Origin of the sequence: Pseudomonas campi, assembly GCF_013200955.2 — a bacterium.
Classification (GTDB): domain Bacteria; phylum Pseudomonadota; class Gammaproteobacteria; order Pseudomonadales; family Pseudomonadaceae; genus Aquipseudomonas; species Aquipseudomonas campi.
In genome coordinates this window covers 625,048-682,718 of the sequence record NZ_CP053697.2, presented here as the reverse complement: position 1 = coordinate 682,718, position 57,671 = coordinate 625,048, and the positions used below count along the sequence as shown (strand labels likewise).

The window sequence follows — 57,671 nt, the reverse complement described above, 5'->3', positions numbered from 1 at the left end:
GACTTTCGGCAAGACCGCCATCCCCGCCGACCTGCGCGCGCAGCTGGAACGCGGCGCGCCGGGCGTATTGATCAACCAGGCTGGCTGATCAACCGACCCAGCGATACAGCGGCGCTTCGGCGCCGCTTTCTATTTGTACCTGCGGGCAATGGCGCAGGCGCACCAGCAGGCGCTTGCCGGCCGCGGCACTGCCGGCCAGGGCCGTCAGCTCGGCCAGCAATTGCGGGCCATCCAGGCTGCCGGCGCGCTGCAGCAAGTCCTGCGCGGTCTGCCACAGGCCGTCCTGAGCTTTTGCCACAGCCGCCACAGCCGCCACTGGCGTCGGTACCGGTGCCACGGCGCTGTCGCGAGGCAACAGTGCCGCCAGTTGCGCCCAGTCCTCCTGATCCATTTCCACCGACAGATCCACCGGCCACTCGCCGATTCGTCCCTTGATTCGCAGCATCGTCAATTCCTCACTGAATGGCGGGCATGCTGCCATGGCGCTGCGGGCGCGCCAAACGAAGCTGGTCAATCCCACCAAAAACTTGTTATAACATAACTACAAATTTATCCTTTTCGGAGCCTCCACATGCGCCATCTGCTGCTCGCCCTGCCCTTCGCCCTGCTGCCGCTGGCGCTTGCAAACGCTCAGAGCCATGAGCACGACCATGCAGAGCACGGCAGCCTCGACAAACATGAACACGGCGTGGCCAGCCTGAATGTGGCGCTGGACGGCAACACCCTGGAAATCCAGCTGGAGAGCCCGGCGATGAATATCGTCGGCTTCGAGCACGCCGCCAGCAGCGCGGCAGACCAAGCCAAGGTCGCTGCCGTACGCCAGCAACTGGAACAACCCCAGGCGCTGTTTGCCTTGCCCATCGAAGCCAAATGCACCCTCAAGCAACATGAACTGCAGGGCGCGCTGTTCGCCGCGCCCGCAGACGAGCACGAGCACGAGCACGAGCACGAGCACGAGCACGATGAGCATGGCGCTCACGCAGAAAGCGAGGAACAGGGCCACAGCGATATCAGTGCCCACTACCAATTCGACTGCGCCACGCCCGCTGCTTTGCAAACCCTGGAGCTGGGCAGCTTCTTCGGCAGCTTCCCCGGCACCGAGAAGCTCGACGTCCAGCTGATCGGCCCCAGCGGCCAGCAGGGTGTGCAGCTCAGTCCGGGCAATGCGCGCCTGACCTTCTGAGGGGCGGTCGCGATCTCGCCAGGACGAGCTGAGTCAGCACAAACTTTTGTAGGAGCCAGCTTGCTGGCGATCAGCGGAACGCTGTCTGCGTATCGCCAGCAAGCTGGCTCCTACAGGATCAGGCCCAAGAGTGGATATCGTTTTGCTTATCCACCGGTTGGTCAGCCCTCAACTTGGCTGCGAAAGAAACAGACTCTGCAAACTCGTGCCAGGTGAGGCGTCTACACCTGCCGCGGCAAACTCCCTATGCTGTGCCCTTCGTCCGCCATTGGCCCGACCATGTCCGACCCACTGATCGAACTCAACGACCTCGGCTTCGCCTGGCCCGGCCAGGACGAGCTGCTGAATATTCCCGATTTCACCCTGCAACGCGGCGAGAGTCTGTTTCTCAAGGGCCCCAGCGGCAGCGGCAAGACCACCCTGCTCGGCCTGCTCGGCGGCGTGCAGCAGCCCGGCCGCGGCAACGTGAAGCTGCTCGGCACCGACCTGGCGCGGCTGTCCTCGGGCGCCCGTGATCGCTTTCGGGTCGACCACACCGGCTATATCTTCCAGCAGTTCAACCTGCTGCCGTTCCTCTCGGTGCGCGAGAACGTCGAGCTGCCCTGCCGCTTCTCCAAGTCCCGCGCCGCCCGCGCCAGTCAGCGCCACGGCAGTGTCGATGCAGCTGCCGCGGCGTTACTCGAACACCTCGGACTGAAGGCCGAACTGCTGCCGCGCCGTGCCGACTCGCTGTCGATCGGCCAGCAGCAACGGGTCGCCGCCGCCCGCGCGCTGATCGGCCAGCCGGAACTGGTGATCGCCGATGAGCCGACCTCGGCCCTGGATGCCGATGCGCGTGAGGCGTTCCTCTCGCTGCTGTTCGCCGAATGCCGTGCCGCCGGCGCCAGCCTGCTGTTCGTCAGCCATGACCAGAGCCTGGCCCCACTGTTCGACCGCGCCCTGTCGCTAGCCGAGCTGAACCGCGCCAGCCGCGTCGAGGAGGCCTGAGATGCACCTGCTACGTATCGCCCTGGCCAGCCTCAACAATCGCCGCTTCACCGCCCTGCTCACGGTATTCGCCATCGCCCTGTCGGTGTGCCTGCTGCTCGCCGTAGAACGGGTGCGCAGCGAGGCGCGCGCCAGTTTCGCCAGCACCATCAGCGGCACCGACCTGATCGTCGGCGCCCGTTCCGGCAGCGTGAACCTGCTGCTGTACTCGGTATTCCGCATCGGCAACGCCACCAACAATATCCGCTGGGACAGCTTCGAGACCCTGGCCAGACACCCCCAGGTGAAGTGGGCGATCCCGCTGTCGCTGGGCGACTCGCACCGCGGCTACCGGGTGCTCGGCACCGACACCGGCTACTTCGCGCATTACCACTACGGCCGTGCTCAGCCGTTGCAGCTGGTCGAAGGCAAGCCCTTCAATGACCTGTTCGAAGTGGTGCTCGGCGCCGAAGTGGCCGAAGCGCTGCACTACCGGCTGGGCGACAAGATCGTCCTGGCCCACGGCGTCAGCACCGTCAGCCTGACCCGGCACGACGACAAGCCGTTCCGCGTGGTCGGCATCCTCGCCCGCACCGGCACGCCGGTGGACCGCACCCTGCATATCTCCCTGGCCGGCATGGAGGCGCTGCATGTCGACTGGCAGAACGGCGTGCCGGCGCGCGGCGCGGGCAAGGTCTCGGCCGAGCAGGCGCGCCAGCTATTCGGGGCCTGCCCACAAGCGTCACGAGCGCAGGCGGGGCAAGGCGGCAGTGGACGAGGAAGCGCAGTTTACGAGCCGGTAAATGAGCATTCCGAGTCCGCTGCCAACGCAGCAGCGCCAAGCGCAGTAGCTTGTGGACAGGGCCTGCAACCGAAAGCCATCACTGCCGTGCTGCTGGGCCTGAAAAGCAAGATCGCCACCTTCACCGTGCAGCGCCAGGTCAACGAATACCGCGGCGAGCCGCTGCAGGCGATCCTCCCCGGCGTCGCCCTGCAGGAACTGTGGAGCCTGATGGGCGTGGCCGAGAAGGCGCTGTTCGTGGTCTCGCTGTTCGTCGTGCTGACCGGACTGATCGGCATGCTCACGGCCATTCTCACCAGCCTCAACGAACGCCGCCGGGAGATGGCCATCCTCCGCTCGGTGGGCGCGCGGCCCTGGCATATCGCCGGCTTGCTGGTGCTGGAAGCCTTCGCCCTGGCCCTGGCCGGCGTCGTGCTGGGGTTGGCCCTGCTCTATCTCGGCATCGCCGCCAGCCAGGGCTATGTGCAGGCGCAGTACGGCCTGTTCCTGCCGCTCAACCTGCCCAGCGGCTATGAGTGGCGCCTGCTCGGCGCTATTCTGGCGGCCGCCCTGCTGATGGGCAGCGTGCCGGCCTGGCGCGCCTATCGGCAATCCCTGGCCGATGGCCTGTCGATACGTCTATGAGGTTGCCCATGCGTCGCCTGTTGTTTGCGCTGCTGTTGTCCTGCACCACCGCGCTGTGGACCACCTCGCCCCTGGCTGCGGAACTGCGCGAGCTGACCTGGAGCGAAATGGTCCCCGCCGATGCGCCGCCACAGACGGCCCAGCCGGCCGCCCCCATGCACGACCTCTCGCAACTGGCCGACGCCCTCGCCGCGGAAAGCGGCCCGGCCGCCGCCCAGCAATCGCCGGCGGCGCCGGTGGTCAAGGCACTCGACGGCCAGCAGGTGAAACTGCCGGGCTACATCGTGCCGCTGGATGTGACCGAGGAAGGCCGCGTCACCGAGTTCCTTCTGGTGCCCTACTTCGGCGCCTGCATCCACGTGCCGCCACCGCCGTCCAACCAGATCGTGCATGTCACCAGCGAACTGGGCGTGTTGATGGATGCGCTGTACCAGCCATTCTGGATCGAAGGCCCGCTCAAGGTCGGCCAGATCAGCAGCGAGCTGGCCGAAGCCGGCTACCAGATGCAGGCCGAGAAGATCTATCCGTACGAGATGTGAACCCCAGGTGCGCCGGATTGACGCACCCCAATCGCTCTACAACACTCCAGCCTATTGAGCTGAGTCAAGAAGTGCCCCCATCAGGTTGGCTGACAATCCGCTCAGCCAACACCTATTCCTAAAACTGATTGGAGCACACCATGCGCAAGTCTCTGCTGACCGCATCCCTACTCGCCCTCGCCGTTGCTGCGCCGCTGGCCCAGGCTTTCGAAGCCGGTGACATCATCGTGCGTGCCGGCGCCATCACTGTTGCGCCGGTGGAAGATAGCAGCGAGCTGCAAGTCGGCGGTGCCGACGTAGCTGGCACCAAGGCCACCGTGGAAAGCGACACCCAGCTGGGCCTGAACTTCGCCTATATGGTCACCAACAACATTGGTATCGAGTTGCTGGCCGCCAGCCCGTTCAGCCACGAAGTGGGAGTGAGAGGCGTAGACGCCGCACTGGGTACGCCTGCCGGCACCATCGATGGCCGCCTGGGCGACATCAAGCATCTGCCGCCGACCCTGATGGCCCTGTACTACCCGCTGGATAGCAAATCCGCCTTCCAGCCCTATGTCGGCCTGGGCGTCAACTACACCATCTTCTTCGATGAAGATCTGAGCAGCCGTCAGGAAGCCAACGGCTTCAGCAACCTGGAGCTCGAGGATTCGTGGGGCCTGTCCGCCCAGGTAGGCATGGACTACATGCTCAGCGACAACCTGCTGCTCAACGCCCAGGTGCGCTACATCGACATCGATACCACCGCGACCCTCGACCACAACACCCTCGGTGAAGTTGAAGTGGACGTGGATATCGATCCGTTCGTGTACATGATCGGCCTGGGCTACAAGTTCTAAGAGCCTGTTCACGATCTTTTCGCGCCGGGATAATTGCCCGATGCGAAAGACTCAATACCCGAGCGACGTGAGTCGCGAACAATTCGAACAGATAAGGCCGCTGCTAGAGAGTGTGCGCAAGAAGACTAAGCCCAGGTCAGTAGACCTGTATGAGGTTTGGTGCGCCGCGTTGTACCTGCTCAAGAGTGGCTGCCAATGGCGGATGCTACCGACTGACTACCCTAAGTGGCGGACGGTACACGCCTACTTCAGTCGTTGGAGTGAGCCCGATCCAGATGGCGTTAGCGTTTTGGAGCGGGCGCTCAAAAAATCAGGTTGGCGCGGCCCGTATCAGACAGGGGCGCAGCGCATGCACGACATTCTTGATCGTGGACGCGCAGAGCGTGAAAAATACCGATAGCGCTGACCAGAAAGGCTATGACGCAGGCAAGAAGGTCTCCGGGATCAAGCGCCACATCGCCGTAGATACAGAAGGTCTGCCTCATGCGGTTGCGGTAACGACTGCAGATGTCACCGATCGCAAGGGGGCGCTGCTGGCGCTTGAGCGCGCGGCAGCAAGCTTACAAGGCGTGCAAAACGTCTTGGCGGACGGTGGCTATACAGGCAAGCCGTTTGCCCAGGCTGTGGAAGGCTTGCTGGGCGCGACAGTGCAGATCGCTAAACGTAGCGAACTGCATACCTTTGCGGTGATGCCACAACGCTGGGTGGTGGAACGATCCTTCGCCTGGCTGGAGAAGTGTCGTCGGTTGTGGAAGAACTGCGAGCGCAAACTCAATACCAGCTTGCAGCTCATCCACTTGGCCTTCCTTGTGCTGCTGCTCAAAAGATCGTGAACAGGCTCTAAGAGCCCACCAGTCGCGCAACAAAAAGCCCCGCCAAATGCGGGGCTTTTTGTTGCGCGACTGGCCCCGGGGCTGGCACTCAGCGTTGTAGCCCGGATGCAATCCGGGAGCGGAGCTGCCGGTTTCCCGGATTGCATCCGGGCTACGACTGGCGAGAGAAAAGCAAAAGCCCCGCACTTGGCGGGGCTTTTTCTTGCATCAATCGATGCGCACTCAGCGCCCCAGCAGCCTGGCCAAACCGTCCTGCAAGGGCGTCGCCGGGGCCAGTTGGAAACGCTGGCACAGCAGGCTGTTGTCCGCTCGCGAATGGCGGATATCGCCGGCGCGGGCTGCGGTATGGGTCACCGCCGGCAGGCTGCCGAGTACTTCACCAATCGCCGCGAGCAGCTGGTTGAGGCTGATCGACTGGTTGTGGCCGACATTCACCGCACCGCTCGTTACCTTTGCAGCGCTAAGCGCCTGCACCAGCAGCGGTACCAGATCGGCGACATAGAAGAAGTCGCGGGTCTGCTCGCCATCGCCGAACACGCAGATCGGCTTACCGGCCAGGGCGCGCTCGGTGAAGATGCTGATCACCCCGGAATAGGGCGAGGACGGATCCTGGCGCGGGCCGAAGATATTGAAGAAACGGAAGATCGCCGGTTCCAGACCATGCTGGCGCTGGAAGAAGTCCAGGTAGAACTCGCTGGCCAGCTTGTCCACGGCGTAGGGGGTGAGCGGCGCCTTGGGCGTGTCCTCGCCCACCGCCACGCCTTCGCCATTGTTGCCGTAGACCGCCGCACTGGAGGCGTAGACCACCCGGCGCACGCCCGCTTCGCGCATGGCTTCACAGAGGTTGAGGGTGCCGATGAAATTGCTCTGGTGGGTGCCCACCGGATCGTCCACCGAGGCCTGCACCGACGCCACCGCGGCCAGGTGGGCGACGGCCTGGCAACCGACGACCGCGCGGCGCATCAGCGCGGCATCGGCGACATCGCCTTGGAGTACCTCCAGCCGTGGATTATCCAGCGCCAGGTTGCTGCGCTGGCCGGTGGAGAAGTTGTCCAGCACGCGCACGCGGTGGCCGGCGGCGAGCAGGGCATCGGTCAGGTGCGAGCCGATAAAACCGGCGCCACCGGTGACCAGGATCAGGGAATCAGACATGCGCCCTCAACTGTGTCGGTAGTAGCGATCGAGCAGGGCCGGCAGGCCGGCCCGCCAGGCGCGCGGCTTGATGCCGAAGGTATTGAGGATCTTCTTGCAGGCCAGCACCGCGTGCTGCGGCTCATCGGCGGCATCCACCCGCGCGGCATGGGCCTGCGGGCTGACTTCGAGCACCTGCAATTTATGCAGCGGGCGCGCCTCGCTGATGATCGCCTGGCCCAGCGCCAGCGGCGTGGTCGCCTCGTGGCCGCCGTAGTGATAGGTGCCCCACAGCGGAAACTGGCAATCGAGCTGCTTGAGTACAGCGATGATCACCCGCGCGGCATCGTCGACCAGGGTCGGATTGCCGCGCCGGTCATCGGCCATCAGCAGTTGCTGCTCCAGTTCGGCGCGGCGCAGGAAGCGCCCGAGCAGGCCATCGGCACTGTCGTCGAGCAGCCAGCCGAAGCGCAGCAGCACATGCCGCGGACAGGTGGCGCGCACGTTCTGTTCGATACGGCGCAGGGCCTGACCACGAATGCCCAGCGGCACCGGCTCGTCCTTCTCGCTGTAGGCCGTGGCCCGCGAGCCATCGAAGACCCGGTAGCTGGACGGTTGCAGGAGGACGATATTGTGGTGCTGGCAGAGCTCGGCGAGGCGTTCGAGCGCGCGCTCCTGCTGGTTGAAGCGCGCCTCGTCGACCGTCTCCGCCTGGAACCAGTCGAAGTAGTAGGCGAGATTGATCAGCGCATCGGGGCGCGTGTCATCGAGCAGTTGGGTGAGGCTGGCGACATCCCAGCCACCCTCGGGTGGGCGTGGGGCAAGAAAGCCAATATCTTCCTCGGCCCCCAGGCGGATCAGCGCCTGCCCCAGGGCATTGCCGCCGCCCAGCAGCATCAGGCGCATGCGCATGGTGGTGCGGGTTACTCCAGTCACGAAAGGAACAGGCTGCAAGCAGCCAGACTGGCGGTATTTTGCGGGTTTTACCTGGGGTCGTCACCCGCAAACTGCGTTGCGCTGCGTCTTAGTCCACAGAAACCCGCGGCAGAGCAGCCCTGCCCTGCCGCGGCGCCGCTGTTATTGCACCAGGAAGCTGCGGCTGGCCCCGGAGAAGCTGGAGATACGCCCGGTTACCGGCGCCTTGCTGTCACCGTAATGCACCAGGCGGTACTCGCCGGGCGGGGTGCCCTGCGGGATGGTCCAGCGCAGGGTGGCCTGCGAGGTGCCCCAGAAACCGTCCTTGCGCAGCCAGTGGTACTCGGTGCTCCAGTCATTGTCGCGGGCCACCGTCTGCCAGTTGCCGGCCACCTTGCGCTGCACTTCGAGGAAGGTGCCTTCAGTGCGCAGATTGTTGCGTGGGTGGCCGGTCCAGAACGCCGCCTGCGCCGTCTGGCCGACGCGGTACTGGGCCTGGGCATCGCTGATCAGCTGGCCGAAGCGCTTGCCCAGCGGTGGGTTGTCGTAGACCACGCCGGTGACGAAGTTGCTCTGCTCGTTGCGCAGATCACGCGGCGTCAGGCTGCTGATCACCGCCTGCTGGTCACGCAGGGCCAGGGCCAGGCCGTGGAACACCTGCTGGTAGGCGGCCAGGGTCCAGCGCCCGAAGTGCGTGGAGCCGCCCTCGTAGTGCTGCTTGTCGTACTCCTCGGCGGTGGTGACATAGCCGGCGTAGGCATTCGACAGCCCGGCCACCACCAGTTGCTGGTCATCACCGAGGGCCTGGCGCACCGTCTCGCGCAAGCGCCGGCCGGACATCACGGTGAACTCGCCCGGTACCGCGAGCATGGCGAACTGGCCGATCTTGAGGATCGAGGTCGGCAGCACTTCCGGGCTCCAGGGATAGGGCTTGAACGCGCTCTGCTGCAGGATGATCGGCTTGGGCGCGTGGCAGGCCTTGTCCGCCTCGGTCGGTGGGGTGAGCGTCTGGGTGATCAGATTGAGCAGCGGATTGGTCTCCACCGTGCCCTCGTCGACATCCTCCAGACCGCGGCCATCCTCGGTGCCCGCCGCGAAGGCATAGCCGAGCGCGGCGTTGCAGGTTTTCTGCGGCTGGCCGCCGGTGAACTCGGGGCGCACGCTGATCTTCGAGAAGTCGTTGTACTGATGACGGAAATCCACGCTGCCGGTGAGCTGCACGCTGGCATCGAGATACAGCTGCAGCGCCTTGTCGAGCTGGCGGTCGCCGATGATCTCGGTATTGCGCAACTGGTCATTGGTCGGCCCGGTGCCATCCAGGTTGAGGTTGGGCGTGGTATCGGCATGGTTGCTCTGGGCGAACGAGGCGATGAAGTCCGGGTTGCCGGCCGCCTTGACCAGTTCCTCGAAGCGCCACTCGGCGCGCCCCTTGTTGTCGCTGGTGAGCAGGGTATTGCTCTTGCTCATCGACACCGGATGCACGGCGAACCAGCTGATCATGCCGACATCCCGCGCGCCCTGGCGCAGGCGCAACACCAGCATGTCCGGGTCCACCGAGCTGCCATAACGCTGGCGCTCGGCCGCGGGATTGTTGTCGTAGGCCGGCTGCGAGCGGTTGATGCTGGCGTTGTGCAGCTCGCCGCGATTGATCAACACATGACCGGGCTGCAGGTTGGCGTGGGCCTCGGCGATGGCCGCGACGATGCCGTTGACCTGGGCCTCGAAGTTCTCCTTGATGAAGCCGAAGATGGTCACGTTGTACAGCGCATAGTGCGACTGACCGCCCGCTGCGCCATGGGTATGGGTGGCGCTGAGCACCACGTTGCCCTCGTTGTAACGCTCGCCGAAGCGCGCCTTGAGGCGTTCGACTACCGCCTGGTTGACCGACTGGAACAGCGCGCCGGCATCCACATTGACGAACACCACGGCCTTGTCCGCGCTGGGCTCGGCGACGATGTAGGCGCGCGCATACTGGCGGTTGTGGATGCCGCTGCTTTTCTGCGCGGGGTCGGCATAGCCCATCATGCCAACCTCGGCAGCCGCGCCGGTGACGTCGTGCTTGCCGACGCCAACCAGGTAGTTATCGCTGTACGCCTGCGCCCACGCGGGCAACAGGGCACAGCAGGCCGTGAGGAATAACCGGGTAATTCTCCTTCTTGTCATCATGATTCAGCACCTTGAGCGAAACGCTCTTGCAAGACTGCAAACGGGTGGCTTGAACTCAGCCGGTGGGTTTCTCAGTCGGCTCGGCTTGCGGCGGACAAAGCTCCGCCCTGCGGCAGGGCCGCAAGCTTGAACCACCAAGTTGGAAATGCTGTAGCGACGCTGGCTTTTGTAGGAGCGAGCTCTGCTCGCGAATGCTTCAGCGCATAACTTCGCGAGCAGAGCTCGCTCCTACTTGGCCCCTTTCCCATCAGCGGGATAGGGTTAGGGAAAGGGGCATCTGACCGCCCCTCTCCCCCAAGAAAAGCTACTGCGTACCTTTGCGGCGCAGACTGGCCGGGGTGAAGTAGCTTTCCGGCGGCGCCGCCAGGAGGAACTGGCGCGGCGCTTTCTCGTTGTTGCGCAGGCCCAGGGCCGAGTAGCTGCGCGCGATCAGGTCGTGGAACACCAGGTTGACCGGGGCGATGGTCGGCACCTCGTAGGCGTTCTTGCTGAATGCCAGGTTGACGTGCCACAGCTCGCCGCGGGCGTCATGGTTCTCCACCATCAGGGCATACCAGCTGTCCTCATCCAGATAGAAACGGCGCTTGGCGTGCACATGGCGCTGGCCTGGGCGCAGGGTCGCTTCGACCACCCACACGCGGTGCATTTCCCAGCGGGTCAGCTCGGGGTTGAGGTGGCCCGGCTGGATCAACTCTTCCAGCTTGCGCCCCGGCTGTTCCATGGCGTAGTTGTGGTAGGGCACCAGCAGCGCCTGCTTGCCGAGCAGTTTCCAGTCGTAGCGGTCGATGGCGCCGTTGTACATGTCGGTGTCGTCGGCGTAGATGCCGTCGATCGGCGTGTCGTAAGCCAGGGTCGGCGCGCGCCGTACGCGGCGCTGGCCGGGGTTGTAGATCCACGCCGAACGCGCCTCGGCGACCTGGTCGATGGGCTCGTGCACCAGCAGCGCACGACCGACATCGCGCGAGGGCGGCAACAGCTCACTGGCGTAGGTATAGAGCTTGTTGTCCAGGCTGCCGGCATCCTTGCTCGGGCTGTAGTAGCTGGACAGCATCTGGATGCGCTCGCGCAGGATCGAGTAGCTGCCACTGGGGGTGACCTGGGCGGTGACCGCCACCTCGTCGATATAGCGACCCTGCCAGCGGGCGATGTGGTTCCAGATCGCCTCGCGGCCATCCGCCGGGATCGGGAAAGGCACACCGGCATAGGCATTCAGCAGGCCATTGCCGCCGTCGCCGAGGCTGGCCTGCTCCGCATTCTTGCGGGTGTTGGCGTAGATATCCGGCGGCGCGGCAAAGCTGCGATGGCTGGGATAGACCGGCACCTTGAACGTCTGCGCATAGGTCTTCAGCAGCGCCTTGACCCCAGGGCTGAGGTTGCCCTCGTCGGCCGCCATGTTCTGCGCATCGATCACCCGCAGCGGCTGTTCGCCGGCAAACGGATCGACATGGAAACTGCCCGGCCCGGCGTAGCCGGCCGGTGCCTGGGTCAGGCCGCCGGTCCACTCGGGGATACCCTTGGCCGCGTCGCCCTGGCGCTCGGCGCCAAAGGGCGTGAGGGGGCCATCCAGCTGCGCCGCCTGCTCGGCGCTGACCTTGGCCTGGGCGGCCAATGGCAGCAGCAGACCCAGCGAAAGCAGGACGGAACGGGCACGCAAAGCATTTCTAGTCATTGTGGTTCCTGCCGTCAGAAGGAGTAGGTGACGTTGAGGGCGACGTGGTCGCGGTCGATCAGCGCGTTGTCTTTGCGCGCGCCCCAAAACGAGGTGTAGGCGAGCTTGCCGCCCAGCTTCTGGCCGTACTTGCCGCCCAGTTCGAGGGTCGCCGACTTGCGCCCCTGGATGAAGTTCTCGTTGAGTGACGGCGAAGTGCCGGAGACGTCCTGGCGGAAGGTCAGGCCCGGCAGCAGATCGAGGTTGGGCCGCACGTCCTGGATCAGCCCGGAGACGTTCAACGTGTAACCCCAGGCGAAGGAATCCAGGTATTCGTAGTTGACCGAATCGAGCAGGCTGCCCGGCACATGGTTAAACGCCGCCTCGCCGAGCACGATCAGGTCATCCAGGCCCAGCACCGGGCCGAAGGCGTGGATGGCCGAAACCGAGCCGGTATACAGCTCGTGGCGCTTGTACAGATCGATAGTGCTGCGCGAGTCGTTGGCCGAGCCGTCACCGAACTCGCCCAGATCGATGCTGCCGCCGCTGGCACCATTACCCTCCAAAGCGCCACTGCCTAGCTGCTCCAGCTCATAGATCATCGAAGGCTCCAGCGGCGCGTTGGGCCGATAGGCCAGTTCGCCGGCCACGCTGGTGTCGCCGATGGTGCCGGACACGCTGAGGCCGAACAGGCGGATGTCTTCGGGGTAGATGAAGTCGTAGTAGGTGCTGTCGAGCAGGGCCAGGCCATCCACCAGCGGCACCGAGGCCGGATCAAAGGCCTGGGCCAGGCCGCAGACCTCGCTGAAGCGCCCACCACTACCCGCCGAACAGGCAAACGACTGGCCCTTCTGGATACTCAGGAACGGCACCTTGCTGTGGTAGTTGAGGTAATACAGGCTGAACTCGGTGTTGTTCCAGTCCTCGACCAGGTAGCGCAGGGCCACGCCGAACTGGCCGTCGTCACGGGCGTCGTGCTCCTCGCCATAGCGCGCGCCGGCGACGACGCCGTTCTCGCCATTGAGCCCCGGCACCATCTCGGCCAGGCCACCCAGCTCGTTGCGCAGGTCGACCAGCACGCCGTTGCTGCCCTTGCCGAAGTAGTCCTGGTTGTTGAGGAAGGCACCGGTGGGGATCAGTTCGTGGCCCTTCCACTCCAGGCCGTAGAAGGCCTCGACACTGAGTGCGTCGGTCAGGCCGAGCTGGCCGGAGATCATGTTGGTCGGCAGCAGAGCGTCCTTGAGGCTGGCGTTGGGCAACACCACCCGGCCGATGTCCACCGGGTTGATCACGTTGAGGCCGTCGGCGTAGTAGATGCCCTCGCCCCAGTTGATCACCTGGCGCCCGAGCCGCACGGTGACCGGCATCTCGCCGATGTAGCGGTTGGTGTAGAGGTAGGCGTCGAGCAGGCGCGAACGGTGGCCGGCGCGATTTTCCAGATCGGAGGGATAACGCTCGTCACTGTCGGTGTTGTGGGTTTCGAAGCTGTCGCCGCTGGGGTCGTTGTCCATGATCTGGGTGTCGTACCAGGCGGTACCGCGGACGAACAGACCGTCCTGCTCGGTGCGCACGTGCAGCTCCGAGGTCAGCTTGAACTCGTTGGAGACGAAGCCACGGTCGTAGTACTCGCTGCCATCGTTGTTGTTGGCAAAGATGTTCTGCCCGTTGCTGTAGATGCGCTCGGGGCCGGTGGTGCGGTACACCGAGGTGTACTCGGCCACGCTTTCCAGCGAGGTGGTGACATTCGGCCCGGTATCGATTTCGAAGGCGTGGGCCTGTATCCCCCAGATCCCTATCCCGACCGCCAGCGCCATCTTGCTCTTGTTATGCGACATGCTGCTGTCCCCTAGTGGTGATGTGACGAAACTAGCCGACTTGCAAAAACCTCCATGGGGCCGAAGCGGACAAAAAACGGTGCCGAAGGGGCCCCTGAAACCTCTTCTTCACACTTGCCGGGCAAAGGCCGCCAGGCTGCTGGCGTAGACGAACTGCAGGGTCTTCTTCAGCTGCACCAGGGTGCGCGAGCGCTGCGGCTCGGGCAGCTCCAGAGCCAGCTTGGTCACCGAGCTGCCGGCCTCGCACAGCACCAGCGCCAGGCCATGCACCAGCTCGGCATCGGCCGTCGGCTGGGCGGCGCAGATGGCACGGCCGACCAGCTCGGCGGTGGCCAGGGTGTCGGCACTGTTCAGCGCACGCAGCTCCGGTGACGCGGCCACGCAACCCCAGACCTCGACGAAACCGGGGTGGCTGATCTGGATATCCACCATCAGATCGATCAAGCGTTCGATCAGCGCCCCTGCCGCCGTGCTGTCCGGCGCCCCATCGAGCAGCGCCAGGTCGGCCTGCAGGCGCTCGCCAACGCTGCCGGTATAGCGCTGCCAGACCTCCTGGACGATGGCCAGCTTGGTCGGGAAATACAGGTACAGCGAGGCAATCGGCAGGCCGGCCTCGCGGGCGATTTCGCGCATCGACACCGCCTCGTAGCCGCGCGCGGCGATCAGCTCCAGCGCCACCGCGAGGATCGCCTCGAAGCGCGCCTGGCTACGCTCCTGCTTGGGTTCACGACGCACTCGCGGAGTCGGCGGGGTGCTTGACAAAGTTTTGTTGGCCACAGCATTCTCGAAAACATGAGCAATGCTTATGTTTTAGCGCGACTTGAAAAAAATGGGAAGGGGCCGATGCAAAAGAGCCAGAGCCACACCGATTCCGTAGGGTGCGCCGCGCGCAGCAGAGACCGCCGCGACATGGGGCGCGCCCAGTGAGCCACGACGAACGCCTAGTGCTGGCCGTGGACCTCGGCAGCTCCGGCTGCAAGACCGCCCTGGTCGGCCTCGATGGCCGGGTGCGCGCCTTCGCCTTTCGCGCCGTGACCAGCCATGTGCTGCCCGGTGCCGGCGTCGAGCAGTGCCCGGAAGACTGGTGGCAGGCCTTCGAAGACAGCGCCAGCGAAGTGCTGCGCAGCAACCCCGGCAGCGCGGCCAAGGTCGTCGCCATCGCCTGCTCCTGCCAGGGTGAGGCCACCCTGCCGGTGGACCGCGACGGCCAGCCGCTGGCCCGCGCCATGCTGTACATGGACATGCGCGGCCAGGCCGCCGTGCAGCGCCAGGTCGGTGGCCGCCTGCCGCGTGTGGCCGGCTACGATCCGCTGAAACTCTGGCGCTGGTTGCGCCTGACCGGCGGCGCGCCGGCGCTGTCCGGCAAGGACCCGTTCGGCCATATCGCCTTCATCCGCGAAGCAATGCCCGAGCTGTACGCGCGCACCGCCAAGTTTCTCAACGTCCTCGACTTCATGAACCTGCGCCTGACCGGGCGCACTGTGGCCACCGTCGATTCGGCGCTGACCACCTGGGTCACCGACAACCGCGACCCGGCCAACATCCGCTATGACGCCGGCCTGCTCAAGCTGGCCGGCCTTGAGCGCGAACAGTTGCCGGAACTGGTGCGCTGCAGCGAGGTGCTCGGCCCGCTGCGCCCGGCGGTGGCCGAACGCCTGGGCCTGCCCAGCGGCGTGCCCGTGGTCGCCGGCGCGGTGGACAACAGCGCCTCGGCCCTCGGTTCCGGCGCAGTGCAAGACAACGCCCTGCACCTGTACGTCGGCACCTCGTCGTGGATCGGCGCCCATGTGGCGCAGAAGAAAACCGACGTGTTCAAGCAGATCGCCGCCGTGCCCTGCGCCCTGCCCGACCGCTACCTGATGATGGTCATGCAGTCGGCCGCCGGGGCCAACCTGAGCTTCCTGCGCGACCGCATCCTCTACGCCAAGGACGCCCTGCTGCAGGACGAAGCGCGCCCGGATGTGTACCGCATCCTCGACGAGATCGCCGCCGGCGTACCGGCCGGAGCCCGCGGCCTGCTCTACCTGCCCTGGCTGATGGGCGAGCGCAGCCCGGTGGATGACGGCAACCTGCGCGCCGGCCTGCTCAACCTGAGCCTGGAGCACGCCCGCGAAGACATGGTGCGGGCTTTCCTCGAAGGCGTGGCGCTGAACACGCGCTGGATGATGGACGCGGTCGAAGGCTTCCTCGGCCAACCGGCGCGCGAGATCACCCTGGTCGGCGGTGGCGGCCAGTCCGACGTGTGGAGCCAGATCTTCGCCGACGTGCTGGGCATCACCGTGCACCAGCCAGAACAACCGATCCAGGCCAACGCCCGCGGCGCGGCCTTCCTCGCCGGGGTCGGCATCTGCGCCATGGACTTCGCCGATATCCCACAGCGGGTCGCGCTGCGTCGCAGCTTCGAACCGGGCGCCAGCAATCGTCAGCGCTACCACGACAGCTACGCCACCTTCCGCGCCGCGCACAAGGCGCTGGCGCCGTTCTACGCCAGCCTGCACGGAGCCAAGCCATGAACCTCACACAGCAGGCCTGCGAACAGGTGGTGCGCACCGCCGTAGCGCTGGCCGATCAGGGCTTCCTCGCCGGCGTCGGTGGCAACCTGGCGCTGCGCATCGACGCCGAACATTTTGCCGTCACCCCCTCGGCCAGCGACTACTACGGCATGGCCGCGGAAGATATCTGCGTGTTGCGCCTGAGCGACCTCAAGCAGCTCGCCGGCAACGGCAAACCCTCGGTGGAAAGCGGCCTGCACGCCGGCATGCTCAAGGCCCGCCCGGATTGCCGGGCCAGTGTGCACACCCACCAGCCGGTGGCCAGCGCCTTCACCCTGCTCGACCGGCCGTTGCCGATCGCCGATGACGAAGCACGCCGGCTGATCGGCGGCGATGTGCCGGTGTGCGCCTACGCCCCCTCCGGCACCCGTTGGCTGGCCAGCAATGTCGCCAAGCGCGTGCGCTTCGACCTGAACGCCTACCTGATGCGCAACCACGGCGCCGTGTGCCTTGGCGCCAGCCTCGACGACGCCTGCCGCGTGGTGCAGTTGCTGGAGCAGGAGGCCGTGCGCTGGTTCCAGCGCGCGCTGGCCGCCCAGCCCGACAACCGCCAGTTCCAGCAAGCGCTGGCCGCGCTGAATTCCTAGAAGAGACCTCGCCATGAACGCCTCCACCCAGCCCGATCCGCAACACTCCGGCATTTCCCACTGGCCAGACACCGACGCCATCGACGCGCGCCTCAAGGCGCTGATCAAGCAGCCGATCCGACCAATCCGCCGCGAGAACATGGACCAGGTGCTCGGCTACTTCGAGCAAAAATGCCAGGCCTCCAAACGCCTCGCCGAACAGGCGGCGACGGTGATCCCCGGCGGCATCCAGCACAACCTGGCGTTCAACTATCCGTTCCCCCTGGCCATGAGCAAAGCTGAAGGCGCGCATCTGCAAGACGTCGACGGCAACCGCTACATCGACTTCCTCCAGGCCGGTGGGCCGACCCTGCTCGGCAGCAACGATGCGGTGGTGCAGGAGAAGGTCATCGAAACCCTGCGCGAGTGCGGCCCGGTCACCGGCCTGCTGCACGAGTACGAATTCAAGCTGGCCGAGCTGGTCTGCCGCCACGTGCCCTCGGTGGAGATGTTCCGCATGCTCGCCTCCGGCACCGAGTCGGTGATGGGCGCCATCCGCCTGGCCCGCGCCTACACCGGCAAGAAATGGGTGATCAAGATCGGCGGCGCCTACCACGGCTGGAGCGACCAGCTGGTGTACGGCATGCGCATCCCCGGCACCGGCCGGCGCGAGGCGGTAGGCATTCCGCGCGGCGCCACCAGCCATACCCAGGAAAGCTTCCCCAACGACCTCGCGGCGATTCGCCGGCGCCTGCAAATCAACCGCCTGCGCGGCGGCACCGCAGCGATCATCGTCGAACCGCTCGGTCCGGAAAGCGGCACCCGCCCGGCACACAAGGACTTCAACGCCAACCTGCGCAAGCTGTGCGACGAGTTCGGCGCGCTACTGATCTTCGACGAAGTGGTCAGCGGCTTCCGTGTCGGCCTGTCTGGCGCCCAGGGTTACTTCAACGTGCTGCCGGACCTGACCATCTTCGGCAAGTGCCTGACCGGCGGCTACCCCATGGCCGGCGGCATCGGCGGGCGGCGCGAGGTGATGATGCTGCTGGCCGGTGGCATCGGCGGCAAGCAGACCAAGCGCGCCTTCGTCGGCGGCACCCTGACCGCCAACCCGCTGTCCTGCGTGGCCGGTTACTACAGTTTGATCGAGATGGAAAAGCGCAACGCGCCCTTCCTCGCCGGGCGTGCCGGCGACCGCCTGACCGCCGGCCTGGCGCAGATCATCGAGCGCCGCGGCCTGCCCTATGTGGTCTACAACCAGGGCTCGGTGGTGCACCTGCAAACCTCCGGCGTGCTGCTGCTCAACGTGCGCAACCCGATCCAGCTGCTGCGCGAGGTCAACCCGCGCAAACACATGATGGAAGAGATGGGCGCCGCCTACATGGCCCACGGCCTGGTGACCCTGGCCGGCAGCCGCATGTACACCAGCGCCGCCGATACCGACGCGATCATCGACGAGGCGCTCAATCGCTTCGACGATGTCTTCGGCCTGGTCTGAACCATGCACGACGAACTGCTGCAGGCCGGCGCGCGGATGAGCGCCAAGGGCTTTCTCAATGATGCGGGAGATAGCTTGTCGCTGCTGCTGCCGGGCACCGGGCGCATGCTCTTGCTGCTGCCTGGCGAGGCGCCGCGCGAAGTCGAACTGAACCGTGCGGCAAGCGGCCTGGCCGCCGTGCACGCCGAGGTCTACCGGCTGCGCGGCGATGCCGGCGCGGTGGCCACCCTGAGCCCGCGCTGGAGTCTGCAACTGGGCGATCTGGGCGAGGCCATGCCCTCGGTATTCGACGAACAGGCGCGGCATATCGGCCGCTCCTGGGCGCCGGCCACGGCCGGGCAACTGCCCGCCGTGCTCGCTGCTGGCGGCAATGCCGGACTGGTCGACGGCCGCCTGCTGGCCATCGGCGTCACGCGCAACCGCATGCTGTTCAACGCCGAGCTGTTCGAGAAATGCGCCATGGCCTACGTGCTGGCGCGCCTCGGCGGCGGGCGAGTAAAAAAGGTGCCGTGGTGGGTCCGCCTGATCGCCGGCCGGCGCCTGCTCAAGGACCAGGCCAACGCTGCCACCCAGCACGCCGCCGGGCAGGCATCGGCAGAGCTGGGTGCCTATTGAGTAGGGCGGGTGAAACCCGCGTGCAGGGCACGGCGATTAACGCGGGTTTCACCCGCCCTACTCGACTGCATGGCGCCACTGCGCACGCCCCCTCTCCCGTTTACGGGAGAGGGCTGGGGAGAGGGTGCTCGTAGGGTGGATGACGCTCTTTTCATCCACCGATGGCCCGCGCGGTGGATCGGTGAAGCGTGATCCACCCTACGTGAGGACTCGCCCCTCTCCCACACGTGGCAGCGGGGAGCTCTGGCGCCACCCAGCACGCTCGTGCTAACTATAAAAAACGGCCCACCCAAGTGGGCCGCCATAACAACAAGAACCAGGCGCTCGACGCCAGATAACGACCTCCTGCCGGAGCGTGCCCATGAAACCCATCGCCGACCCGCGCTATTCCGAGGCCTCCGCGCCGCCGCAGATCTCGCGCTTCCTCCTGCAGCACGTCGCCACCCTCGGCCGCGACCCGGCCCAGCTCTGTCGTGGCCTGGGCTTCGAGCCGGACGATCTGAAGAAGCCCGACTATCGCCTGTCCTACCGGCAGAGCTACCTGCTGGTGCGCCGCGCCCTGCAAACCCTCGACGACAGCGGCCTGGGCCTGGCCGTGGGGCATCGGCAGACAGCCGTGTCCTGGGGCCTGGTGGGCATGGCCATGCTCGCCAGCCCGACCCTGGGCGAGGCGCTGGACCTGGCCATCCGCTACCAGCGCCACACCGGCGCCCTGCTCGACTACGAAATGGAGCTGCGCGGCGGGCGCTGCCTGGTGTTCGCCAGCACGCGCTTCTTCGACCCGGAAGTGGCGGTGTTCTACCTCGAAGAAGCCTTCGCCAGCGCCCAGGCCATCGTCCGCCACTTGTCCGGCCAGGACCTGACCATCGACCGCATCGAACTGGAATACCCACGCCCGCCGCACTGGAAGCGCTATGCGGAAATCTTCCGCTGCCCGGTCAAGTTCGGCGCCGGGCACAGCCTGATCGCCTTCGACGCACGCTGGCTGCAACTGCCCCTGCCAACCCGCGACGACTACGTCGCCGCGGAAATCGCCAGCCTGCTCGACAGCGCACGCTGGGAGCAACACGGCAGCTCCGACCTGATCGAAACCATCCAGCGCGAAGTGCGCAAGAACCTCTGCCGCCCACCGCAACTGGCCGAGCTGGCACAGCAGCTCAACCTCGGCGAACGCACCCTGCGCCGGCGCATCGACGAAGCCGGGCTGTCCTACCACGGCATCATCGACTCACTGCGCCGGGCCAAGGCCCTGGCCCTGCTCAGCCACCGCGACAGCCGGCTGATCGACGTGGCCAGCGAAACCGGTTTCAGCGATGTGCGCAACTTCCGCCGCGCCTTCAAACGCTGGACCGGCGTGGCCCCGCGCGAAGCCCGCCGGCAGATCCATCCCGCGTGACACCACCCGCCAACGTAGCCCGGATGCAATCCGGGAGGCAGGCAACTCCGCCCCCGGATTGCATCCGGGCTACACCAGCCTGAGTCATCAGCTTCGCCGTAGGGCGGGTGCAACCCGCGAGGTCCCACGCGGGCGGCACCCGCCCTACGCACTGCGCGCCGAGGCGTCTGGATTAGACGTGGAAGAAGCTCACCCGATTCGTCAGTTGGCTGGCCAGCCCGGCCAGTTCGCGACTGGCGCCAGCCATCACCTCTGAACCGGCGGCGGTCTGCCGGGTGGCTGCATGGATGCGGCTGATGTTCTGGCTGACCTCTTCGGCGGCCAGGCTCTGTTGTTCCGAGGCGCTGGCGATCTGCGCGTTCATGCTGTTGATCGAGCCGACCTCCTGACGGATCTTGCCCAGCGCACTTTCGGCCTGGCTGGTTTGCTCGACGGTTTGCCGGGCCAGCTCGCGGCTGGCGTGCATCACCGTCGCGGCCTTGCTGGCGCCGTCCTGCAGCTTGCCGATCATCTCGCGGATTTCGCGGGTGGATTCCTGAGTACGGCTGGCCAGCGAGCGCACTTCATCGGCCACCACGGCAAAGCCACGGCCATGTTCGCCGGCACGGGCGGCCTCGATTGCAGCGTTGAGCGCCAACAGGTTGGTCTGCTCGGCGATCGAGTTGATCACTTCGATGATGGTCTCGATACCGGCGCTGTCATGGGACACCTGCTGCACGCTGGTAGCGGCATTTTCCAGGGTCTGTGCCAGGTGCTGAATGCCGCCGGCGCTGTCCTTGACCAGGCGGTTGCCCTGGTCGGCTTCGCTGTCGGCACTGCGGGTGGCTGCTGCGGCGGTGGCGGCATAGCTGGCCACCTCGCTGACGGTGGCGGCCATCTGATTGACCGCGGCCGCCATCTGCTGCGCCTCATCCGACTGCAGACGAATCTGCTGCTGGTTGTTGTCGGCATTCAGTTGCAGGGTGGCGGCCGCATTCGCCAGTTGCTCGGCGGCGCTGCGCACCTGGACGATGGTCTGCGCCAGGTTGCCCAGACTGGCTTGCAGAATGCCCATCACGCTGTGCGGATAACGGGTGTTGAGTTGTTGCAGCAACTTGCCGGCGGCCAGGTCGCGGATGGCTTCGGCGACCTGATAGGGCTCGGCGCCCAGGGTGGATTTGAGCTGGCGAATGATCAGCAGCGAGACAATCACACTGAGCACCACACTGGCCAGGGTCGCCAGCAGGATCAGCCACTTGAAGCCTTCGGCGGCCTCACGCACGGCGCTGACCTTCTGATTGACGATGCCTTCCTGGAAATCGATGAAGGCATTAATGCGCTTGAGCCACTCGCTGTAGGCCGGCGATACCTGATCGAGGAGCAAACGCACGGCGCTGTCGCGCGCGCCGTTCTGCCGCTCGCTGATCAGGCCGGTCGTCAGCGCCAGGGTGCTCTGCTCGATCTGGTTGATCTGCTCCAGCAGGCGCTTTTCTTCCGCCGAGGCCCCCTTGCTGCTGACCAGCTGACGCATCGGTGCAGCGGATTCGGCATAGAAGCTGGCCAGCCGCTCGATCTCCAGCAGGTGCCGCTGCAAGGCCATGGCGTCATCCACCAGCACCGCATCGCGAATGGCAATGGCGCGATCATGCACGCTGCCGCGGAAGTTGATCGCATAGCGTTGCTTGAGGGCGGCATCCTCACTGACTTCGGTCAAGGTACCGTCGATGAAGCCGACGCGCTGCACACCAATCAGACTGACCAGCAGCATCAGCGACAGAATCAAACCAAACCCCAGACTGAGGCGTAGGGCGATGCTCATGGGGGTATGCATGGTTAACTCCGTGGCGAAATTGAGATTTGACGCCAGCAGAATGGCACAGTGCCAGCACTAAAGCTGTACAAGTTTTCGTCAATTTTATCTATCTCATGCATAGATTTTGTATAACACCAGCCAGCACACGCCAAGCCAGCGCCCTGCGCTGCGGAATCAACCAGAACGGGCGTAAAGGCCTGGCTAAGCGGACCACCGGCCACATCTGGCGCAACTACCCAGCACCCCGACTGAGGCAAGCATCGCCGCCCACGCATTCTACAGCTCGACATCCTTGTACAAGTTTACGAAACCAGACCCTGGGCACCCGTGGCGAGGGCCTGCGCGATACCTGAAGCGTTTCAGCAGTCCAGCGGCTGTCCGTTTCTGCCCCCTTTCGCGGCCATCTCGCCCCTGCTGGCCTCATCGACGCTTGGCTAACGTGGACTCATCGCCACTACCCAGAGCGGAGACTCCCGTGAGCACAGCGAACAACACCATCCAGGATTGCGGCGATGCCGTGTGCATCATCGGCGGCGGCCCCGGCGGCCTGTGCATGGCCCGCGCCCTCAAGCGCCAGGGCCTGGACTACGAACAGTTCGAACGCCACAGCGATGTCGGCGGCGTGTGGGACATCACCAACCCCGGCACGCCGATGTACGAGTCCGCGCACTTCATCTCCTCGCGTGACCTCTCGGGCTTCCTCGACTTCCCGATGCCCAAGCACTTCCCCGACTACCCGAGCAACCAGCAGATCCTCGAATACGCCCGCGCCTTCGCCCGTGCCTTCGACCTCTACGACAAGATCCGCTTCAACACCGCCGTCGAGCATGTGGCCAAGCGTGAAGACGGGCGCTGGCTGGTCACCCTCAGCAGCGGCGAGAAGCGCTGCTACCGCGCCGTGGTCTGCGCCACCGGCTGCAACTGGGACCCGAACATGCCGGAGGTCAAAGGCCAGTTCAACGGCGAGATCCGCCACTCGGTGACCTTCAAGAAGGCCGACGAATTCAACGGCAAGCGCGTGCTGATCATCGGTGCTGGCAACTCCGGCGCGGACATCGCCTGCGACGCCGCCACCCACGCCAGCAAGGCCTTCATCAGCCTGCGCCGCGGCTACCACTTCATTCCCAAGCACCTGTTCGGCCTGCCCGCCGACGAGGTCAGCGAGAAAGGCCCGCACCTGCCCATCTGGCTGGTGCGCCCGGTATTCAGCCTGATCCTGCGCCTGATCAACGGCGACCTGACCCGCTTCGGCCTGCCCAAGCCGGACCACAAGCTGTTCGAGAGCCACCCGCTGATGAACACCCAGTTGCTGCACTACCTGCAGCACGGCGACATCCAGGTGAAGCCGGACATCAGCCACTTCGAAGGCGACCATGCGGTGTTCAAGGACGGCAGCCGCGAGGCGCTCGACCTGGTGCTCTACGCCACCGGCTACAAGTGGAGCTGCAAGTACGCCGCCGACTACTTCGAATGGAAGGGCGGCCGGCCACAGATGTACCTGTCGATCTTCAGCCGCCAGCACCACAACCTGTTCGGCATCGGCTACCTGGAAACCAACTCCAGCGCCTACAAGCTGTTCGACAACGAGGCCCACGCCGTCGCCTGTTACCTGCGCGACCAGCTGCTGCGCCCGGAACAGGCGCGCCAGTTCGAGCAGCTGATCGCCAGCGACAACCCCGACCTGTCCGGCGGCATCAACTTCGTCAAATCCCAGCGCCACGAGGTGTACCTGGAAGTCCACGCGCTCAAGACCCACCTGCGCAAACTGCGCCAGACCCTCGGCTGGGGCGAACTGGACGACGGCTACTACGCCACCCTGCGCAAACACCCCGGTTTCCCGGCGGCGCCCCTGCAACAGGCGCAGCACGCGGTGTAAGCCACTCGCTCCCCTCTCCCACTCTTCATCAACCAAGAGTGGGAGAGGGGCAGAAGCGCTGCATGCCGTGCAGGCGCACCGGCCCGCTGCGTAGGGTGGATAACGCTTTGCTTATCCACCATGACCGCAACTCGGAGCGAAGCAGACGAGCTCCAAGAACCACTCAACGAGTACAAGCCATGAATGAAGTGGTAGTGATTACCGGCGCGGCCGGCGGCATCGGCCAGGCCATCTGCGCCAAGCTGATCCAGCGCGGCATGCGCCTGGTGCTGGTCGACATCCACGCCGAGCGCCTGGCCCAGGTGGCCGCGCGCCTCGGCGAACAGGCCACGCCATTCGCCGCCGACCTCACCGATCACAGCGCCCTGCAGCGCCTGATGGAAATGGTGGCGGACAAATTCGGCCGCATCGACATCCTCATCAACAACGCCGCCATCACCACGGTCGAACCCTTCGACACGCGCTCGGTGGAAAGCATCGTCGGCGAGCTCAACATCAACCTGATCTCACCCCTGGTGCTGACCCGCCTGGCCATCCCGCTGCTGCAACGCTCGGCCGATGCGCGGGTGGTCACCACGGTGTCCATCGGCGGCATCTTCCCCATGCCCGAGTCGCCGATCTACAGCGCCAGCAAGTTCGGCCTGCGCGGCGCCATGCTGTCGATCGGCCTGGACCTGGCAGCCAAGGGCATCAAGGTCGGCTCGATCCTGCCGGCCGCCACCGAAACGCCGATGCTGCAAAAAGAAGCCATCGACGGCGGCAACGCCCTGCAGTTCATGGACCCGCCGCAACAACCGGAAGACGTCGCCGACCAGGTCCTGCTGATGCTCGACAAGCCCTGCCTGGAGCGCACGCCCAAGGCCAGCGAATCATGGATCTCCCGCCTGGCCATGCTCTTCCCCAACCTGCTGCCACGCAGCATCCGGCTGTTCAAGAAACGCGGCGAAAAAGGCATGCAGCGCTACCTGGAATCCCTCGGCGAACGCGGCCTGGCGCAGCGGGTGGATGGGCGCTGGGAGTTGAAGTAGAAGGCTCCGGAGGAGAACCAACCAGCCCGCGCTTTGCGGGCTGGTTGGTTTCAGGGGGCAGAGAAGTAAGCGGCGAGAGCGTACATCCATGGAGGGCAGCTTCCGCCCCTTAGGCGTCATACAAAAAAGCCCGCCCGCCAGAGGTAGGCTTTTCTATTTGTGCGATCCCCATCGGCCGGCCTGTAACCCGGTCGCTACGACAGAGGTGTGCGCGACGGCGAACCGCTTGTTTGCCTGGCAGTGTTGGCGGGCGCCAAAGCCATGGCTCGCTATAGCGGCGGCCCGATCTTCAACGTCCGCCTGCATCTTCCTGCCTGAGCCCATTTCGGAAAGCCTGCAAACCTGATGTGCCTTGAAGCATCCCGTCTTCAGGCAGTCCAGCTGAAGGGCATGTGGCTCAGTAATGCATCTGCGACAAATCGCCAGGCCGGCTTCCGCCGGTTCTGGCCTTAGTGTTAGATTCCCGCTCCATGAAGATCTCCCGTAGCAACCGAGCGCTGGCCACATGGACGCTGTATTGCAGCCTCCTGCTGGGCCTGTTCGCCTGCGGTTTGCATCACGGACAGATGTCTGGCCTTGCACTCAGCGGGCTTGGCGGAGCGTTCTGCTCGCTTGGCAGCGACGCTGGTCCAGGCATCGACCTGGATGGCTCCAAGCAAGGTGCCGCGCAGTCACCGATGGGCTGCCCTCTCTGCTCTTCGTTCGGCGCATCGGTGGCGGTCAATACTGCGGGTTGGGGGCTGGCTCTGCCTCCAATAGCTCACGCCCCGCTGCCAATTGCCAACCATTGGGCACAACCCCCTCCGCGCTTTCTGCGCCATAGCCTCAACCCCCGCGCTTCACCTCTCATTTCCCTCGCATGACTCCTAGCGTCGGTGCCTGCGCCTCTGCCATGTCAGAGCGCTGCATGTAACCGGCTCTCTCAGCCGTATCTGCTTAGAAGCTAATCATGTCGTTGAAGCACACCTGCTTGGTGCTGCTGATCAGCACTGGAACTACTGCGTGAGCGGATAAATCGCCTATCCGCGCAGGCGGCATCAGTCGCGTGTGCCATGAAAAAGCCGAATACATCCTGCAAGGAGAAACACCATGAAGCTGACCAAGACTCTCGCGCTGGTTGCGCTGCTGGTCTCCCCGGTACTGGTTACGGCTCACGAATACGAAGCCGGAAATCTGCATATCGATCATCCCTGGTCGCGGGAAATGCCGCCGATCGCCCCCACTGCCGCGGTGTACTTCGTCGTGCAGAACAAGGGGGACAACGCCGATCGCCTGCTCAGCGTCGACACCCCGGCGGCCGGCAAGGCCGAACTGCATGAGCACCTGCACCAAGACGGGGTGATGAAGATGCAGCAGGTGTCCAGTGTCGAGATTCCGGCCACTACCGCCGTGGCATTCGCCCCCATGGGCTACCACGTGATGCTGTTCAACCTGCCCAGGCAGTTCAAGGACGGTGAGCGCTTTCCAATGACCCTGCACTTCGAGCAGGCCGGTGCGGTGCAGGTCGAAGTGGCCGTGCAGAAAGAGCCCCCAGCCGAACACGGCGAGCACAAACACCAGCACGCGCAGTAACGAACCGGGGCCACGGGCGGTGACCCCCGCTTACCGCCAATAAAAAGAATCATCAGGAGTAACAGGGCATGGGCAAAAAACGAGTGCGCTATGGAATTTCCCTGGCGCTGTATGGGGAGGCGAGCGCGGTGCTCGCCGAAGGCTCGGTGGTGGAACGGCCCGAGTCGCAAGTGATTGGCTCATCGGTGATCGATGAGAACAGCGTCGATGCCAGGGAGAAATAACAATGAAATGGATGACACCTTGGGTACTGCTCTGCGCCGTGCTCTGCAATGCCGCGTGGGCGGCTGATGGTGATGACCGCCAGGCCATTGAACACCTGATGAAACACACCTGGGAACGCCCGGATGCGGTGCTCGACGTTGGCCCGGTGACCGTCGAGGGCGAGCACGCCGTGGCCGGCTGGACACAGGATGCGCGGGGCGGGCGGGCCTTGCTGCGTCGCGATGGCGAGACATGGAAGGTGCTGCTATGCGCCGGCGACGGTCTGCTCGATGTCGCCACCCTGCGCGATGCCGGATTGTCTGCCGCGCAAGCTGCCAGCCTGAACCAGGCGGTGCGGGCCGCTGAGGCCACGCAGCCTGCAGCACGGGTCAAGCAGTTCGCCCTGTTCAAAGGCACGGTGCGAGTCGACCCGCATCAGATGCATGAGCCGGTAGCTCACTGAAATGAGCAAGCAACCACACCATTACGACGCCGACCTTCTACGACACCAATGGAGCCGCACCATGACAATTAAAACAGCGCGTTCACTCACTACGTTTCGCCAAACATTGATGGCCATTTCGATCCGCCATCCTGCTGTACTGCTTTGCGCACTGACGCTGAGCCCGATTGCCAACGCACAAAGTACCGATGCAGTAGAACTGTCGCCCTTGAACGTCACCGGTCAGTATGTGCCTGGTGAACAGACCAATGCTGAGCTGGAAGCCGAGCAAGCGCTCACTCCCGGCGGCGTAACGCTGGTGGATAGCGAGGATCTCAAGGGGCGCAATATCTCCAATCTCGCCGACATGCTGCGCTACGTGCCCGGCGTATTCGCCGCGAGCGGGTCGACCGGCGATTCCACCTTCCTTTCCAGTCGCGGCTCCAATCTCGACTCCGTAGGTTATGACGGTAACGGCATCAAGCTGATGCAAGACGGCTTGCCGGTGACGGCGGCGGATGGCAACAACCACAACCGCGCCGTGGACCCGCTGAGCGCGCGCCATGCCATCGTGGCTCGCGGCGCCAACGCGCTGACCTATGGCGCCAGCACCCTCGGTGGTGCCATCGACTTCATTACGCCGACGGCGCGCGACGTTGCTCCCTTCGAACTGGCGCTCGATGGCGGCAGCGATGACCAGGCGCAGGGCCGGATCACCGCCGGCACCGTGGCCGGCGACTTCGATGCGCTGGTCACCGCCGAAGCTCGCCACTGGGATGGCTATCGCGATCAGCAGCACGAGCAGAATCGCGAGGGCGTCTACGCCAACGCGGGTTGGCAGTTCAGTGAGGACCTGCGCACGCGGCTCTACCTCACCAGCATCAGCAACGACCAGCAGTTGCCGGGAGCCCTCACCGAGAGCGAGCTGCGCGATGACCCTGGGCAGGTCGAGTCGCAGAACGTCAGCGGCAACTTCCAATACAACGTCGATACCTGGCGTGTTGCCAACAAGACGACCTGGGATATCGACGCCAACAGCAGCTTCTCGGTGGGCTTCTCCTACGAGGAACAGGACCTCTACCACCCCATCGTCGACAAGGTGATGGTCGACTTCGATGGCCCCGGCCCGATGCCTCCGACCGAGGTCTTCAGCCTGCTCATCGACACCGAGCAGCGCAACGCTGGCACTGCACTGCGCTACAACCTGCGCCTGGGCGATCACGACCTGCTCGCGGGCCTCAACTACGGCCAGACACATGTCGACGGCGGCAACTATCGCAATGATGGCGGCCATCGCAACGGCCTCACTACGCACGTGGACAATCAGGCCGACAACCTGGAGCTGTTCCTGATGGACCGCTGGCAGTTCGTGCCCGACTGGACGCTGGTGTACGGCGCACAGGCCGTCGACGGCAGCCGTGAAGTGCGCAATACCGATGCCGAAACCGGCGAGGTGCGCAATCCTGAGGGTGACTACGACAGCATCAATCCGCGCGTGGGTCTGATCCATCAGCTAACGCCTGATGTCGAGCTGTTTGCCAACCTCAGCCGCCTGTACGAGGCGCCGACTACCTACGAGCTGGATGACGATATCCGTGGCAACGAGGAGACACTGGACGCCATGCATGGCACCGTGTTCGAGGTGGGAACCCGTGGTACCCACGCGCTGGGCACGGCCAGCCACTGGCATTGGGACCTTGCACTCTACTACGCCAAGCTCCGCGACGAGATCCTCTCGATGGACGATCCGGCGGCACCTGGCACCAGCCTCTCGACCAACGTGGATAACACCATCCACGCCGGCATCGAAACCCTCGTAGGTGCCAGCTTCGCCATAGACGCGGCCAACCAGCATCGCCTCGAACCGTTGGTCAACCTGACCATCAACCGCTTCTCGTTCGACAATGACGCAACCTATGGCGACAACGACCTGCCTGCAGCGCCGGACTACTTCATCAAGGGCGAAGTGCTCTATCGCAATGCGAACGGCTTCTTTGCCGGCCCGACCTTCGATGTCGTCGGTGAGCGCTATGCCGATTTCAGCAACACCTACAAGATCGACTCCTATGCCCTGATGGGCCTGCGCGCCGGTCTCGCCCGTGAGGACTGGGAGGTATATGGCGAAGTTCGGAACCTAACCGACAAAACCTACGTTGCATTCAACAGCGTGGTGGACGAAGCGGCGCCCGACGCCGCCATCCTCAATCCGGGCGAACCGCGCTCGGTGTTTGCAGGGGTGAGGTTGAACTGGTGAGCCACTGCGCGTGTCGATGCGCATTTGGAATGCCTGCTTCATACCGTGTGTCGACACCTCAGTCAGTCTCAATCTGAACCGCCATTGATCATGGGAGCCTGAATCGCCCTCGGTCGTTCGCGACACATCCACGCGGCTGCTTCGGGGTGGAAGCAGCCGCCCATCAAGGGCCGCTAATGGCCGAGAGCGGGCTGCTCTCGGCCAGAAGTGGTCAGCCCTCCCGATAAATAAATCCGTCCCCTTTTGTTTTCTTCATCAGCCGCACCCTATGTGCTCGCAGCCCTGAACGGTCAGGTGTATCGATGCAGTCAGGAGCAACTCAGCATGTTCATTTTGCCCAGGGCAACAGGCTGTCATACGCTCAGCTGAAGGAATTCGCGCTCCCAGGGGCTGATCACGCGCAGGTAGTTCTCATGCTCTTTACGTTTTACCGCGATGTAGCCCTGCACGAATTTGTGGCCCAGGTATTCCTTCAGCACCGCGCACTTCTCCATTTGTACCAGCGCATCCTCGATGGTGGTCGGCAGGCGTAGGTTGCAGCGCTCGTTGGCACGCCCTTGCACCGGAGCGCTGGGAGCGATCCGTTCGATCATGCCCAGATAGCCGCATAGCAGGCTGGCGGCGATTGCCAGGTAAGGGTTTGCATCGGCACCCGGCAAGCGGTTCTCCACGCGCATGGCGGCAGGCGATGCCGCCGGCACGCGCAGACCCACGGTGCGATTATCGGCCCCCCACTCGACGTTCACCGGTGCGCAGGTGTCCGGCAGGAAGCGGCGAAAGGAGTTCACGTTCGGCGCAAACATCGGCAGCGTCATCGGCGTGTACTTCTGCAGGCCGCCGATGTAGTGAAGAAACAGGTCGCTCATGGAGCCGTCTTCGTTGGCGAAGAGGTTCCTGCCGGTGGTGAGGTCTTGCACGCTCTGGTGGATGTGCATGGCGCTGCCGGGCTCATCGGTGATCGGCTTGGCCATGAAGGTCACGCTGACGTCATGCCTGGAGGTGGCCTCACGCATGGTGCGCTTGAACACCGTGATCTGGTCGGCCAGGCTCAAGGCATCGCCATGATGGAAGTTGATCTCCATCTGCGCGGGACCACCCTCGTGAACCAGCGTGTCCAGGCCCAAACATTGGATCTCACACCAGCTGTAGACGTCGTCGAATAGCGCGTCGAACTCGTTGACGGCTTCGATGGAGAAACTCTGCCTGCCGCTTTCCGAACGCCCGGAGCGACCTTCGGGTGCCTCGATGGGCAGGTCGGGGTCGATACTGCGCTTGGTCAGGTAAAACTCCATCTCCGGCGCCACTACCGGCTTCCAACCTTTGTCGGTGTAGAGCCCAAGCACTCGCTTGAGCACATTGCGCGGCGACAGTTCGACGGGGTTGCCGAGCCTGTCGAAGGTGTCGTGAATGATCATCGCTGTCGGCTCCAATGCCCAAGGCAGCAGGAAAATGGCATTCGGGTCCGGACGGCAGATCATGTCGACGCCCGCCTCGTCGAGCAGGTGGTAATAGTCTTCGTCCTTGACCAAGTCGCCGGTCACCGTCAGCAACAGGATGCCCTCCGGAAGTCGCATTCCGTCTTCGTCGAGGAATTTGTTGATGGGAGAGATCTTGCCGCGGGCGACACCGGTGAGGTCGCTCACCATGCATTCGATTTCGGCAATGCCCTGTTGCTTAAGCCGTTGTTCAAGTTGCCCAACTGAAGATGTCATACAAGCCTCGAAAAATTCATGAGTGCGACCAAGAAGGCACCTGGGTCAGGTGCCCCTGCTTCTTGAAATGACCCCGGCTGCGCTAGCGCTGCAGCTGAACAGGCCGGGGGGCGAGAAGGATTTCGGGCCATGGAGGCATCGCGTGGCATGAGGAAGTCTGTTGCGGCCTGCTCAGCCTGCCCAACGCCTACCGGCTGGCTGGCGTAGATAGAGCACGACTGCGGCGCGCAGCTTGTTGCCGCCGAAGGCACGCATGCGGCGGAACTCGGCGTGGCTGACCGGTACGTTCTGGCAATCCAGGGCCGGGCGCTGGCGGCTGGGGTCGTGCAGGTAGACGAAGTCCTGGTCGCAACCGGTGACCAGGACCCAGTGCGGGGCCTTGCTGCGGGTGAAGCGGTAGCTGCTGATCAGCACCAGTGGCTGGCCGCCGTCGGCGAGCAGGCGGCTCAGGTCCAGCTGGCCGCTGGGCAGGTGTTCGACATCGCTGGCCTGTAGCTGCTCGCAGAAGGCCTCGTGCACCAGGCGCATCACCTCGCGCTTGCTCTCGCGGCGCACGCCGTCGAGGAACAGCGGTCCCGGCACGCTGACCTGCAGCTGCACGCGCAAGCCCCGGTTCCAGGCGGCCAGCGCCAGCCCTTGCGGGCTGCAGCCGCCGTGCCCGGACGTCATGAAGATGGTGGTGGCCTCGCGCCACAGCTGGATCTCCTCGCGGCGCTGCAGCGGGCTGCCCGGCTGCAGCGCCGCCATGGCCATCATCAGACTGGCCGGGCCGCAGGTGAACTCGGTGGTTTGCTGGTAGTAAGGCACCACGCGGGTTTCGCCGAGCGGGCGCTGGACGATGCGCTTCTCGTAGCGCAGGGCCCGGGCGTGATCCTCGTAGTAGTCGTCGACCTCGGCGAAGCGCCGGTAGCCGGCGCCTTCATAGAGGCGGATGGCGGTGGCGTTGTCGCCGCGCACTTCCAGGCGCAGGTAGGCGCAGTCGTGTTCGCGCGCGCGCTGCTCGGCCTCGCCCAACAGGCGCTTGCCCAGTCCATGGCCGCGCGCCTCGGGGGCGAGGGCAATGGAGTAGAGGCGTGCCAGCGAGGTGCCGCGATGGAACAGCAGCAGCGCATAACCCATCACCCGCTGCTGGTGCTGGGCCACGATCAGGCTGGCGTGGGCGCGGGTGATCATCCACTGGAAACTGCGCGGCGACAGACGATCGTGCTCGAAGCACTGATTCTCCAGCGTGAGCAGGGAGTCCAGGTCGTCGGCGATGGCGTGGCGGAAAGAGAAATGCATAGGGGCGTGGCCGGTGGTTAGGGGCATGGCGAGCGGGCGTCAGCGCCGCGTGGAGCTGTCGCCGTGGCTGTCCGTGTTGCGTTGCGAGCACTGTTCGCCAGCCGACTTGAAGCCCCGGTCGAAGTAGTTGATGACGAAGGCTAAGAACAGGATCACGGGCAGCACGAGCAGACCGATCTCTTGGGGATCCATGGCGTTTCCTTGGCGTGGGTGATGGGCTAGCGCGCCGCCTGTTCGCGGCGGCGCGCCGGGATGTTCATGGCACCGGTTTGCGGCGAGCCGAACAAACGCCGCAGGCCCAGCAGCATCAGGCCGGCCAGCCCGACCAACGAGGCGATGAACAGTGGATAGGACAGCCACCAGGGCAGGGGCTGGGTCATCATGCTGAACTCGGACATGCCGCCGATTCCGGCGATCAGATTCAGCGGTAGGAACACCACGTTGATCAGGGTGAGCTTGCGCAGCATCTCGTTCATGTTGGCGTTGAGCAGGTTGCCGCGCGCGTCCATCAGCCCTGAGAGCACCGAGGCGTAGATCTCGGCCTGCTTGATGCACTGTTCGTTCTCGATCAGCAGGTCATCGAGCTGGGCGATGGTGGCCGCGCCGAAGCCGGCCCGCTCGCCATAGTCGCGCAGGCGGCTGAGGACGCTGCCATTACTCTGGATGGCATTGATGTAGTAGATCAGGCTCTCGCTGAGACCGAGCATCTGCAGCAGATGCTGGTTGTGCATGGTCTGGCTGAAACGCTGCTGCAGCTCGCGGGCCACCAGCTTGATGACCTTGAGATGGCCCTGGTAGTGGTGGATGTTGTTCAGCAGCAGTGCCATCAGCACATCCAGCGGCTGGTGCAGGTCGCGGCGCTGGTGCAGGCCGCAGATCAGCGAATCGGCGCTGGAGATCAGCAGTAGCTGGTGCTCGCCCAGCAGCATGCCGAACGACGACACCTCGAAGGTGCAGTTCTCGTTGCCGGAGTAGCTCTCCGGGCGCTTCCATATCAGGAATAGCGCGCCGGGGTGGAACTCGACGCGCGAGATCTCGTCCGGGTCTAGCGCCGAGTCCAGGGTGTGCGCGTCTAGGCCAAAGCGCTGGCGCAGCCAATCGCGCTCCGCAGCGTCTGGGGCGATACACAGCTGCAGGGGTGCGGCATCGTCGTCGCAGGCGAGCAAGGCGCCGCCCTGTAGTTGATAGCTCTGGCGCATGCAGCCCCCTCAGCGTATGGCACCGCGACGCTTGAGCTCGAGGCGCCGGACGAAATCCTCCAGCACCAGCCGGTACAGCTCGTCGCCCAGATGCCCATCCTCGATACCGGCGTCGAGGTTGGGGTTGTCGTTGACCTCGATCACCTTGACGCTGCCGCCGACCTGCTTGAGATCTACACCGTACAGCCCGTCGCCGATCAGATTGGCGGTCTTCACCGCCAGCTCCACCACCTCTTTCGGCGCGTCCTCGATAGCCACGGTGCGGCACTCGCCGATCACCTCGCTGCCCTTTGCCTTGTGGTTGACGATCTGCCAGTGGCCCTTGGACATGAAGTACTGACAGGCGAAGATCGGCTGACGGTTGAGCACGCCGATGCGCCAGTCGTACTCGGTGAAGAGGAATTCCTGGGCCAGCAGCAGGACCGAGTGCTCGAACAGCTGGGCGCTGGCCTCGCGCAACTGCAGCGGGTTCTCCACCTTGATCACGCCGCGCGAGAAGCAGCCGTCGGGAATCTTCAGCACCAGAGGGAAGCCCAGGCGCTCGCCGACCTTGTCCAGCTCCTGCGGATTGTCACGGTAGAGAATCTCGGTGGCCGGCATGCTCAGCGCCTGGCTGCGCAGCAGGTCGGTGAGGTAGACCTTGTTGGTGCAGCGCAGGATCGAGTTGGGGTCGTCCATCACGATCAGCCCCTCGCTCTCGGCCTTCTTGGCGAAGCGGTAGGTGTGGTCGTCCACGCTGGTGGTCTCGCGGATCAGCAGGGCGTCGTATTCGGCCAGGCGCGAGTAGTCCTTCTTCTCGATCAGGTCGACATCGATGCCGAGGGTCTTGCCCACGCGCACGAAGTTCTCCAGGGCCCTGGCGTTGGAAGGTGGCAGCTGCTCTTCCGGGTTGTGCAGGATGGCCAGGTCGTAGCGCATCACCTGGGGCGAGCGCGGCGTACGCCAGACCTTGCGACTGAAGCCGTCGAGGGCCTGGGCGAACTGATCTTCCTGCTGCTCACGCAGCTTGTGCAGAGCGCCGGGGCGCAACCCTGCGATCTGCCAGCTGTCGCCCTTGCGGAAGTCGACCAGCAGGATGGGACAAGGGAAGGCTTCAAACAGCTGGCGCGCAATGTCCTGCAGCGGTGTCAGATCGGTCTTGCCGAAGTACAGACTGAGGGTGAAGCCCTCCATATCGGCACAGGGATGCTGGGCCAGAGCCTTGTCCAGCGAGCGCTCCAGATCGTCCAGAGCCAGGCCGTACAGCGATTTGCGCGCCAGTTCGCTGATAGTGCGCACCGACGGGATGACCTTGTGCCCGCGCGCTTCGGCCAGCAGCGAGCAGTAGTAGCCGTGGCCCAGGTACTTGAAGTTACGGCACAGGTTGATCACCTGGGTGCGCTTGCCGCTGTCGCTGCTGGGCGACTGCTCAAGATACTCGCGGGCGGTGAGCATGTTTTCGCTGGGCAGGTAGGACGACCAGTCCTCCTTGCGCTCGACGATGATCAATACTTCGCGGGGGCCTTTCAGCACCTCGGCTGCCGGCAGGGATTCCGGTTCGCGGGGGAAGATTGGCATGCAAAGGTTGGCTTGTACCGAAGACATCTAACTGACCCATTGAGGAGTTGGTGTCTTCAATAAAACGCCTAATTCGGGAAATGTCTCGGCACTCTACGAAAGCTTTACGCGGTTGCCGTGAATCCTTATGGCGCCACTGCACCATCACCGCCTCGGGCCGATTTTAGGCAGCCCCAACAGTCCGCAAATGGCAGACCAGACCGCAACCGATGGCGCCTTTGCAGATGGCGCGGGCATGCTGAGAGCAACTCCAGAGGGTTACAGCCGCATCAAACTGCCGCCACCGCTACGTAGCGGAAGCTGCCGCAGCAGCTGCAACGCTGGCACAGGAGGATGCCCGTACCCATGACGGTGGCCACGCCCTCGGACCAGGTACAACCAGCGATCAAGCATCGAATGGTCATGTTTGCCTCCCACGGCACAGTGACCGCAACACCCCTTCAATCAGTCGAGCGGAGGCATAACGGCACTGGGCCTTGCAGGTGGTTCTAGTAGCGGTCCTCCAACTTCGGCGTCACGCCGTAGTAATCCTGGACTTCCTTGCTCCAGGTCGGATCCTGCATATCCGGCCAGCTGTCCTTGTCGAAGCCTGGCGCATGGGAGAGGCGTTCCTTGTCGACGGCCAGCACGAAGCGCTTATTCTCCGTATCGAGCGTCAATGCGCTCCACGGCACGGCGAACAACTTCTCGCCCACGCCGAGAAAGCCACCGAAGGACAACACCGCATAGGCCACCCGGCCGCTGCTCACGTCCAGCATGATCTCCTTGATGTCACCCAGATCTTCGTCGTGCTGATTGCAGACGTCATTGCCGATGAGGGTGTTTGCACCCATCAACTGAGGCCCGGGCCCCGCACTCAAGTGGGCGGGGCTCGCAAAGCCCCGGGTGCCCTTGTACATGCCATAGGTGTCGCGTTGTTCATAGTTCATGTTCAGCTCCTGACGATCATCTCGGGGGTCAATTGAGCACAGCGTCAAACCCGGTTTTCGGCGCTGCGTTTGCTCATGCTGTACTCAAAGCGGGAGAGGTTCTGTACGCCAGGACACGTTGGGAATGAGGAAAGCGGCTAGGCGTCGGTGCAGTACTGACAAGAAGTACGGCACGCGCAGCCTGCTGGACCGGATGAAACGCACGATCGAGAAAGCCAAGACCCAGGCTCGGGCCAAGGTTGGGCCCCTGCTCCGGGTGATCAAGCGCCGGCCAACAGAAAATGAGGCAGATCTATTGATTGGCTAGATCGGCTGCTAGTGGCCGGTAGTTGCCTTGCGTGAGGACCCGCTATCGCCCAGAACCTGCCGCTGACAACAGCCCCTGCCCGACCACCTATTTAAACGACGACAAGCCATTGCTCCGCCGCCACGCGAGGACGGTTTCAAGAATCTCTCTGAATCGCCCCTAGTTTCGTAGACACCTCCAAGCCTCATAATGAGGCCCATTAGGAGGTGCCATGAGCAACCAGCGTTACCCCGAAGAATTCAAGATCGAAGCGGTCAAGCATATTACCGAGCGCGGCTTGCGCGTTGCCGATGTGGCCGAGCGTCTAGGCGTGTCCGCACACAGCCTGTACGCCTGGGTAAAGCGCTACAGCAAGCCGCAAGCACAGCGGCAGCAGGTAGATGATCAGCAGGCCGAACTGCGTCGCCTGCGTGCCGAACTCAAGCGAGTGACTGAAGAGCGAGACATCCTAAAAAAGGCCGCCGCGTACTTTGCCAAGGAGTCCGGCTGAAGTACGCCGTTATCAGAAAGCTGTCGGTGGAGTACCCGGTGCGGCGCCTCTGCCAGACCCTCAAGGTGCATCCCAGCGGTTACTACGCCTGGCTGGCCGAGCCGAAATCCGCGCGTGCCAAGGAAGATCAGCGTCTGCTGGGCTTGATCAAGCATGCCTGGTTGGAAAGCGGCGGGGTCTACGGCTACCGCAAGATCCACGACGACCTGCGTGAGCTGGGCGAGTCTTGTGGCCGGCACCGTGTGGCTCGCCTGATGAGGAGAGAGGGACTGCGCTCGCAGACCGGTTATCGCCGGCGCCCCGGGTACTACGGTGGCAAGCCGACGGTGGCCTCGCCCAACCGTCTGGAGCGGCAGTTCAATGTCAGTGAACCGAACAAGGTCTGGGTCACCGACATCACTTACATCCGCACGTATGAGGGCTGGTTGTACTTGGCGGTGGTGCTGGATCTGTTTTCTCGCCAAGTGATCGGCTGGTCGATGAAGCCTCGGATGTGCAGCGACCTGGCCATCGATGCGTTGCTGATGGCGGTGTGGCGGCGCAAGCCCAAGCAGGAAGTGATGATCCATTCCGACCAGGGCAGCCAGTTCAGCAGCTCGGACTGGCAGAGTTTCCTCAAGGCCAACAACCTGATCAGCAGCATGAGCCGACGCGGTAACTGTCACGACAACGCGGTCGCGGAAAGCTTTTTCCAGTTGCTGAAGCGGGAACGCATCCGACGGAAAACCTACGGAACCCGTGAAGAAGCCCGCAGTGATGTGTTCGATTACATCGAGATGTTCTATAACCCCAAGCGCCGGCACAGCAGCGCTATGCAGCTATCGCCAGTGGAGTTTGAAAAGCGCTATTTCCAGAGCTTGGAGAGTGTCTAGGAAAGCTGGGGCGATTCACTCTTGGGGAGGCGTTGCCTGTCTCGGGGTAGTAAATAAGGTCAGAGCCCGCCGGATGCTCACTCACCAGAATGAAGTTTTCCAGCAGCTCGTCTTGGTACTCCTCGCTTGCGCAAGCACTGCAAATCTCTTCGATCAGTCTGAGGAACTCGTCCTCGCTGTAGTCGGTGATGCTAGTTTTCAGGCTGATCATTCCGCCCCTATGCATATCAATATGAATCGCCCCGGCCTGACTTCTTGATTGATCGTTCTCTTGGGCCCTTTCGGCCATATCGTCGCCCGCCTGGCTGACGCCGATTCATAAGGTATCCTCCTTATAGGTGGCAGCCGCGCCATCCGCTCGCACCACGCTGGGAGGCTCACCATGTCCGCACACGCCACAGGCTGTCAGGCGCCGGGAGCGCTCGCATGAGCGTAAGAAAAGATGCGCTCTTGATCCTCCTGAGCTTCAGCCTCTTGCTCTTCTACCCAGTGATTGCGGGTGCCACCTGGCAGAGCAGCAGCGATGTGCATGCCCTGCTCGAACTGTCCTCTGCGCTGGTGGCCGTGACAGCGGGGGTGATGGTGTTGCTGCACTTTCTCACCACCGGGCGCTGGTTCTTTCTATTCGTCTCGATTGGCTTGGTGCAGATTGGCGGCGAGGAGTTTATCCATGCCCTGTTTGCCTTTGACCGGCTGTGGATCGATCCCCCCGCGCAAATCCGCTGGGCCATTTCCACGACCTGGCTAACCGGCCGGGCAACCTTGTTGATATTTTTTGCCATCGCCTACTTTTTTGGTAAAGGCGAAGTAGCGGCCGAGAGAAGGGTTCGTTACGCCTGCATTTTCAACGCTATCGGCTTTGTCTGCTCGGTGCTTATTGCGTTGAGCATCTTCCACTCGGCAGGGCTTTCCAGCGTTGTGCGTATCGGCTCCAGCAGCAAGCAACTGCTTGAGCTGTTCCTCGGTTTCTCGTTTTTCTGCATCTTCCTGCTGTACTGCCGCCTCTACTTCCGCAGGCTGTCGCGCAGCCCGCTGTTGCTGAGCATCGTGCTGTGTGCGGCGTTCCAGGTGCTGGTACATCTGTTCGTGTTCGATGCGCAGGTGTTTTATGACGCGCACTGGGATGCCGCCCACCTGTTGAAGCTGCTCGGTTACTTTTTCCCGATCTTCGGTGTCTGGGGCGAAACCATCAAAATCCACCAGATGGCCAAGGCGCAACTGGTGGAGTTGCAGAAGGAAATGAGCGAGCGCCAGCAAGCCGAAGCCCGCTTGCGCATCAGTGAGGAGCGTTTGCACCTGGCCACTGAAGCCGCTCACCTGGGAATTTGGGATTGGGATGTGCTCAGTAACGAGCTGGTCTGGGATGACGCCATGTACCAGCTGTATGGCATCCCCCGGGAGCAATTCACTGGGACCATCGATTGCTGGGCGCAATCCCTGGCACCTGAAGACCGCGAACGCACCATGGCGGACGTGGCGGCGGCACTGAATGGCGAGCGCTCCTACAGCACGGAGTTTCGTGTCATCTGGGCCGATGGTTCGGTGCATGTTATCGCCGGTATCGGCAACGCGATCAGATCGGAGTCCGGGCAGGCGTTGCGTATGGTGGGCATCAATTTCGACGTGACGGAGCGCAAGCGTACCGAGCAGGAACTGCAGCAGCATCGTGCCCATCTCGAGGAACTGGTGGCGCAGCGCACCAGCGCTCTGCAGCAGGCGCTCCGCCAGGCTGAGGCGGCCAACCAGGCCAAGAGCATGTTTCTCGCCAACATGAGCCATGAGCTGCGCACGCCGATGAACGCGATTCTCGGCTACTCGGACCTGATGCAGCGGGATTCCACGCTGCAGGGTGTGCAGCGGGACTACCTGGCCATCGTCAACAAGAGCGGGGCGCACCTGCTCAATCTGATCAACGATGTGCTGGACATGGCCAAAATCGAATCGGGGCAGATGCAACTGGCATTGAGCGCCTTCGACCTGGCCAACATGGTCGAGGATGTCGCCCGGATGTTGCGCGGCAGGGCCGAAGAGAAAGGCCTGCAGCTGCAGGTCGAACTGGCTGCCGATCTGCCGCGCTGGATCAGTGCCGACGAAAGGAAGCTGCGCCAGATACTGGTCAACCTGATTGGCAACGCGATCAAGAACACCACGGTCGGCGCTATATCGGTGCGCCTCTCGGCCCAGCCGCAGGATGGGCTAATCCGCCTGATGCTGGATGTGCAAGACAGCGGCTCAGGTATTGCCCAGAGCGACCTCGCCGCGATCTTCGAACCCTTTGTGCAGGGCGGCCGGCAGGCCAGTCGCAGCGGTACCGGGCTGGGCCTGCCGATTACGCGCGAATTCGTCCAGTTGATGGGCGGCACCATTACCGTTGAAAGCACCGTGGGCCAGGGCTCGGTCTTCCATGTGGAGGTCAATGTCGAGGCGGCCGTTGCCGGCGCACCCGTTACCCCCGGGGAGCTCCAGCGCGGCACTGTGCATCTGGCTGCCGGGCAGCGGGCCTGGCGCATTCTGGTGGCGGATGATCAGCCGGAGAACCGCAACCTTCTGGATCTGCTGCTGCGCCAGGCGGGCTTCCAGGTCGAACAGGCCGAGAATGGCGCGCAGGCGGTCGAGCGCTTCCAATCCTGGCAGCCGGATTTCATCTGGATGGATTGGCGCATGCCGGTGATGGACGGTATCGAAGCCATGCGCCAGATCCGTGAGCTACCCGGCGGCCGGCAAGTGAAAATTGCCGCGGTCTCGGCGTCGACTTTCCAGGAGCAACGGGCCGACCTGATTGCTGCCGGCATGGACGACTACGTGCGTAAACCCTATCGGGCGGACGAAATATTCGACTGCATGGCCAGGCTGCTGGGGCTGGAGTACGACTACTCAGCGGTGGAGAGCCCCGCGACCACCTTGGAGCCGGGCGAACTGAAAGAGCGCCTGGCACAGCTTCCCGCCGAGTTATGTCAGGCCCTGGCGCAGGCCCTGGAAATCCTCGAAAGCGAACGGATCGAGGCCGCGATCATCCGGGTTAGCGAGGTCGACGCCTTGCTGGCTCAGCACCTGCAGCGCCTGGCGGAACAACTGGACTATGCTTCCATGCTTGATGCGCTGTCCTGCATCAAACAAGGATACGGAGCATGACGGACAAGGGCACGATCCTCATCGTCGACGACACCCTGGCCTCGCTCAGGCTGCTGGCCGATACGCTGAAGCAGGAAGGTTATCGGGTGCGTGCCGCGGCCAGTGGTGAGCTGGCCCTGCGCTCGGCAGAGGCAGCGCCACCGGATCTGGTGCTGCTCGACGTACGCATGCCGGGCATTGACGGTTTCGAGACCTGTCGGCGCTTCAAGGCCAACCCACTGACCTGCAATATTCCGCTGATCTTCCTCAGCGCGGTGACCGAGAGCGACGACAAGATCAGGGGTTTCGAACTCGGCGCGGTGGATTTTCTCAGCAAACCCTTTGACCGCGGCGAGCTGCTCGCGCGGGTCGCGACCCATCTGAAGCTCTACCAACTGAGCAGCCGCCTGGAAAGCCTGGTCGAGCAGCGCACCCTGGCGCTGGGTGAAAGTGAAGCGCGCTTTCGCAGCATGATCGAGCAGGCGCCGGAGGCGATTTTCCTGTTCGATGTCGATCTCCAGCATTTTGTTGAGGTGAACAGGAAAGCCGAGCAATTGACCGGGCGCTCACGCGAGGAGCTGCTGGCCGGTGATATCGCGTCGCTGTATGGCGATCTGCCGCAGCTGGATGGCCTGCCGGCCAGCCAAACCATCCGCCTCAATCATGACGCCGCCCTGGCTGGCGAGGAGGTGGTGTTCGAACGGCAGCTGCGGCATGCCGATGGCCATGGTGTGCAATGTGAAATGCGCCTGGTCATGCTGCCAGGCACGGCGCACCGGCTGTTGCGCGCCAGCTATATCGATATCAGCGCGCGCAAGGCCGCAGAAGCACGGATCAATTACCTGGCCCACCATGATGTGCTGACCGGGCTGGCCAACCAGTACAGCCTGCAGCAGCAGTTGCAGCAGCGTATCGCGGCGGCGCCATTATCCGCGGCGATGTTCGCGGTGCTGGTGCTGGACCTCGATGCCTTCAAACTGATCAATGAAGTCCGCGGTCATCAGGTGGGTGATCGGCTGTTGACCGAGGTCGGTCACCGGCTGCAGGCGCTTGTCGCAGGGCATGGCCTGGCAGCGCGCCAGGGCGGCGATGAGTTCATCGTTATTCTCGATGGCCTGCCCACGAAGGAAAGCGTCGCGGCGTTTACCCAGCGGATTGCAGGCGCCATCGCCATGCCCTATGTGCTGGATGAGGCTGAGATATTGATCAGCGCCAGCATTGGTGTGTGCCTGTTTCCGGATGACGGCACGGACCACTTCGAGCTGATCAGCAAGGCCGATATGGCCATGTACCTAGCCAAGTCCCAAGGTGGGCAACGCTATGCGTTCTTCGATGAAAGCCTGAAGCAACAATTGCTCAACCGGGTGCAAGTCGAGGCGGACTTGCGCACGGCGATCAAGGAAAACCAGTTCATTCTGTATTACCAGCCACAGGTAGATCTGGCTAAAGGGCGCGTGACGGGCCTGGAGGCGCTGATTCGCTGGCAGCATCCGGAAAAGGGTCTGATACCGCCCAACGCCTTTATCCCGATTGCCGAGCAGACGGGGCTGATTACCACCCTCGACACCTGGAGCCTGCGCGAGGCCTGCCGCCAACTCAAGGAGTGGCAGGCAGCAGGACTGGCGGACGTGACGGTCTCGGTCAATCTCAGCGCGCAGCAGTTCCAGGACAGCGAGTTGCTGCCGCTGGTGGCAACCGTCCTGAGCGAGACGGGATTGCGCCCTGAACACCTCGATCTGGAGATCACCGAGAGTTGTGCCATGAGCTCGCCAGCGTGCGCCATCTCCATCATGCAGGCGCTGACCGAACTGGGCGTCAGCATCTCGATTGATGACTTCGGCACCGGCTATTCGTCCCTGGCCTATCTGAAGCAGTTCCCTATCGAGACGCTGAAGATCGATCGATCCTTCGTCATGAATATCGAGTCGGACGACAAGGTGGCGTCATTGTGCGACTCGATCGCCCACTTGGCTCATCGATTGGGTCTACGCGTGGTCGCCGAGGGCGTCGAAACCGAAGAGCAGCTGAAGTTCCTGGTCAGTTCGGCCTGCGATTCTGTGCAAGGCTATTTCTTCAGCAAGCCGTTGCCAGTGGCCAGTGTGCTGCAATTCGCCCACTCCTTTGCCTGGCAACAAGTTGGCCAGCCGGTCACCTACTTTGCACTGGATAGCAAATGACTGGATCGCTCCGGTTTTCCTAGGCGATAGTTAAACCAACGGGGCTGGTCGAGCATCTGCCAAGGACTGCACCCCGTCGTTTAGCCGACGAAAAAACCTGCCCCTTTGGCCGCCGAACCCGGCCAAGACTGAATACAATTGGCGCCCGATTACCCTGGGCCATGAAGATGGCTGCATCGCACAAGGAACTCGCCGCCATGGCCTCCCCGGATAAACAGCAAAAACGTGCCCAGCGGGCCAAAGCCAAGGCCAAGCAGAACCGTGCGGGCAAGGCCAAGGTCAATGTCGTCCATCCGCTACTGGCCAACCCACTGATCAACGAGCCGTTCGATGATGTGGCAATCGACCTGAGCACCTTCGACTTCCAAGACATCGAAGAGAACGGTTTCGACCCGGCCGACTTCGACGATCTGTTCGAGGCGATGAAAGCCGGCGAAGGCATCAGTCTGCTGGCGATGTGTCTGGTGTTCCTGCAATACCCGGTGCTGGAGCTGGTGGTTGCGGAGGAAGCGGAAGACGCGGCCACCGACTTCATGATGGGCCTGCTGATCACCTACCGCGCGCTCTTCCACGATGAAGACGAAGACACGGCCGTGGCGTGGATCGGCGGCGATGCCTTCCAGAATGCCTACAACGAAGCGTCGCTGATCCTGCAGAAGAAGAACGCACGCGGCGCTGCGGGAAATCTGTAGGAGCGAGCTCTGCTCGCGAACCGGTATCCCCTGGAGCTGCGCGAGCAGAGCTCGCACCTAGAAAAACTCACCGCCACCTTGGCGCACGGTTTTGCCATATGGGATCAGGTGGCCAGCCCAATGGGGAGCGCCTACAATCGGGCGCTTTGGCGGCAACTCAGGGAGCAGGAAAGGCATGTACATCGGAAGAATTGCCGCGCTGACGGGCTGTACACCGAAGGCCATTCGTTTGTACGAAAGTCTCGGCTTGCTGCCCGAACCGAGCCGCCGGGGCACGTACCGTTTCTATACGCCGCACCATGTCGACATCGTGCGGATCATCCGCGTGGCACAGTCTGCAGGGTTCAAGCTGTCGGAGCTGGGTACGGTGACCGAGGAAAAGAACCGGCAGAATCGCTTTCCGCTCGAACTTGCGAATGCAGGTATTGAAGCAAAGCGCCTGCAAGTGCAGGCGCAGATTGAAGCGCTCAAAGCGCTGGATGGGCGACTCATCGAGTTGAAGCGCGACATCAATGTGCTATTCGCCCAGCCCCCACAACCGGCTTGCGCTACCTAAGCTCGAGCCTGCCTTACACTCAGATACGCAAAGGCCATTCTTAGCGCCTCCTCCGGAGGTTTCGGCTGATAGCCCAGCTCGGCCCGTGCTTTGGCAATGCTGTATTCCTGCTTGATGCCGTAGAACATCCGCACCTGGCTGACGAGCAAATTGGCGGGCGTACCGGTGATGTGGGCCACGCGCTCTTTCAGCCATGCCACGCAGAGCAGCAACCACTTGGGGGCCTGGGGAGGTAGACGATAGCCGGGCGTGACCGTGTTGGCGGCGGCGACGAGCGAAGCCAGCGGCGACGAACGCTCATTGGCCAGGATGTAGCGATGACCCGGACGCCCCTTTGCCGCCGCCTGAATCATGCCCTGCGCCACGTCGCGCACGTCGACGAAATTGAAGTGGAAGTTTGGATCGAGGGGCACCTCGCGCTTCTGCACTGACGCGAGGAAGTTCATCGTGTCGGTGAGGCGCAGTGCGTTAGGGCCGATCATGGCGGATGGCAGCACCGAGACCATCCACAGGCCATGGGTTTGCGCTGCATGCCAGGCGGCTCGTTCGGCAAGAATCTTGGACTTGAAGTAGGCGTTGTGCTCTTCGGCGCTCCAGTCGTCTTCGGTCAACGGCAGCCCGTTCTGGCCGACCGCGGCGACCGAACTGACGTAGACAATCCGTTTGACGCCGGCCTCCGCCGCCGCCTCCATGAGGATGCGGGTACCGTTGACATTCGGATCGATGATTTCTGCCTGCGGGTCCTTCGCCCAGTGCTTGAACACGGCGGCGACCTGATACAGCACGTCCACGCCCTCCAGTGCCTGGAGCATGGCTGCCTTGTCCTGCAGCTCTGCATACACGAGTTCGCAGGACAGCCCCGCGAACGGTACGTGGTTGTCGAGATCGCGCACGCCGGCCCGTACCCTTTCGCCTCGCTCAAGCAACGCTCTCACCAGCGTGTTGCCGAGATGCCCGTTAGCGCCGGTTACCAAACACAAGTTACTCATCGTACTTCCTTGTCTTTATCTGACTTAGCTATGAATCGACGGCGCAACGATAAAGTCTGTCCCGCGGGACAGAGTCAAGTCCCGGTGCAGCCGGGGCATGAATGGGGAAGATGGGGCCACGATTTACTGCGGTTCAGCGCCAACTCCGACTCGTTGGGCATCCGCTTTTCCGTCTACCGCGTTGTTTCCACGTACTTCGGCGTTGGATTCCGGCTGGGTGAGCACAGCAAAGTACGGCTCTCAAGAGCACCCCATGGGGCTGGACCCGCAACGCTCCTGCAATACCCGGTGCTGGAGCTGGTGGTCGCGGAGGAAGCGGAAGACGCGGCCACCGACTTCATGATGGGCCTGCTGATCACCTATCGCGCGCTCTTCCACGATGAAGACGAAGACACGGCCGTGGCGTGGATCGGCGGTGACGCCTTCCAGCAGGCCTACAACGAAGCATCGCTGATCCTGCAGAAGAAGAACGCGCGCGGCACCCCAGGCGCCCGCGCTTAGCTGCGCGACCCCAACAAAAAAAGCCCGCCATTCGGCGGGCTCTGTTTTTCAGCCAAACGCGATCAGAAGCTCACATCCACCTTGGTCCACAAGGTACGTCCCGGCTCGTCGATGGCCACCGGCTCGGCCGGGTAGCCGAAACCGGCGTCGCCGGCCAGGTTGAGGTGCTCGGCGTAGTCCTTGTCGAACAGGTTATCCACGCCGGCGCTGAGCTTGAGGTTGTCGCTGACGCGGTAGGCACCGTTGAGCGAGAACACGGCGAAACCGGCGCTGCTGCCGAAATCCTGGCCGACCACGTTACCCTTGCCTGCGTCCACACGGTTTTGCGCGGCGACCACGCGCCACAGGGCGCCGGCGCTCCAGGCATCGCGCTCGTAGCTCAGGCCCAGGCGGGTTTCCAGCGGCGGCATTTGCGGTAACGCTTCGCCGTCGCTGCTGTTCTTGCCCCAGGCATAGGCCAGGGTGGCATCGGTCTTCCAGTTGTCGGTGAGGTTGTAGGCCACGCCCAGTTCGCCGCCCATGATGCGTGCATCGATGTTGTCGGCCTGGGAGCTGCTCATGCCCATCATGTCGGTGCTGTAGCTGAACAGGATGTAGTCGCGTACCTGGCCGACATAACCGGAAGCCCAGGCCTGCAGGTCAGCGCTGGCGTACTGCACGCCGAAGTCGAGCTGGGTGGTCTTCTCCGGTTTGATCCCAGCGAAGGCGTTGTCCGCGTCGCTCGGGCCGCTGCTGGCCGAGAACAGCTCCCAGTAGTCGGGGAAGCGCTGCACATGGCCGATACCGGCGTACAGGGTGGTCGGCGAGTCGGCCAAGTCATATTCGTAGCGGGCGAAGCCGCTGGGCAGGGTGTCGGCGCGGGTATCGCCTTCGGTCGGGTTGGCCACCTGCATCATGCCGCTCCAGGCGCTGGCGCGGTAATCCTTGGTAGTGGCCCGATCCAGGCGCGCACCCGCGACCACGCGATTGCGCTCTGCGGCATACCAGGTGGCTTCGGCGAAGGCGCCGTAGTTGTGGCTGACGGCATCCTTGTCCCAGGCGAACTGGTCGGTGTCGCTGTAGGAATCGCTCATCATGTCGTAATCGGAATTGCGCCAGCGATGCTCGCTGCGCAGGGCGTCGACACCGCTGACCAGTTCCACGTCGGTCCACTTGAAGGTCGCAGCGAAGCGCCCGCCGAGGGTACGGCGGTCGACCTGCGAGGCCATTGGCATGGGCATCATGCTGCTCGGATCGGGATCGCGCAGGCTGAAGTTATCCATGATGTGGTCGGCGTAGTTGTAGTAGACCTGCGCCTCGACCTTATCCAGCACACCGCCGAGGTTGCTCTTCTCGAAGCGCAGGCCGAGGCTCTCGCGCTCGAACTGCGCGCCGTCCATGCTGCGCCCGGCGTAACGGGACTCGCCGTCGCCCTTGCCGGCGGTGAACTCGATCAGTGTGTCGGCGTCCGGGGTCCAGCCGATGGCCAGATCGCCGTTCCACTTCTTCCAGCGCGACGGCACCGTGTCACCGTCGCCATCCTCGTAGTCGTCGGACTGCGCCTGGTTGCCGACAAACCGCAGGTAGCCCTGCTCACTGCCGACGGCACCATCCAGCACCTGGTCGAAACGGCCGTTGGAGCCGGCCAGCAGGCTGGCATTCAGGCGGCTGCCAAGCTCGCCGAAGCGCTCCGGTTCACGCTCGAAGAGCACGGTACCGGCCGAGGCGCCCGGCCCCCAGAGCACGGTCTGCGGGCCCTTGATCACGGTCAGCTGGTCGTAGGTTTCCGGCGAGATGTACGAGCTCGGTGCGTCCATGCGGTAGGGGCAGGCGCCGAGCATCAGGCCGCCATTGGCGCGCAGGTTGATGCGCGAGCCGAACATGCCGCGCAGCACCGTGTCGCCATTGGTGCCGCCGCTGCGAATGGCGGAGAAGCCGGGAATGGTCTTCAGGTAGTCAGTGGCATCGCTGGCAGGCACCGGCTGGCGGGCATCCTTGGGATTGGCGATCACGGTCAGCGGCGAGCTTTGTTGCACGGCAGTGATCACGGTGGGCGCCAATTCGTTATTGGCGATTTCTTCGGCCAGCACCGGGGCGGCCATGGCCAGGGTCAGTGCGGAAAGGACGAACGGCAGACGGCCGGCGCGCGCCGGCGAGAATACGGATGCGGTCATGGTGTTTCCTGAAAATTTGGGCAGCGCTAAACCCTCGATGGGAGGGCGAGTGATGGCGGTTTCAGGAAAACGCTGGTGGCGCCCGTCCAGGCGGCGCCACCAAGAACGGCGGGCTGAGCGCCAGCAGTTCGGCGAAGCGCGGACGCTGTGGTGAAGGAGCCACCTCGGGAGGCGGTGGGCTGAAGGGGAAGGATTGCAGGCTGGCCAAGTGCGCGCCGCACTGCATGCAGGGCAATTGCTGGCTGGCGGAGCTGTCGTCGCCCTGCTCGCTTAGCTGCCACTGCACACCCTGTGAAGTACACAGCAGCATGAAGCCATCGGCACTCATCAGCGGCATGGCCCACAGCGGCATGCTCACGCGCAGCAGCATGCCCACCAGGGCAAAGGCGTAGAGCCAATCGCGGAAACTGCGGCTGAGTGGGTTCAAGGACGACATCCGTTTAGGTCGGCGCATTCTAGCGGGCTGAGCGCCCAGCGCAGGGGGACACAGCGTCGCACCCGCCCGCGCTATGTGCGCCAACGGACAGACCAGCCCCCGCCGCGCCGCGCACACTCACCAGAGCAACGCCGTGCCAGCCCCAGCGCTGGCGTCTTCCCCCGCGTCGCCGCCGCCTGCGTCTGCCGCAGGCCGTCGTCGCGCCCCGCCAAGGACACCATGGACAGTCAATGGACCCGCACCCTGAGCCGCCTATGGCGCAAACCGCCGCCGCAATTCGAGTATGAGCCGGTCCTGCGCGCTGAACTGTTCAGCGCCGAACAGATGGCCAGCCACGGCATCCACCTGGCCCGTCAGCATCGCCTGAGCCCCGGTTCGGCCAGTGACTCGCTGCTGCAGCGCCTGGCCGACAACAGCGCCACCCTGGCCAGCAGTTGCGCCACCCTGAGCAGCGTGGCGCCGGCCGTGCGCCGGGCCACGCCGGCGGCGGAATGGCTGCTGGACAACTTCTACCTGATCGAGGAACAGATCCGCACCGCGCAGAAGCACCTGCCCAAGGGTTACTGCCGCGAACTGCCGCGCCTGGCCAACGGCCCCTCGGCCGGCTTGCCGCGGGTCTACGACATCGCCCTGGATACCATTTCCCATGGCGACGGACGGGTCGACTGCGAGAGCCTGAGCCGCTTCGTCGAGGCCTACCAGAGCTGCATGCCACTGACCCTCGGCGAGCTGTGGGCGATCCCGATCATGCTGCGCCTGGCGCTGATCGAGAACCTGCGCCGCGTCGCCGCGCGCGTCATGGCCAACTGGAACGACCGCACCCTGGCCAACGAGTGGGCCGACCAGCTCACCGAAACCGCCGAGCGCGATGCCAAGAGCATCGTCCTCGCGGTGGCCGACATGGCCCGTTCCGCACCGCCGATGAGCAGCTCGTTCGTCGCCGAGCTGGCGCGCCGCCTGCAGGGGCAGAACGCGGCGCTGATCCTGCCGCTGACCTGGATCGAACAGCTGCTCGGCGAGTCCGGGCTGAGCATCGAGCGTCTGGTGCAACTGGATGCCCAGCAGCAGGCCGCCGAACAGGTCTCCATCAGCAACAGCATCGCCAGCCTGCGCCTGCTCACGGCCAGCGACTGGAAGAGCTTCGTCGAGAGCCTCAGCCGCGTCGAACAGCTGCTACGCGAAGACCCGGCGCAGGTCTACGTGCAGATGGACTTCGCCACCCGCGACCACTACCGCCATGCCGTCGAGCGCCTGGCGCGGAACTGCCCACACAGCGAGGAAGACGTGGCGCACGCCGCCATTGCCCTGGCGGTTGGCGCGGCCACAGGTGATGCCACGCTCGTCACTGCGCATGTCGGCTACTACCTGATCGGCCAGGGCCGCGCCGAGCTGGAACGCCGCCTCACCGCCCAAGTGCCGCTGAGTGAAGCCTGGCAGCGCCTGCTGCGCCGCGCCCCGCTGACGATGTTCCTCGGCCCGGTGCTGCTGCTCACCCTGCTGTTCGCCTGGCCTTTTCTCGCGTTGCTGCAACCCGGCGGCGCGCCGGGCTATCTGCTGGCGCTGCTCGCCCTTCCCACTCTAGTCATCAGCAGTCGCCTGGCCATCGGCCTGGTCAACTGGCTGGTGACCCTGACCGTTAGCCCGGAAATCCTGCCGCGCCTGGACTACAGCGACAGCATCCCGGCCCAGGCCGGCACCCTGGTGGTGGTGCCCAGCCTGATCGGCAGCACCCGCGATATCGAGGAACTGGTCGAAGGCCTGGAAGTGCGCTTCCTCGCCAACCGCGACGACAACCTGCACTTCGCCCTGCTCACCGACTTTCTCGACGCCGCCAGCGCCGAACTGCCGCAGGACGCCGAGCTGTTGCAACTGGCCCGCCAGCTGGTCGAGGCGCTGAACCGCAAATACCCCTGCGGCGACTGCGAGCGCTTCTTCCTGCTGCACCGGCCACGCCGCTGGAACCCCGCCGAGCAGCGCTGGATGGGCCATGAACGCAAGCGCGGCAAGATCGCCGAACTCAATGCGCTGCTGCGCGGTCGCGGCCAGGAGCGCTTCAGCCTGATCGTCGGCGCGATCACGGCACTGCCGCCGGTGACCTATGTAATCACCCTGGACACCGACACCCAGCTGCCGCGCGATGTCGCCCGCCAGTTCATCGGTGCCATGGCCCACCCACTCAACCGCGCGCAGTACGACCCGCTGCAACGGCGCATCAGCGCCGGCTACGCGATCCTCCAGCCGCGGGTCGGCATCAGCCTGCCGAGCAGCGCGCGCTCGGCCTACGCCCAGCTGTTCGGCAGCGACGCCGGGATCGATCCCTACACCCGCGCCGTATCCGACGTGTACCAGGACCTGTTCCAGCACGGCTCGTTCATCGGCAAGGGCATCTACGCCGTGGATGCCTTCGAGCATGCCCTCAGCGACTGCCTGCCGGACAACCGCATCCTCAGCCATGACTTGATCGAGGGCTGCTACGCGCGCTGCGGTCTGCTCAGCGACGTGCAGCTGTACGAGGAACACCCGGCGCGCTACAGCGCCGATGCCAAGCGCCGCCATCGCTGGATTCGCGGCGACTGGCAGTTGCTGCCGTGGCTGCTGCCGTGGACGCCGACCGCCTGCGGCGCGCGCGAGCGCAACCGCCTGAGCGCCCTGGCGCGCTGGAAGATCTTCGACAACCTGCGCCGCAGCCTGGAACCGCTGGCCTTTCTGACGATGCTGCTGTGGGGCTGGTTCGCGGTGGCCGAGCCGCTGCCCTGGACCCTGGCGGTGCTGGCCCTGGTGCTGACCCAGCCGCTGCTCGCCTCGCTCCAGGAGCTGCTGCGCAAAACCCACGACATGCCCCTGCACCAGCACCTCAGCGCCACCCTGCGCAGCACCGGCCTGCACCTGGCCCGCGCCCTGCTGGCGCTGGTCTGGCTGCCCTACGAGGCACTGTGCAGCCTCGACGCCATCGCCCGCACGCTGTGGCGCATGCTGGTCAGCAAGCGCCGCCTGCTGCAGTGGAACCCCTCGCGGGAAGTCGAGCGCAGCAGCCGCAACGAACTGCCGGGGTTGTATCGCCAGATGGCCGTCGCGCCGCTGCTGGCCGTGCTGGTCGGCGCGGGCCTGCTGCTGGTGCAGCCGGCGCTGCTGGGCCTGGCCGGGCCCTTCCTGCTGGCCTGGCTGGCCGCGCCGGGGATTGCCTGGTGGCTGAGCCGGGCGACCACGCAGCGCCCGTTCACCCCGACTGCCGAGGAGCTGCGCTTCCTGCGCGTACTGGCGCGCCAGACCTGGGCATTCTTCGACGAGCATGTCGGCCCGGCGGACAACTGGCTGCCGCCGGACAATATCCAGCAAGCCCCCAATCTGGTGGTCGCCCACCGCACCTCGCCGACCAACATGGGCATGGCCCTGCTCTCGCACCTGGCGGCCCACGACTTCGGCTACCTCAGCAGCGGCCGCCTGCTGGAACGCCTCGACCAGTCGCTGACCAGCATGGCCCGCCTGCAGCGCCATCGCCGGCACTTCTTCAACTGGTACGACACGCAGAGCCTGCAGCCGCTGCCGCCGCACTACATCTCCACCGTGGACAGCGGCAACCTGGCCGGGCTGCTGCTGACCCTGCGTCCCGGCCTGCTGGCCCTGGCCGATGCGCCGCTGCTGCAGCCGCGCCAGTTCGACGGCCTGGCCGACAGCCTGGCCGCCCTGCACGACGCCCTGGCCGCCGCGACACTGGAAACCGCGCCACTGCACACCATGCAGAGCGAACTGGATGCCGCCCTGGCGGCAGCACCGAGCAGCATCGACGCCGCCCTGCTGCGCCTGCAACGCCTCAGCCGGCAAGCCGACGCCCTGAACGCCGCCCTCAGCCTGCCCGCGGCCAGCGATGCGCAGTTCTGGCTGAGCGCCCTGCAGGCACACTGTCAGGACCTGCTGCGCGAGTTGCTGACCTGCCAGCTGCCCGCCAGCAGCAGCCCCGCACCGATCAGCAGCTGGCGCCAGCTGGCCGAGCTGGAGCCGGGCCAATGGCCGCTCGCCGCCCAGGCCCGGGTCAGCGCCGTGCGCGATGCCGCCGGCGCACGCCTGGCCCAGCTGACGCGCCTGGCCGAACTGGTCGAGGACCTGGCCGACATGGACTTCAGCTTCCTCTACGACCCGCAGCGCGACCTCTTCGCCATCGGCTACAACGCCGACGAGCAGCGCCTGGACGAAGCCTGCTACGACCTGCTGGCCTCCGAGGCGCGGCTGACCAACTTCGTGGTGATCGCCCAGGGCCAGTTGCCCCAGGAAGGCTGGTTCACCCTCGGCCGGCTGCTCACCAGCAACGCCGGGGTGCCGGTGCTGCTGTCCTGGTCCGGTTCGATGTTCGAATACCTGATGCCGCTGCTGGTGATGCCCAGCTACGCCGGCACCCTGCTGGAACAGACCTGCCGCGCCGCAGTGGCCCGGCAGATCGAATACGGCAACCAGCTCGGCCTGCCCTGGGGCGTGTCCGAGTCGGGCTACAACACCCAGGACGCCCAGGGCAATTACCAGTACCGCGCCTTCGGTGTGCCCGGCCTGGGGCTCAAGCGCGGTCTTGGCGAAGACAGCGTGGTGGCGCCCTACGCCACGGCCCTGGCCCTGCTGCTGGTGCCGGACGCCGCCTGCAAGAACCTCCAGCGTCTGGCCGGCATGGGCCTGGCCGGGCGTTTCGGTCTGCATGAAGCAATCGACTTCACCAGCAGCCGCCTGCCCCGTGGACAGAGCGCGGCGGTGGTCCGTTCGTTCATGGCCCACCATCAGGGCATGAGCCTGCTGGCGTTGACCGCCCTGCTGCTGGAGCGCCCGATGCAGCGGCGCTTCGAGTCAGACCCGCAGTTCCAGGCCACCGCCTTGCTGCTGCAGGAGCGCGTGCCGAAAAGCGCCGCGCAGTACCTGCACGCGGCCAATGCCTCGGTCGCCGACACGGCGGCACGGGTCAGCGAAACCAAGCTGCGCGTGTACACCGACCCGGAGCGCAAACGCCCCGCCGTGCAGCTGCTGTCCAACGGCCGCTACCACGTCATGCTGAGCAGCGCCGGGGGCGGCTACAGCCGTTGCAACGAGCTGGCCGTGACCCGCTGGCAGGAGGACATCACCTGCGACAACTGGGGCCAGTTCTGCTACCTGCGCGATGTCGCCAGCGGCGCCTACTGGTCCAGCGCGCACCAGCCGACGCTGCAGCGCACCGAGAGCTACGAGGCGATCTTCACCGATGCCCGCGCCGAGTTCCGCGTGCGCGAGCGCGGCTACGACTGCCACAGCGAGATCGTCGTCTCGCCGGAAGACGACATCGAGCTGCGCCGCTTGCACATCACCAACCGCGGCCGCGTGCGCCGCACCATCGAGCTGACCAGTTACGCCGAAGTGGTGCTGGCCACGCCGATCAGCGATGCCCTGCACCCGGCCTTCAGCAACCTGTTCGTGCAGAGCGAGCTGCTGCCCGCGCTGCAGGCCATTATCTGCACCCGGCGGCCGCGCGCCAGCGAGGAAAGCGTGCCCTGGATGTGCCACCTGCTGGCCGCCCACGGCGCGGATATCGAGGCGATTTCCTACGAGACCGAGCGCGTGCGTTTTCTCGGCCGTGGCCGCAGCGTGGCCAACCCGGCGGCGCTCGACCCCAGCTGCGGCGCGCTCAGCGGCAGCTGCGGCTCGGTGCTCGACCCGATCGTGGCGATCCGCTGCCGCTTCAGCCTGGATCCGGGGCAGACCGCCACCATCGACCTGGTCACCGGCCTCAGCCAGAGCCGCGAGGCCTGTCTGCAGCTGATCGACAAGTACCGCGACCGTCACCTGGCCGACCGCGTGTTCGACCTGGCCTGGACCCACAGCCAAGTACTGCTGCGCCAGCTCAATGCAACGCCGGCCGACGCCCGCCTGTTCGAGCAGATGGCCGCGGCGATTCTCTACGTCAACGCCTCGCTGCGCGCCGAGGCCGGCGTGCTCAGCGCCAACCGGCGCAGCCAGTCGGGCCTGTGGGGCCAGGCGATTTCCGGCGACCTGCCGATCGTCCTGCTGCAGATCGCCGACCCCGGCAATATCGAGCTGGTGCGCCAGCTGGTGCAGGCCCACGCCTACTGGCGGCAGAAAGGCCTGGTGGTGGACCTGGTGATCTGGAACGAAGACCAGGCCGGTTACCGCCAGCACCTGCAGGACCTGATCCTGGCCATCGTCACCTCGAGCAGCGAAGCCCACCTGCTCGACCGCCCTGGCGGCATCTTTGTGCGCCCGGCGCAGCAGCTGTCCAGTGAAGACCGCCTGCTGATGCTGGCGGTGGCGCGCCTGGTGCTCAGCGACAGTCGCGGCGGCCTGGCCGAGCAGGTCCATCGCCGCCGGGCGGAGGCGCCCTTGCCGCGTTTCGAGCCGCGCCTGCTGCGCTCGCCGCCGAGCAGCCTGCCGCCGCTGGCGCCCGCGCCGGGCAAGGTGCCCGGCGCCTTCAGTGCCGATGGCCGCGAATACGTGATCAGCCTGGCGCCAGGCCAGAGCACCCCGGCCCCCTGGGTCAACGTGCTGGCCAATCCGCAGTTCGGCACAGTGCTGTCGGAAAGCGGCGGTTCCTACACCTGGAGCGAGAATGCCCACGAGTTCCGCCTGACGCCCTGGCACAACGACCCGGTCGGCTATGCCAGCGACGAGGCGCTGTACCTGCGCGACGAGGAAAGCGGCCATTACTGGTCGCCCACCCCATTGCCGCGCCCCGGCAGCGGTGGCTACGTGACGCGGCACGGCTTCGGCTACAGCGTCTTCGAGCACGACGAGGACGGCATCCTCAGCGAGCTGTGGGTGTACGTGGCGCTGGACGCGCCGGTCAAGTTCTCCCGGCTCAAGGTGAGTAACCATTCGGGCCGTGCGCGGCGGCTGTCGGCCACCGGCTATGTGGCCTGGGTGCTCGGCGACCTGCGGCAGAAAACCGCCATGCATGTGGTCAGCGAGGCCGATCCGCAGAGTGGTGCGCTGCTCGCCCGCAACGCCTACTCCATCGAGTTCCCCGAGCGGGTGGCGTTCTTCGATGTGGATGCGCCGGTGCGCAGCGTCACCGCCGACCGCAGCGAGTTCATCGGCCGCAACGGCAACCTGCAGGCACCGGCGGCGCTGGCCCAGGTGCGCCTGTCCGGGCGCACCGGCAGCGGTCTCGACCCTTGCGCGGCGATCCAGGTCGGTTTCGAGCTGGCCGACGGCGACAGCCATGAACTGATCTTCCGCCTCGGCGCGGAACACAACGCTGCCTCCGCCAGCCGCCTGCTCCAGCGCCTGCGTGGCAGCAGCGCGGCGGCTGCGCAACTGGCGACGGTGCAGGCTTACTGGCGCACGACCCTCGGTGCGGTGCAGATCAGTACCCCGGAGCCAGCCATCGATGTGCTGGTCAACGGCTGGCTGATGTACCAGGTGATCGCCTGCCGCTTCTGGGCCCGCAGCGGTTTCTACCAGTCCGGTGGCGCCTACGGTTTCCGCGACCAGCTGCAGGACAGCATGGCCATGCTGCATGCCGACCCCGCGGCGGCACGCCGTCATCTGCTGCTGTGCGCCGCGCACCAGTTCGTCGAGGGCGATGTGCAGCACTGGTGGCATCCGCCACTGGATCGAGGCGTGCGCACTGGCTGCTCGGACGACTACCTGTGGCTGCCGCTGGCCACCAGCCGCTATGTGCAGCTGACTGGCGATCGCAGCGTGCTGGACGAGCCGGTCGGCTACCTCGAAGGCCGGCCGCGCAACCCTGGCGAAGAGTCCTATTACGATCTGCCCAGTCGCTCGCCGCTGGTGGAAAGCCTCTACCAGCACTGCCAGCGTGCACTCGACTACAGCCTGCCGCGCGGCGCCCACGGCCTGCCGCTGATCGGCTCCGGCGACTGGAACGACGGGATGAACCGGGTCGGCGAGCAGGGCCACGGCGAAAGCGTGTGGCTGGGCTTCTTCAGCCATGAGGTGTTCAGCCAGTTCGCCGTCATCGCCCGCCAGCAGGGCGATGGCGACTTCTCCCGACACTGCCTGCAACAGGCGGCCAGCCTGCGCAGCAACCTCGACCTGCACGGCTGGGACGGCGCCTGGTACCGCCGCGCCTACTTCGACGACGGCACGCCGCTGGGCTCAGCGAGCAACGACGAATGCCGCATCGACGCCATCGCCCAGAGCTGGGCGGTGCTCTCCGGCGCCGCCAGCCACGCGCACCAGCTCAGCGCCATGAACGCCCTCGAGCAGCACTTGCTGCGTCGCGATGTCGGCCTGCTGCAACTACTCGATCCGCCCTTCGACAAAGGCCTGCTCGACCCCGGCTACATCAAGGGTTATGTGCCGGGCGTGCGCGAGAACGGCGGGCAATACACCCATGCCGCCGTGTGGGCGAGTATGGCCTTCGCCGCGCTGGGCGACAGTCGGCGCGCCTGGCAGCTGCTGCGCATGCTCAACCCGGTCAGCCATGGCGAGAGCGCGGCCGGCATCGCCCGCTACAAGGCCGAGCCCTATGTGCTGGCCGCCGATGTCTATGGCGTAGCGCCACATGCCGGGCGCGGCGGCTGGAGCTGGTACACCGGTGCGGCGGGCTGGATGTACCGGCTGGTCGTCGAGTCGCTGCTCGGCGTGCAGCGCCACGGCAATAGTCTGCGCATGCAGCCGGTGCTGCCGGCGGACTGGCCGGGCTTCAGCCTCGACTATCAACTGGGCGGCAGCCGCTATCACATCGAGGTGCTCCAGACGACCAGCGGGGTCGGCTCGGTGCACCTGGACGGCGTGCGACTGGACGGCCACGACATCGTCTTGCTCGACGACGGCAACCCGCATCGGGTCGAGGTGCTGTACTGCGCCAACCCGACCGAGACACTGCTGGATCGGGTGCATTAGCCCGGACTATGGGGCGCAGCGCACCGACGGCACGCCTGCATCGCTGTCATGGTCGACTGAGAGTGAAACAGGAGAAACAAGATGAGCCGAGAACTCGCCGATGTGATCAAGAGCAAATGGCGGCAACTGGCCGGCCTCGCCCACATCGTCTGGGACGACCTGACCCTGGACGAGCTGCTCAAGTCCGAGGGTGATGCACAGAAACTGACTGCCCTGGTGCAGCAGCGCTACGACATGACCGAGCGCGAAGCCGAGAAGCAGGTAATCAGCTTCTTCGAGCGGCACCGCACCACTTAACGACCGACAGGAGGGCAGAACCTTCCCTGGAGCCCCACATGTTCTTCCCCTACTTCGTGGTCGCGCGCAGCTCCGGCAACATCATTCGCATCATCCAGCGCAGCAGCCCGCCCGGCGACAGCGATACGGTCATGAATGTGCACGCCTCGACCATGAGCCTGCACCGTTACCAGAGCCTGTTTGACGCCGGCCACGACCTGATCAGCCTGAAATCCGTACTGCAGTAAGCCTATTTCGTGCAGGCAATAAAAAACCCGGCACTCCTGGGGAATGCCGGGTTGCTTTGATGCGACGGCCCGCTATT

Annotated in this window: 46 protein-coding genes and 1 pseudogene (1 of these 47 running past the window's edge); 28 read left to right on the top strand and 19 right to left on the bottom strand. The window is 64.6% G+C overall.

What is annotated here, in order from left to right; genetic code table 11:
• Positions 1–88, top strand: the 3' portion of a protein-coding gene (locus HNE05_RS03030) for an acyl-CoA thioesterase (protein WP_173203201.1). Its footprint begins 350 nt before the window's first position; the window shows 88 of its 438 coding nt (coding positions 351–438); its start codon lies beyond the left edge, outside the window; its stop codon occupies positions 86–88.
• Here HNE05_RS03030 and HNE05_RS03025 read toward each other — a convergent pair whose 3' ends face one another.
• A complete protein-coding gene (locus HNE05_RS03025) occupies positions 89–445 on the bottom strand; it encodes a hypothetical protein (protein ID WP_173203198.1) in 357 nt (118 codons plus the stop codon). It abuts the gene before it with no gap.
• Positions 446–571: 126 nt separating this feature from the next.
• On the opposite strand from HNE05_RS03025, the gene HNE05_RS03020 reads away from it, so the two are divergent.
• The 6 genes from HNE05_RS03020 (at position 572) to HNE05_RS02995 (ending at position 5,783) form a co-directional block, all read left to right on the top strand.
• Positions 572–1,183, top strand: coding sequence for a DUF2796 domain-containing protein (locus HNE05_RS03020; RefSeq protein WP_173203196.1), 612 nt, complete (start codon positions 572–574; stop codon positions 1,181–1,183).
• A 279-nt stretch (positions 1,184–1,462) separates the two neighbouring features.
• On the top strand, positions 1,463–2,170 hold the full coding sequence (locus tag HNE05_RS03015) for an ABC transporter ATP-binding protein (RefSeq protein ID WP_173203194.1): 708 nt from the start codon (positions 1,463–1,465) through the stop codon (positions 2,168–2,170).
• 1 nt (position 2,171) lies between these two features.
• A complete protein-coding gene (locus tag HNE05_RS03010; protein WP_173203192.1) occupies positions 2,172–3,575 on the top strand; it encodes an ABC transporter permease in 1,404 nt (467 codons plus the stop codon).
• Positions 3,576–3,583: 8 nt separating this feature from the next.
• Positions 3,584–4,114 carry a DUF3299 domain-containing protein gene (locus HNE05_RS03005; RefSeq protein WP_173203190.1) on the top strand — a complete coding sequence of 177 codons (531 nt, stop codon included), beginning with the start codon at positions 3,584–3,586 and terminating at the stop codon, positions 4,112–4,114.
• 140 nt (positions 4,115–4,254) lie between these two features.
• Positions 4,255–4,950, top strand: coding sequence for an OmpW/AlkL family protein (locus tag HNE05_RS03000; protein WP_173203188.1), 696 nt, complete (start codon positions 4,255–4,257; stop codon positions 4,948–4,950).
• Between the two features lie 40 nt (positions 4,951–4,990).
• Positions 4,991–5,783, top strand: a protein-coding gene (locus HNE05_RS02995; protein ID WP_173203186.1) for an IS5 family transposase whose coding sequence is annotated in 2 segments (ribosomal slippage) — positions 4,991–5,262 and positions 5,261–5,783 — 795 coding nt in all. Because the reading frame shifts where the segments join, the coding sequence is not laid out codon by codon here.
• 222 nt (positions 5,784–6,005) lie between these two features.
• Here HNE05_RS02995 and HNE05_RS02990 read toward each other — a convergent pair.
• The 6 genes from HNE05_RS02990 to HNE05_RS02965 all read right to left on the bottom strand — a co-directional run bounded on the left by HNE05_RS02990 (position 6,006) and on the right by HNE05_RS02965 (position 14,213).
• Positions 6,006–6,935: an NAD-dependent epimerase/dehydratase family protein gene (locus tag HNE05_RS02990; RefSeq protein ID WP_173203183.1), complete on the bottom strand. Its 930-nt coding sequence runs from the start codon at positions 6,933–6,935 to the stop codon at positions 6,006–6,008.
• Positions 6,936–6,941: 6 nt separating this feature from the next.
• Entirely contained in the window at positions 6,942–7,826 is an 885-nt protein-coding gene (locus HNE05_RS02985; RefSeq protein WP_173211588.1) for a sugar nucleotide-binding protein, read from the bottom strand.
• Positions 7,827–7,991: 165 nt separating this feature from the next.
• Entirely contained in the window at positions 7,992–9,995 is a 2,004-nt protein-coding gene (locus HNE05_RS02980; protein WP_173203181.1) for a neutral/alkaline ceramidase, read from the bottom strand.
• 304 nt (positions 9,996–10,299) lie between these two features.
• Complete coding sequence (locus tag HNE05_RS02975) at positions 10,300–11,664, bottom strand: DUF1329 domain-containing protein (RefSeq protein WP_173203179.1); 1,365 nt, start codon at positions 11,662–11,664, stop codon at positions 10,300–10,302.
• Positions 11,665–11,678: 14 nt separating this feature from the next.
• Positions 11,679–13,478 carry a DUF1302 domain-containing protein gene (locus HNE05_RS02970; RefSeq protein WP_173203177.1) on the bottom strand — a complete coding sequence of 600 codons (1,800 nt, stop codon included), beginning with the start codon at positions 13,476–13,478 and terminating at the stop codon, positions 11,679–11,681.
• A gap of 108 nt (positions 13,479–13,586) precedes the next feature.
• Positions 13,587–14,213 carry a TetR/AcrR family transcriptional regulator gene (locus tag HNE05_RS02965; RefSeq protein ID WP_173203175.1) on the bottom strand — a complete coding sequence of 209 codons (627 nt, stop codon included), beginning with the start codon at positions 14,211–14,213 and terminating at the stop codon, positions 13,587–13,589.
• A gap of 188 nt (positions 14,214–14,401) precedes the next feature.
• Here HNE05_RS02965 and HNE05_RS02960 point away from each other — a divergent pair, with 188 nt between their 5' ends.
• The 5 genes from HNE05_RS02960 (at position 14,402) to HNE05_RS02940 (ending at position 20,105) form a co-directional block, all read left to right on the top strand.
• The gene (locus HNE05_RS02960; RefSeq protein WP_240008807.1) at positions 14,402–15,991 is read left to right on the top strand and encodes a xylulokinase; all 1,590 of its coding nucleotides are present in this window, start codon (positions 14,402–14,404) and stop codon (positions 15,989–15,991) included.
• Positions 15,988–16,617 carry a class II aldolase/adducin family protein gene (locus tag HNE05_RS02955; RefSeq protein WP_173203173.1) on the top strand — a complete coding sequence of 210 codons (630 nt, stop codon included), beginning with the start codon at positions 15,988–15,990 and terminating at the stop codon, positions 16,615–16,617. The genes HNE05_RS02960 and HNE05_RS02955 overlap by 4 nt, the downstream gene beginning before the upstream one ends.
• A gap of 13 nt (positions 16,618–16,630) precedes the next feature.
• Positions 16,631–18,094: an aspartate aminotransferase family protein gene (locus HNE05_RS02950; protein WP_173203170.1), complete on the top strand. Its 1,464-nt coding sequence runs from the start codon at positions 16,631–16,633 to the stop codon at positions 18,092–18,094.
• Between the two features lie 3 nt (positions 18,095–18,097).
• Complete coding sequence (locus tag HNE05_RS02945) at positions 18,098–18,709, top strand: hypothetical protein (RefSeq protein WP_173203168.1); 612 nt, start codon at positions 18,098–18,100, stop codon at positions 18,707–18,709.
• A 361-nt stretch (positions 18,710–19,070) separates the two neighbouring features.
• Positions 19,071–20,105, top strand: coding sequence for an AraC family transcriptional regulator (locus HNE05_RS02940; RefSeq protein WP_173203166.1), 1,035 nt, complete (start codon positions 19,071–19,073; stop codon positions 20,103–20,105).
• Between the two features lie 172 nt (positions 20,106–20,277).
• Here the strand turns inward: HNE05_RS02940 and HNE05_RS02935 are convergent, their stop codons facing one another.
• Positions 20,278–21,915, bottom strand: coding sequence for a methyl-accepting chemotaxis protein (locus HNE05_RS02935; RefSeq protein ID WP_173203164.1), 1,638 nt, complete (start codon positions 21,913–21,915; stop codon positions 20,278–20,280).
• A 499-nt stretch (positions 21,916–22,414) separates the two neighbouring features.
• On the opposite strand from HNE05_RS02935, the gene HNE05_RS02930 reads away from it, so the two are divergent.
• From HNE05_RS02930 to HNE05_RS02900, 7 genes are all read left to right on the top strand, one after another.
• Positions 22,415–23,773: a flavin-containing monooxygenase gene (locus HNE05_RS02930; protein WP_173211586.1), complete on the top strand. Its 1,359-nt coding sequence runs from the start codon at positions 22,415–22,417 to the stop codon at positions 23,771–23,773.
• Positions 23,774–23,952: 179 nt separating this feature from the next.
• Complete coding sequence (locus HNE05_RS02925; RefSeq protein ID WP_173203162.1) at positions 23,953–24,801, top strand: SDR family NAD(P)-dependent oxidoreductase; 849 nt, start codon at positions 23,953–23,955, stop codon at positions 24,799–24,801.
• A gap of 470 nt (positions 24,802–25,271) precedes the next feature.
• Positions 25,272–25,664, top strand: a complete 393-nt coding sequence (locus HNE05_RS02920) for a DUF2946 domain-containing protein (RefSeq protein ID WP_173203160.1) — start codon at positions 25,272–25,274, stop codon at positions 25,662–25,664.
• Positions 25,665–25,890: 226 nt separating this feature from the next.
• Positions 25,891–26,373, top strand: coding sequence for a copper chaperone PCu(A)C (locus tag HNE05_RS02915; protein WP_173203157.1), 483 nt, complete (start codon positions 25,891–25,893; stop codon positions 26,371–26,373).
• A gap of 68 nt (positions 26,374–26,441) precedes the next feature.
• Positions 26,442–26,597 (top strand): hypothetical protein, encoded by a 156-nt coding sequence (locus HNE05_RS02910; RefSeq protein ID WP_173203155.1) that lies wholly within the window; start codon positions 26,442–26,444, stop codon positions 26,595–26,597.
• A 2-nt stretch (positions 26,598–26,599) separates the two neighbouring features.
• Positions 26,600–27,040 (top strand): copper uptake system-associated protein, encoded by a 441-nt coding sequence (locus tag HNE05_RS02905; RefSeq protein ID WP_173203154.1) that lies wholly within the window; start codon positions 26,600–26,602, stop codon positions 27,038–27,040.
• Positions 27,041–27,149: 109 nt separating this feature from the next.
• Positions 27,150–29,273, top strand: coding sequence for a TonB-dependent receptor family protein (locus tag HNE05_RS02900; protein WP_173203152.1), 2,124 nt, complete (start codon positions 27,150–27,152; stop codon positions 29,271–29,273).
• Positions 29,274–29,626: 353 nt separating this feature from the next.
• Here HNE05_RS02900 and HNE05_RS02895 read toward each other — a convergent pair whose 3' ends face one another.
• The 7 genes from HNE05_RS02895 to HNE05_RS02870 form a co-directional block, all read right to left on the bottom strand.
• On the bottom strand, positions 29,627–30,985 hold the full coding sequence (locus HNE05_RS02895; protein WP_173203150.1) for a glutamine synthetase family protein: 1,359 nt from the start codon (positions 30,983–30,985) through the stop codon (positions 29,627–29,629).
• A gap of 171 nt (positions 30,986–31,156) precedes the next feature.
• Complete coding sequence (locus HNE05_RS02890; protein WP_173203148.1) at positions 31,157–32,266, bottom strand: GNAT family N-acetyltransferase/peptidase C39 family protein; 1,110 nt, start codon at positions 32,264–32,266, stop codon at positions 31,157–31,159.
• A 39-nt stretch (positions 32,267–32,305) separates the two neighbouring features.
• Complete coding sequence (locus HNE05_RS02885) at positions 32,306–32,458, bottom strand: hypothetical protein (protein ID WP_173203146.1); 153 nt, start codon at positions 32,456–32,458, stop codon at positions 32,306–32,308.
• Positions 32,459–32,484: 26 nt separating this feature from the next.
• Entirely contained in the window at positions 32,485–33,465 is a 981-nt protein-coding gene (locus HNE05_RS02880) for a magnesium transporter CorA family protein (RefSeq protein ID WP_173203144.1), read from the bottom strand.
• A gap of 9 nt (positions 33,466–33,474) precedes the next feature.
• Positions 33,475–35,022 carry a RimK family protein gene (locus tag HNE05_RS02875; protein ID WP_338053198.1) on the bottom strand — a complete coding sequence of 516 codons (1,548 nt, stop codon included), beginning with the start codon at positions 35,020–35,022 and terminating at the stop codon, positions 33,475–33,477.
• Positions 35,023–35,291: 269 nt separating this feature from the next.
• Positions 35,292–35,426, bottom strand: coding sequence for a PSPA7_2676 family Cys-rich small protein (locus HNE05_RS20540; RefSeq protein WP_275679063.1), 135 nt, complete (start codon positions 35,424–35,426; stop codon positions 35,292–35,294).
• A gap of 84 nt (positions 35,427–35,510) precedes the next feature.
• On the bottom strand, positions 35,511–35,951 hold the full coding sequence (locus HNE05_RS02870; protein ID WP_173203140.1) for a PRC-barrel domain-containing protein: 441 nt from the start codon (positions 35,949–35,951) through the stop codon (positions 35,511–35,513).
• Between the two features lie 518 nt (positions 35,952–36,469).
• On the opposite strand from HNE05_RS02870, the gene HNE05_RS02865 reads away from it, so the two are divergent.
• Positions 36,470–37,620, top strand: a protein-coding gene (locus HNE05_RS02865) for an IS3 family transposase (RefSeq protein ID WP_173203138.1) whose coding sequence is annotated in 2 segments (ribosomal slippage) — positions 36,470–36,707 and positions 36,707–37,620 — 1,152 coding nt in all. Because the reading frame shifts where the segments join, the coding sequence is not laid out codon by codon here.
• Here the strand turns inward: HNE05_RS02865 and HNE05_RS20650 are convergent.
• Positions 37,559–37,831 (bottom strand): bacteriocin immunity protein, encoded by a 273-nt coding sequence (locus tag HNE05_RS20650; RefSeq protein WP_173203133.1) that lies wholly within the window; start codon positions 37,829–37,831, stop codon positions 37,559–37,561. The two genes, HNE05_RS02865 and HNE05_RS20650, sit on opposite strands and share 62 nt — an antisense overlap.
• A 215-nt stretch (positions 37,832–38,046) precedes the next feature.
• Here HNE05_RS20650 and HNE05_RS02855 point away from each other — a divergent pair, with 215 nt between their 5' ends.
• The 4 genes from HNE05_RS02855 to HNE05_RS02840 all read left to right on the top strand — a co-directional run bounded on the left by HNE05_RS02855 (position 38,047) and on the right by HNE05_RS02840 (position 44,156).
• Positions 38,047–40,752 carry an ATP-binding protein gene (locus HNE05_RS02855; protein ID WP_173203131.1) on the top strand — a complete coding sequence of 902 codons (2,706 nt, stop codon included), beginning with the start codon at positions 38,047–38,049 and terminating at the stop codon, positions 40,750–40,752.
• Positions 40,749–42,908 carry a two-component system response regulator gene (locus HNE05_RS02850; RefSeq protein ID WP_173203129.1) on the top strand — a complete coding sequence of 720 codons (2,160 nt, stop codon included), beginning with the start codon at positions 40,749–40,751 and terminating at the stop codon, positions 42,906–42,908. The genes HNE05_RS02855 and HNE05_RS02850 overlap by 4 nt, the downstream gene beginning before the upstream one ends.
• Before the next feature lie 197 nt (positions 42,909–43,105).
• Positions 43,106–43,600, top strand: a complete 495-nt coding sequence (locus HNE05_RS02845; protein ID WP_173203127.1) for a hypothetical protein — start codon at positions 43,106–43,108, stop codon at positions 43,598–43,600.
• Positions 43,601–43,775: 175 nt separating this feature from the next.
• A complete protein-coding gene (locus tag HNE05_RS02840) occupies positions 43,776–44,156 on the top strand; it encodes a MerR family transcriptional regulator (protein WP_173203125.1) in 381 nt (126 codons plus the stop codon).
• On the opposite strand, the gene HNE05_RS02835 is transcribed toward HNE05_RS02840, so the two are convergent.
• Entirely contained in the window at positions 44,153–45,145 is a 993-nt protein-coding gene (locus HNE05_RS02835; RefSeq protein ID WP_173203123.1) for an NAD-dependent epimerase/dehydratase family protein, read from the bottom strand. The two genes, HNE05_RS02840 and HNE05_RS02835, sit on opposite strands and share 4 nt — an antisense overlap.
• 276 nt (positions 45,146–45,421) lie before the next feature.
• Between HNE05_RS02835 and HNE05_RS02830 the strand changes: the two are divergent.
• Positions 45,422–45,646: pseudogene (locus tag HNE05_RS02830) on the top strand (hypothetical protein); the annotation flags it as partial.
• A 62-nt stretch (positions 45,647–45,708) separates the two neighbouring features.
• Here the strand turns inward: HNE05_RS02830 and HNE05_RS02825 are convergent.
• The gene (locus HNE05_RS02825) at positions 45,709–47,799 is read right to left on the bottom strand and encodes a TonB-dependent copper receptor (RefSeq protein ID WP_173203121.1); all 2,091 of its coding nucleotides are present in this window, start codon (positions 47,797–47,799) and stop codon (positions 45,709–45,711) included.
• A 61-nt stretch (positions 47,800–47,860) separates the two neighbouring features.
• Positions 47,861–48,226 (bottom strand): hypothetical protein, encoded by a 366-nt coding sequence (locus tag HNE05_RS02820; RefSeq protein WP_173203119.1) that lies wholly within the window; start codon positions 48,224–48,226, stop codon positions 47,861–47,863.
• Positions 48,227–48,454: 228 nt separating this feature from the next.
• Between HNE05_RS02820 and HNE05_RS02815 the strand changes: the two genes are divergently transcribed.
• From HNE05_RS02815 to HNE05_RS02805, 3 genes are all read left to right on the top strand, one after another.
• Positions 48,455–57,070, top strand: coding sequence for a glycoside hydrolase family 94 protein (locus HNE05_RS02815; RefSeq protein ID WP_173203117.1), 8,616 nt, complete (start codon positions 48,455–48,457; stop codon positions 57,068–57,070).
• An 81-nt stretch (positions 57,071–57,151) separates the two neighbouring features.
• A complete protein-coding gene (locus HNE05_RS02810; RefSeq protein WP_173203115.1) occupies positions 57,152–57,367 on the top strand; it encodes a CsbD family protein in 216 nt (71 codons plus the stop codon).
• Positions 57,368–57,405: 38 nt separating this feature from the next.
• Complete coding sequence (locus tag HNE05_RS02805) at positions 57,406–57,594, top strand: hypothetical protein (protein WP_173203113.1); 189 nt, start codon at positions 57,406–57,408, stop codon at positions 57,592–57,594.
• The last annotated feature ends 77 nt before the right edge of the window (positions 57,595–57,671 follow it).

Excerpts from the sequence above, each read along its gene's own strand:
- HNE05_RS03025 (WP_173203198.1), bottom strand. The coding sequence starts at position 445 with ATGCTGCGAATCAAGGGACGAATCGGCGAGTGGCCGGTGGATCTGTCG.
- HNE05_RS03020 (WP_173203196.1), top strand. The coding sequence starts at position 572 with ATGCGCCATCTGCTGCTCGCCCTGCCCTTCGCCCTGCTGCCGCTGGCG.
- HNE05_RS03015 (WP_173203194.1), top strand. The coding sequence starts at position 1,463 with ATGTCCGACCCACTGATCGAACTCAACGACCTCGGCTTCGCCTGGCCC.
- HNE05_RS03010 (WP_173203192.1), top strand. The coding sequence starts at position 2,172 with ATGCACCTGCTACGTATCGCCCTGGCCAGCCTCAACAATCGCCGCTTC.
- HNE05_RS03005 (WP_173203190.1), top strand. The coding sequence starts at position 3,584 with ATGCGTCGCCTGTTGTTTGCGCTGCTGTTGTCCTGCACCACCGCGCTG.
- HNE05_RS03000 (WP_173203188.1), top strand. The coding sequence starts at position 4,255 with ATGCGCAAGTCTCTGCTGACCGCATCCCTACTCGCCCTCGCCGTTGCT.
- HNE05_RS02990 (WP_173203183.1), bottom strand. The coding sequence starts at position 6,935 with ATGTCTGATTCCCTGATCCTGGTCACCGGTGGCGCCGGTTTTATCGGC.
- HNE05_RS02985 (WP_173211588.1), bottom strand. The coding sequence starts at position 7,826 with ATGCGCATGCGCCTGATGCTGCTGGGCGGCGGCAATGCCCTGGGGCAG.
- HNE05_RS02980 (WP_173203181.1), bottom strand. The coding sequence starts at position 9,995 with ATGATGACAAGAAGGAGAATTACCCGGTTATTCCTCACGGCCTGCTGT.
- HNE05_RS02975 (WP_173203179.1), bottom strand. The coding sequence starts at position 11,664 with ATGACTAGAAATGCTTTGCGTGCCCGTTCCGTCCTGCTTTCGCTGGGT.
- HNE05_RS02970 (WP_173203177.1), bottom strand. The coding sequence starts at position 13,478 with ATGTCGCATAACAAGAGCAAGATGGCGCTGGCGGTCGGGATAGGGATC.
- HNE05_RS02955 (WP_173203173.1), top strand. The coding sequence starts at position 15,988 with ATGAACCTCACACAGCAGGCCTGCGAACAGGTGGTGCGCACCGCCGTA.
- HNE05_RS02950 (WP_173203170.1), top strand. The coding sequence starts at position 16,631 with ATGAACGCCTCCACCCAGCCCGATCCGCAACACTCCGGCATTTCCCAC.
- HNE05_RS02945 (WP_173203168.1), top strand. The coding sequence starts at position 18,098 with ATGCACGACGAACTGCTGCAGGCCGGCGCGCGGATGAGCGCCAAGGGC.
- HNE05_RS02940 (WP_173203166.1), top strand. The coding sequence starts at position 19,071 with ATGAAACCCATCGCCGACCCGCGCTATTCCGAGGCCTCCGCGCCGCCG.
- HNE05_RS02935 (WP_173203164.1), bottom strand. The coding sequence starts at position 21,915 with ATGCATACCCCCATGAGCATCGCCCTACGCCTCAGTCTGGGGTTTGGT.
- HNE05_RS02925 (WP_173203162.1), top strand. The coding sequence starts at position 23,953 with ATGAATGAAGTGGTAGTGATTACCGGCGCGGCCGGCGGCATCGGCCAG.
- HNE05_RS02920 (WP_173203160.1), top strand. The coding sequence starts at position 25,272 with ATGAAGATCTCCCGTAGCAACCGAGCGCTGGCCACATGGACGCTGTAT.
- HNE05_RS02915 (WP_173203157.1), top strand. The coding sequence starts at position 25,891 with ATGAAGCTGACCAAGACTCTCGCGCTGGTTGCGCTGCTGGTCTCCCCG.
- HNE05_RS02910 (WP_173203155.1), top strand. The coding sequence starts at position 26,442 with ATGGGCAAAAAACGAGTGCGCTATGGAATTTCCCTGGCGCTGTATGGG.
- HNE05_RS02905 (WP_173203154.1), top strand. The coding sequence starts at position 26,600 with ATGAAATGGATGACACCTTGGGTACTGCTCTGCGCCGTGCTCTGCAAT.
- HNE05_RS02900 (WP_173203152.1), top strand. The coding sequence starts at position 27,150 with ATGGCCATTTCGATCCGCCATCCTGCTGTACTGCTTTGCGCACTGACG.
- HNE05_RS02895 (WP_173203150.1), bottom strand. The coding sequence starts at position 30,985 with ATGACATCTTCAGTTGGGCAACTTGAACAACGGCTTAAGCAACAGGGC.
- HNE05_RS02890 (WP_173203148.1), bottom strand. The coding sequence starts at position 32,266 with ATGCATTTCTCTTTCCGCCACGCCATCGCCGACGACCTGGACTCCCTG.
- HNE05_RS02885 (WP_173203146.1), bottom strand. The coding sequence starts at position 32,458 with ATGGATCCCCAAGAGATCGGTCTGCTCGTGCTGCCCGTGATCCTGTTC.
- HNE05_RS02880 (WP_173203144.1), bottom strand. The coding sequence starts at position 33,465 with ATGCGCCAGAGCTATCAACTACAGGGCGGCGCCTTGCTCGCCTGCGAC.
- HNE05_RS02875 (WP_338053198.1), bottom strand. The coding sequence starts at position 35,022 with ATGCCAATCTTCCCCCGCGAACCGGAATCCCTGCCGGCAGCCGAGGTG.
- HNE05_RS20540 (WP_275679063.1), bottom strand. The coding sequence starts at position 35,426 with ATGACCATTCGATGCTTGATCGCTGGTTGTACCTGGTCCGAGGGCGTG.
- HNE05_RS02870 (WP_173203140.1), bottom strand. The coding sequence starts at position 35,951 with ATGAACTATGAACAACGCGACACCTATGGCATGTACAAGGGCACCCGG.
- HNE05_RS20650 (WP_173203133.1), bottom strand. The coding sequence starts at position 37,831 with ATGATCAGCCTGAAAACTAGCATCACCGACTACAGCGAGGACGAGTTC.
- HNE05_RS02855 (WP_173203131.1), top strand. The coding sequence starts at position 38,047 with ATGAGCGTAAGAAAAGATGCGCTCTTGATCCTCCTGAGCTTCAGCCTC.
- HNE05_RS02850 (WP_173203129.1), top strand. The coding sequence starts at position 40,749 with ATGACGGACAAGGGCACGATCCTCATCGTCGACGACACCCTGGCCTCG.
- HNE05_RS02845 (WP_173203127.1), top strand. The coding sequence starts at position 43,106 with ATGGCCTCCCCGGATAAACAGCAAAAACGTGCCCAGCGGGCCAAAGCC.
- HNE05_RS02840 (WP_173203125.1), top strand. The coding sequence starts at position 43,776 with ATGTACATCGGAAGAATTGCCGCGCTGACGGGCTGTACACCGAAGGCC.
- HNE05_RS02835 (WP_173203123.1), bottom strand. The coding sequence starts at position 45,145 with ATGAGTAACTTGTGTTTGGTAACCGGCGCTAACGGGCATCTCGGCAAC.
- HNE05_RS02825 (WP_173203121.1), bottom strand. The coding sequence starts at position 47,799 with ATGACCGCATCCGTATTCTCGCCGGCGCGCGCCGGCCGTCTGCCGTTC.
- HNE05_RS02815 (WP_173203117.1), top strand. The coding sequence starts at position 48,455 with ATGGACAGTCAATGGACCCGCACCCTGAGCCGCCTATGGCGCAAACCG.
- HNE05_RS02810 (WP_173203115.1), top strand. The coding sequence starts at position 57,152 with ATGAGCCGAGAACTCGCCGATGTGATCAAGAGCAAATGGCGGCAACTG.
- HNE05_RS02805 (WP_173203113.1), top strand. The coding sequence starts at position 57,406 with ATGTTCTTCCCCTACTTCGTGGTCGCGCGCAGCTCCGGCAACATCATT.